53 protein-coding genes, 1 tRNA gene and 1 pseudogene are annotated in these 55,994 nt (G+C 68.3%); 18 read left to right on the top strand and 37 right to left on the bottom strand.

What is annotated here, in order from left to right; translation table 11 throughout:
- Positions 1 to 7: 7 nt before the first annotated feature.
- The 4 genes from CCS01_RS20825 to CCS01_RS20810 form a co-directional block, all read right to left on the bottom strand.
- Positions 8 to 193, bottom strand: a complete 186-nt coding sequence (locus tag CCS01_RS20825; RefSeq protein WP_104520683.1) for a CsbD family protein — start codon at positions 191 to 193, stop codon at positions 8 to 10.
- A gap of 121 nt (positions 194 to 314) precedes the next feature.
- The gene (locus tag CCS01_RS20820; RefSeq protein WP_158258517.1) at positions 315 to 818 is read right to left on the bottom strand and encodes an eCIS core domain-containing protein; all 504 of its coding nucleotides are present in this window, start codon (positions 816 to 818) and stop codon (positions 315 to 317) included.
- 115 nt (positions 819 to 933) lie between these two features.
- Entirely contained in the window at positions 934 to 1,482 is a 549-nt protein-coding gene (locus CCS01_RS20815) for a demethoxyubiquinone hydroxylase family protein (RefSeq protein ID WP_104520681.1), read from the bottom strand.
- A complete protein-coding gene (locus tag CCS01_RS20810; RefSeq protein ID WP_104520699.1) occupies positions 1,479 to 1,994 on the bottom strand; it encodes a disulfide bond formation protein B in 516 nt (171 codons plus the stop codon). The genes CCS01_RS20815 and CCS01_RS20810 overlap by 4 nt, the downstream gene beginning before the upstream one ends.
- A 102-nt stretch (positions 1,995 to 2,096) precedes the next feature.
- On the opposite strand from CCS01_RS20810, the gene CCS01_RS20805 reads away from it, so the two are divergent.
- Genes CCS01_RS20805 through CCS01_RS20795 form a run of 3 tightly spaced genes read left to right on the top strand, consistent with a single transcriptional unit; the run spans position 2,097 to position 3,410 of the window.
- Positions 2,097 to 2,387, top strand: coding sequence for a nucleotidyltransferase family protein (locus tag CCS01_RS20805; protein ID WP_104520680.1), 291 nt, complete (start codon positions 2,097 to 2,099; stop codon positions 2,385 to 2,387).
- Positions 2,384 to 2,767 carry a HepT-like ribonuclease domain-containing protein gene (locus CCS01_RS20800; RefSeq protein ID WP_104520679.1) on the top strand — a complete coding sequence of 128 codons (384 nt, stop codon included), beginning with the start codon at positions 2,384 to 2,386 and terminating at the stop codon, positions 2,765 to 2,767. The genes CCS01_RS20805 and CCS01_RS20800 overlap by 4 nt, the downstream gene beginning before the upstream one ends.
- Positions 2,760 to 3,410 carry a glutathione S-transferase family protein gene (locus CCS01_RS20795; RefSeq protein WP_104520678.1) on the top strand — a complete coding sequence of 217 codons (651 nt, stop codon included), beginning with the start codon at positions 2,760 to 2,762 and terminating at the stop codon, positions 3,408 to 3,410. Before CCS01_RS20800 ends, CCS01_RS20795 begins: the two co-directional genes overlap by 8 nt.
- A gap of 82 nt (positions 3,411 to 3,492) precedes the next feature.
- Here the strand turns inward: CCS01_RS20795 and CCS01_RS20790 are convergent, their stop codons facing one another.
- Together CCS01_RS20790 and CCS01_RS20785 are read right to left on the bottom strand one after the other, a co-directional pair.
- Positions 3,493 to 4,251, bottom strand: coding sequence for a penicillin-insensitive murein endopeptidase (locus CCS01_RS20790; RefSeq protein WP_158258516.1), 759 nt, complete (start codon positions 4,249 to 4,251; stop codon positions 3,493 to 3,495).
- 38 nt (positions 4,252 to 4,289) lie between these two features.
- Positions 4,290 to 4,844 (bottom strand): polysaccharide biosynthesis/export family protein, encoded by a 555-nt coding sequence (locus CCS01_RS20785; protein ID WP_239992333.1) that lies wholly within the window; start codon positions 4,842 to 4,844, stop codon positions 4,290 to 4,292.
- A gap of 938 nt (positions 4,845 to 5,782) precedes the next feature.
- Here CCS01_RS20785 and rsmG point away from each other — a divergent pair.
- On the top strand, positions 5,783 to 6,406 hold the full coding sequence (gene rsmG, locus CCS01_RS20780; protein ID WP_104520675.1) for a 16S rRNA (guanine(527)-N(7))-methyltransferase RsmG: 624 nt from the start codon (positions 5,783 to 5,785) through the stop codon (positions 6,404 to 6,406).
- A 112-nt stretch (positions 6,407 to 6,518) separates the two neighbouring features.
- On the opposite strand, the gene CCS01_RS20775 is transcribed toward rsmG, so the two are convergent.
- On the bottom strand, positions 6,519 to 8,180 hold the full coding sequence (locus CCS01_RS20775) for a GMC oxidoreductase (protein WP_104520674.1): 1,662 nt from the start codon (positions 8,178 to 8,180) through the stop codon (positions 6,519 to 6,521).
- Positions 8,181 to 8,511: 331 nt separating this feature from the next.
- Between CCS01_RS20775 and pdxR the strand changes: the two genes are divergently transcribed.
- Positions 8,512 to 9,909, top strand: coding sequence for a MocR-like pyridoxine biosynthesis transcription factor PdxR (gene pdxR / locus CCS01_RS20770; RefSeq protein WP_104520673.1), 1,398 nt, complete (start codon positions 8,512 to 8,514; stop codon positions 9,907 to 9,909).
- A gap of 32 nt (positions 9,910 to 9,941) precedes the next feature.
- On the opposite strand, the gene CCS01_RS20765 is transcribed toward pdxR, so the two are convergent.
- Positions 9,942 to 10,634 (bottom strand): SDR family NAD(P)-dependent oxidoreductase, encoded by a 693-nt coding sequence (locus tag CCS01_RS20765; protein WP_104520672.1) that lies wholly within the window; start codon positions 10,632 to 10,634, stop codon positions 9,942 to 9,944.
- 1 nt (position 10,635) lies between these two features.
- On the bottom strand, positions 10,636 to 11,382 hold the full coding sequence (locus tag CCS01_RS20760) for an SDR family oxidoreductase (protein ID WP_104520671.1): 747 nt from the start codon (positions 11,380 to 11,382) through the stop codon (positions 10,636 to 10,638).
- Positions 11,383 to 12,206: 824 nt separating this feature from the next.
- On the opposite strand from CCS01_RS20760, the gene CCS01_RS20750 reads away from it, so the two are divergent.
- From CCS01_RS20750 to CCS01_RS20740, 3 genes are all read left to right on the top strand, one after another.
- Entirely contained in the window at positions 12,207 to 13,844 is a 1,638-nt protein-coding gene (locus CCS01_RS20750; RefSeq protein WP_104520698.1) for a 3-(methylthio)propionyl-CoA ligase, read from the top strand.
- 1 nt (position 13,845) lies between these two features.
- The gene (locus CCS01_RS20745; protein ID WP_239992332.1) at positions 13,846 to 14,505 is read left to right on the top strand and encodes a thiamine phosphate synthase; all 660 of its coding nucleotides are present in this window, start codon (positions 13,846 to 13,848) and stop codon (positions 14,503 to 14,505) included.
- A 305-nt stretch (positions 14,506 to 14,810) separates the two neighbouring features.
- Positions 14,811 to 15,368, top strand: coding sequence for a DUF3576 domain-containing protein (locus tag CCS01_RS20740; protein WP_104520669.1), 558 nt, complete (start codon positions 14,811 to 14,813; stop codon positions 15,366 to 15,368).
- A gap of 218 nt (positions 15,369 to 15,586) precedes the next feature.
- Here the strand turns inward: CCS01_RS20740 and CCS01_RS20735 are convergent, their stop codons facing one another.
- The 10 genes from CCS01_RS20735 to CCS01_RS20690 form a co-directional block, all read right to left on the bottom strand.
- The gene (locus tag CCS01_RS20735; protein ID WP_104520668.1) at positions 15,587 to 15,964 is read right to left on the bottom strand and encodes a histidine triad nucleotide-binding protein; all 378 of its coding nucleotides are present in this window, start codon (positions 15,962 to 15,964) and stop codon (positions 15,587 to 15,589) included.
- Between the two features lie 123 nt (positions 15,965 to 16,087).
- Positions 16,088 to 16,549: a phosphoribosyl-ATP diphosphatase gene (locus tag CCS01_RS20730; RefSeq protein WP_104520667.1), complete on the bottom strand. Its 462-nt coding sequence runs from the start codon at positions 16,547 to 16,549 to the stop codon at positions 16,088 to 16,090.
- 2 nt (positions 16,550 to 16,551) lie between these two features.
- Positions 16,552 to 17,322 (bottom strand): imidazole glycerol phosphate synthase subunit HisF, encoded by a 771-nt coding sequence (gene hisF / locus CCS01_RS20725; protein ID WP_104520666.1) that lies wholly within the window; start codon positions 17,320 to 17,322, stop codon positions 16,552 to 16,554.
- Positions 17,323 to 17,490: 168 nt separating this feature from the next.
- Positions 17,491 to 18,228, bottom strand: coding sequence for a 1-(5-phosphoribosyl)-5-[(5-phosphoribosylamino)methylideneamino]imidazole-4-carboxamide isomerase (gene hisA, locus CCS01_RS20720; RefSeq protein ID WP_104520665.1), 738 nt, complete (start codon positions 18,226 to 18,228; stop codon positions 17,491 to 17,493).
- On the bottom strand, positions 18,225 to 18,791 hold the full coding sequence (locus tag CCS01_RS20715; RefSeq protein ID WP_104520664.1) for a GNAT family N-acetyltransferase: 567 nt from the start codon (positions 18,789 to 18,791) through the stop codon (positions 18,225 to 18,227). The genes hisA and CCS01_RS20715 overlap by 4 nt, the downstream gene beginning before the upstream one ends.
- A 2-nt stretch (positions 18,792 to 18,793) precedes the next feature.
- Complete coding sequence (gene hisH, locus CCS01_RS20710) at positions 18,794 to 19,429, bottom strand: imidazole glycerol phosphate synthase subunit HisH (protein WP_104520663.1); 636 nt, start codon at positions 19,427 to 19,429, stop codon at positions 18,794 to 18,796.
- Positions 19,429 to 19,800, bottom strand: coding sequence for a DUF2628 domain-containing protein (locus CCS01_RS20705; protein ID WP_158258515.1), 372 nt, complete (start codon positions 19,798 to 19,800; stop codon positions 19,429 to 19,431). Before CCS01_RS20705 ends, hisH begins: the two co-directional genes overlap by 1 nt.
- Positions 19,797 to 20,387 carry an imidazoleglycerol-phosphate dehydratase HisB gene (hisB, locus tag CCS01_RS20700; RefSeq protein WP_104520661.1) on the bottom strand — a complete coding sequence of 197 codons (591 nt, stop codon included), beginning with the start codon at positions 20,385 to 20,387 and terminating at the stop codon, positions 19,797 to 19,799. Before hisB ends, CCS01_RS20705 begins: the two co-directional genes overlap by 4 nt.
- Positions 20,388 to 21,270: 883 nt before the next feature.
- Positions 21,271 to 22,515, bottom strand: coding sequence for a glycosyltransferase family 2 protein (locus tag CCS01_RS20695; RefSeq protein WP_204848377.1), 1,245 nt, complete (start codon positions 22,513 to 22,515; stop codon positions 21,271 to 21,273).
- Positions 22,516 to 22,890: 375 nt separating this feature from the next.
- On the bottom strand, positions 22,891 to 23,340 hold the full coding sequence (locus tag CCS01_RS20690) for a glycosyltransferase (RefSeq protein ID WP_204848376.1): 450 nt from the start codon (positions 23,338 to 23,340) through the stop codon (positions 22,891 to 22,893).
- Positions 23,341 to 24,028: 688 nt separating this feature from the next.
- Between CCS01_RS20690 and CCS01_RS20685 the strand changes: the two genes are divergently transcribed.
- A complete protein-coding gene (locus tag CCS01_RS20685; RefSeq protein WP_146101872.1) occupies positions 24,029 to 25,405 on the top strand; it encodes a hypothetical protein in 1,377 nt (458 codons plus the stop codon).
- 437 nt (positions 25,406 to 25,842) lie between these two features.
- On the opposite strand, the gene CCS01_RS20680 is transcribed toward CCS01_RS20685, so the two are convergent.
- Together CCS01_RS20680 and CCS01_RS20675 are read right to left on the bottom strand one after the other, a co-directional pair.
- Positions 25,843 to 26,187 carry a Lin0512 family protein gene (locus tag CCS01_RS20680; RefSeq protein ID WP_104520659.1) on the bottom strand — a complete coding sequence of 115 codons (345 nt, stop codon included), beginning with the start codon at positions 26,185 to 26,187 and terminating at the stop codon, positions 25,843 to 25,845.
- A gap of 14 nt (positions 26,188 to 26,201) precedes the next feature.
- On the bottom strand, positions 26,202 to 26,543 hold the full coding sequence (locus tag CCS01_RS20675; RefSeq protein ID WP_104520658.1) for a Lin0512 family protein: 342 nt from the start codon (positions 26,541 to 26,543) through the stop codon (positions 26,202 to 26,204).
- Positions 26,544 to 26,656: 113 nt separating this feature from the next.
- Between CCS01_RS20675 and CCS01_RS20670 the strand changes: the two genes are divergently transcribed.
- The 3 genes from CCS01_RS20670 (at position 26,657) to CCS01_RS20660 (ending at position 29,727) form a co-directional block, all read left to right on the top strand.
- Positions 26,657 to 27,751, top strand: coding sequence for an LLM class flavin-dependent oxidoreductase (locus CCS01_RS20670; protein WP_104520657.1), 1,095 nt, complete (start codon positions 26,657 to 26,659; stop codon positions 27,749 to 27,751).
- A 113-nt stretch (positions 27,752 to 27,864) separates the two neighbouring features.
- Positions 27,865 to 29,094, top strand: a complete 1,230-nt coding sequence (locus CCS01_RS20665; RefSeq protein WP_104520656.1) for a CaiB/BaiF CoA transferase family protein — start codon at positions 27,865 to 27,867, stop codon at positions 29,092 to 29,094.
- A 90-nt stretch (positions 29,095 to 29,184) separates the two neighbouring features.
- Complete coding sequence (locus CCS01_RS20660) at positions 29,185 to 29,727, top strand: Uma2 family endonuclease (protein ID WP_104520655.1); 543 nt, start codon at positions 29,185 to 29,187, stop codon at positions 29,725 to 29,727.
- 15 nt (positions 29,728 to 29,742) lie between these two features.
- Here CCS01_RS20660 and CCS01_RS20655 read toward each other — a convergent pair whose 3' ends face one another.
- The 4 genes from CCS01_RS20655 to CCS01_RS20640 all read right to left on the bottom strand — a co-directional run bounded on the left by CCS01_RS20655 (position 29,743) and on the right by CCS01_RS20640 (position 33,025).
- Positions 29,743 to 29,922 (bottom strand): hypothetical protein, encoded by a 180-nt coding sequence (locus CCS01_RS20655; RefSeq protein ID WP_104520654.1) that lies wholly within the window; start codon positions 29,920 to 29,922, stop codon positions 29,743 to 29,745.
- A gap of 78 nt (positions 29,923 to 30,000) precedes the next feature.
- On the bottom strand, positions 30,001 to 30,237 hold the full coding sequence (locus CCS01_RS33875) for a DUF29 family protein (protein WP_158258514.1): 237 nt from the start codon (positions 30,235 to 30,237) through the stop codon (positions 30,001 to 30,003).
- Between the two features lie 289 nt (positions 30,238 to 30,526).
- A complete protein-coding gene (locus CCS01_RS20645; protein WP_146101871.1) occupies positions 30,527 to 30,709 on the bottom strand; it encodes a hypothetical protein in 183 nt (60 codons plus the stop codon).
- A 486-nt stretch (positions 30,710 to 31,195) separates the two neighbouring features.
- Positions 31,196 to 33,025 carry a transglycosylase domain-containing protein gene (locus tag CCS01_RS20640; RefSeq protein ID WP_104520651.1) on the bottom strand — a complete coding sequence of 610 codons (1,830 nt, stop codon included), beginning with the start codon at positions 33,023 to 33,025 and terminating at the stop codon, positions 31,196 to 31,198.
- Between the two features lie 148 nt (positions 33,026 to 33,173).
- Between CCS01_RS20640 and CCS01_RS20635 the strand changes: the two genes are divergently transcribed.
- The gene (locus CCS01_RS20635; protein ID WP_104520650.1) at positions 33,174 to 34,076 is read left to right on the top strand and encodes an NAD(P)-dependent oxidoreductase; all 903 of its coding nucleotides are present in this window, start codon (positions 33,174 to 33,176) and stop codon (positions 34,074 to 34,076) included.
- A gap of 1,202 nt (positions 34,077 to 35,278) precedes the next feature.
- Here the strand turns inward: CCS01_RS20635 and CCS01_RS20630 are convergent.
- Positions 35,279 to 35,983: a hypothetical protein gene (locus CCS01_RS20630; protein WP_104520649.1), complete on the bottom strand. Its 705-nt coding sequence runs from the start codon at positions 35,981 to 35,983 to the stop codon at positions 35,279 to 35,281.
- A gap of 231 nt (positions 35,984 to 36,214) precedes the next feature.
- On the opposite strand from CCS01_RS20630, the gene CCS01_RS20625 reads away from it, so the two are divergent.
- A tRNA-Leu gene (locus CCS01_RS20625) sits at positions 36,215 to 36,297 on the top strand.
- Between the two features lie 32 nt (positions 36,298 to 36,329).
- Here CCS01_RS20625 and CCS01_RS20620 read toward each other — a convergent pair.
- Positions 36,330 to 37,796, bottom strand: coding sequence for a carbohydrate porin (locus tag CCS01_RS20620; RefSeq protein ID WP_104520648.1), 1,467 nt, complete (start codon positions 37,794 to 37,796; stop codon positions 36,330 to 36,332).
- 567 nt (positions 37,797 to 38,363) lie between these two features.
- On the opposite strand from CCS01_RS20620, the gene CCS01_RS20615 reads away from it, so the two are divergent.
- Positions 38,364 to 40,118, top strand: a complete 1,755-nt coding sequence (locus CCS01_RS20615; protein ID WP_104520694.1) for a PQQ-dependent sugar dehydrogenase — start codon at positions 38,364 to 38,366, stop codon at positions 40,116 to 40,118.
- Positions 40,119 to 41,243: 1,125 nt separating this feature from the next.
- On the opposite strand, the gene CCS01_RS35770 is transcribed toward CCS01_RS20615, so the two are convergent.
- From CCS01_RS35770 to CCS01_RS20585, 6 genes are all read right to left on the bottom strand, one after another.
- A complete protein-coding gene (locus CCS01_RS35770; RefSeq protein WP_104520647.1) occupies positions 41,244 to 44,753 on the bottom strand; it encodes an AAA family ATPase in 3,510 nt (1,169 codons plus the stop codon).
- A 281-nt stretch (positions 44,754 to 45,034) separates the two neighbouring features.
- Positions 45,035 to 46,309: a metallophosphoesterase family protein gene (locus CCS01_RS20605; protein ID WP_104520646.1), complete on the bottom strand. Its 1,275-nt coding sequence runs from the start codon at positions 46,307 to 46,309 to the stop codon at positions 45,035 to 45,037.
- Between the two features lie 347 nt (positions 46,310 to 46,656).
- Complete coding sequence (locus CCS01_RS20600) at positions 46,657 to 47,238, bottom strand: PqiC family protein (RefSeq protein WP_104520645.1); 582 nt, start codon at positions 47,236 to 47,238, stop codon at positions 46,657 to 46,659.
- Positions 47,235 to 48,203: an MlaD family protein gene (locus CCS01_RS20595; protein ID WP_104520644.1), complete on the bottom strand. Its 969-nt coding sequence runs from the start codon at positions 48,201 to 48,203 to the stop codon at positions 47,235 to 47,237. Before CCS01_RS20595 ends, CCS01_RS20600 begins: the two co-directional genes overlap by 4 nt.
- Entirely contained in the window at positions 48,200 to 49,006 is an 807-nt protein-coding gene (locus tag CCS01_RS20590) for an ABC transporter ATP-binding protein (RefSeq protein ID WP_239992331.1), read from the bottom strand. The genes CCS01_RS20595 and CCS01_RS20590 overlap by 4 nt, the downstream gene beginning before the upstream one ends.
- Positions 49,007 to 49,025: 19 nt before the next feature.
- Complete coding sequence (locus CCS01_RS20585; RefSeq protein WP_104520693.1) at positions 49,026 to 50,078, bottom strand: ABC transporter permease; 1,053 nt, start codon at positions 50,076 to 50,078, stop codon at positions 49,026 to 49,028.
- Positions 50,079 to 50,623: 545 nt separating this feature from the next.
- On the opposite strand from CCS01_RS20585, the gene CCS01_RS20580 reads away from it, so the two are divergent.
- Positions 50,624 to 51,268: a hypothetical protein gene (locus CCS01_RS20580; protein ID WP_104520642.1), complete on the top strand. Its 645-nt coding sequence runs from the start codon at positions 50,624 to 50,626 to the stop codon at positions 51,266 to 51,268.
- A 255-nt stretch (positions 51,269 to 51,523) separates the two neighbouring features.
- Here the strand turns inward: CCS01_RS20580 and CCS01_RS20575 are convergent, their stop codons facing one another.
- The 4 genes from CCS01_RS20575 to CCS01_RS20560 form a co-directional block, all read right to left on the bottom strand.
- Entirely contained in the window at positions 51,524 to 52,243 is a 720-nt protein-coding gene (locus tag CCS01_RS20575; RefSeq protein ID WP_146101870.1) for a hypothetical protein, read from the bottom strand.
- 71 nt (positions 52,244 to 52,314) lie between these two features.
- Entirely contained in the window at positions 52,315 to 52,848 is a 534-nt protein-coding gene (locus CCS01_RS20570; protein WP_204848375.1) for a transposase, read from the bottom strand.
- An 861-nt stretch (positions 52,849 to 53,709) separates the two neighbouring features.
- Positions 53,710 to 54,243, bottom strand: a complete 534-nt coding sequence (gene thpR, locus CCS01_RS20565) for an RNA 2',3'-cyclic phosphodiesterase (protein WP_104520640.1) — start codon at positions 54,241 to 54,243, stop codon at positions 53,710 to 53,712.
- 9 nt (positions 54,244 to 54,252) lie between these two features.
- The gene (locus CCS01_RS20560; RefSeq protein WP_239992336.1) at positions 54,253 to 54,834 is read right to left on the bottom strand and encodes an arylesterase; all 582 of its coding nucleotides are present in this window, start codon (positions 54,832 to 54,834) and stop codon (positions 54,253 to 54,255) included.
- A gap of 124 nt (positions 54,835 to 54,958) precedes the next feature.
- Here CCS01_RS20560 and CCS01_RS20555 point away from each other — a divergent pair, with 124 nt between their 5' ends.
- On the top strand, positions 54,959 to 55,627 hold the full coding sequence (locus tag CCS01_RS20555; RefSeq protein ID WP_456307613.1) for an ABC transporter ATP-binding protein: 669 nt from the start codon (positions 54,959 to 54,961) through the stop codon (positions 55,625 to 55,627).
- 271 nt (positions 55,628 to 55,898) lie between these two features.
- Positions 55,899 to 55,994, top strand: a pseudogene (locus CCS01_RS35390) (IS5/IS1182 family transposase); the annotation flags it as partial.

Genomic DNA, 55,994 nt, shown 5'->3' with positions numbered 1-55,994 from the left:
CATCATCTCACTTCTTGTCGGCCCAGTCCCGGGCGGCATCCTTGGCGCCGCCAACGGAGTTCTGCACCTTGCCGGCGGCCTTCTCGGCCGCGCCCTCAGCCTGAGTCTCTTTGTCGCCGGTCACCTTGCCGGCCGCTTCCTTGATGCTGCCCTTGGCTTGGTGACCGATGCCTTCGACCCGATCCTTGTCCATTGTCTGCTCCTGATGTGTCAGGCGACCACGTGGATCGCAATGGTTTAACGCATCAGGGAGCGGTGGGTTGCACCCGGCGTCGGGATGCGAACCGGCATGGAATAAGGCGGCTTTCGGACGATCAGGCGGCCCCGCCGGCACCCCGGCGCGGCAGCCAGGCGGCAAAGCGGGCGGCGTTGTCGATGGCCTCGCGCTCCACCCCGCCGCTGTCGCGGACATAGCGTTCGGCGAAGCCCGCGATGCCCCAGCGCTGGTACTGCATCACATGCGTCAGCTCATGCGCCCAGAGCTTCAGGTTGGTCTCGGCCAGTTGCTCGTTCTTGAACAGGATGACGTCGCCGAGCGTGATCGCCTTGGCGTCGCCGTAGGAGAACGCCAGCATCGGCAGCGACAGCCGCCGCGTGCCGCCGACGGCGAACCGCACCCGTTGCAGCAGCGCCGGCGGAAAATACCCCAGCAGGGCGCGATAGACGCCGGCCGGCATCGGCCGCACGCCGTCGGCGATCGCCTGCCCGCGCGTGCGTTCGATCAGGTGTGCCAGCGCCGTGCCCGCATAGTCCAGCAGCCCCGGTGCAATGGCGGGTTGGGCACGCGCCGGCAGGGTCCACGCGAGACTGGCTAACATGAGAGACCGCCACATGGGTTAAGCATCACGATCGACATGATCGCATGATTGCCATTCTATCGCGTTCAAACCGCGCCGGAATTGTGGCGAGATCAGGAAGATTTGTCCATGTGGATTAAATTCGCTCGCTGATGGCAATCGCCGCCCGGCATCCGGCCTTGATCAGCCCGGACAGCAGCCGGTAGCCCGGCGCCTGCTCGGCACCGTGGGCCAGGCCGATGTCGCGATGCTCCAGCTCGTCGGCGCGGAATTTTTCCAGGGTCGTGCGCAGGTCCCCCTCGGCGGGATCGATGGTGCCGATCTGGCCGGCGTAATGCGCGTCGATGGCTTCCTCGACCGCGACGGTGCAGGCCATCGCCGCCTTCTCGCCCAGCGCCGCGGTGACGGCGCCCAGGGCGAATCCGGCCACGTGCCAGAATGGCAGCATCAGCGTCGGGCGCACGCGGCGCCGGGTGACCAGGGTGTTGAAGGTGCGCAGGTGTTCGTGTTCCTGCGCCTCCATCTGCCGCAGCAGGTCCCCCTTGTCGCCGCGGCCCAGCACGGCAAGCTGCCCGGCATAGATGCGGGCCGCGCCGTATTCGCCGGCATGATCCACCCGGATCATCCGCTCGGACCGTGCCTCCGGCGTCAGGTCACCGGGCCATGTCGTCGTGTTGTCGGTCATTGTCCGTCAGATCTCCTGCGCCCGAGGAAGATGGCGACGCCGGCCGAAACCGCCAGGGCGAACAGCACGTTCAGCGCTGCGACCGACAGCGGCACGCCAGGAATAAGGAAGGTCGGCTCGTCGCACGGCTTGAAGGGCCGCGTCGGCATGTGGGCCAGGCGTTCGGCGATGGTGCCGCCGGTGAAATGCGGCGCGGCGCATTCGGGCAGCGGGCTCGGCCACCATCTCCATTCGACGCCGACGTGCACGGCGGCGATCGCCGCCTCGGCCAGGCCGCACAGGATCGCCACCACCAGCAGCGGCCGCGCCAGGCGGCGCGGCACGATGGCGGCGGCCAGGCTCAGGACGATGATCGCGCGGTAGGGCCAGCGTTCCACCAGGCACAGCGCGCATGGCACGAAACTGCCCCAGATTTCGGCCGCATGCGCCACCGCAAGCGCCGCTGCCGCCGCCAGGGCGAACAGGATGGCCAGGGTCTGCGGCGGCAGGCTGTTTGGGATGGGCTTGGGCATGGCGTTCCGTTTGCCCCGCCGCTCGGCCTTCTGCAAGTTGTCCGTTCGCGACAGGCCGATTAGGATTGCAACGGCCGCAACAAGAACCGCCGGACAACACTGGTGAAGCCTTCCGCCGCCCTGACCCTCCGCCGATCGGCTGTGCGTGACCTGATGGAGCGCTTTCCTGTCGCGAATCCGCGCATCTTCGGCTCCGTGCTGCACGGCACCGATACCAAGGCGAGCGATCTGGATCTGCTGGTGGATGCATTGCCGGGCGCGATGCTGTTCGACCTCGGGGGCCTGCTCGAGGAGCTGGAAGATCTGCTCGGCGTGTCCGTCGACCTGCTGACGCCGGGCGACCTGCCGCCCAAAATCCGAAGCCGGGTTCTGGCAGAGGCTGTTCCGCTATGAACGAGTTCGCTGGCTACGTCCGTCACGTCCGGACAGCGGCAAACGACGCAATCGGCTTCGTCAAGGGCATGAACAAGGCCGATTTCCTGGCCGATCGGCGTACCCAGAATGCGGTTGTCATGAGCCTTGTCGTCATCGGAGAGGCGGCAACCAAGGTCATGGACCGCTATCCCGATCTCGCTGATCTGCATGCGACAGTGCCTTGGCGCCACATGCGCGGAATGCGCAACCGGATCGCTCATGGCTATTTTGACATTGATCTGAACGTTGTCCGGACCACGGTCCAGACGGCATTGCCGGCTTTGATCGAGCAATTGCGCGCCCCACTTGCCGACGCCAATGATGAACGCCACGAGCAGAAGGGAGGTGACCATGCCTGACAGCCCGAACCGCATCGTCTGGGGCCGCGCGACGTCCAGCAACGTCATGAAGGTGCTCTGGGGCCTGGCCGAGCTGAACCTGCCGTTCGAGCGGATCGACGCCGGTGGCGCCTTCGGCCGCACCGACACCCCGGAATACCGCGCCATGAACCCGACCGGGCTGGTGCCGACGCTGCAGGAAGGCGCGTTCAGCCTGTGGGAAAGCAACGCCATCCTGCGCTACCTCGCCCATGCCGATCGCGGAGCCTCGCCGCTCTGGCCGGCGGACCCGCGCGCCCGGGCTAACGTCGATCGCTGGATGGACGCGCAGCAGACCGTGCTGAACCCGCCCATGGGCCAGGTCTTCCGGGGCCTGGTACGCACGCCGGCCGAGCGCCGGGACCTGACGGCGATTGCCGCGGCCATCGAGGAAACCGCGAAAGCATGGCGCATCGTCGAGGCCGCGCTAGGCCGGCACGACTACATCGCCGGGCCTGATCTCACGCTGTGCGACATCCCGTGGGGCGTGCACGCGCATCGCTGGTTCCGGATGGACTACCAGGGGCTGAGCCGGCCGGACCTGCCGGCGCTGCGGGCCTGGTACGACCGCCTGTGCCGGCGGCCTGGCTATCAGCAGCACGTGGTGGCGACGCCGATTGCCTAAACCCGGCGGCTCACGCTGCTGCCAGTGATCCTGCCGTTTCGTCCGTTGATGCAGCCAGTGCCGGCGGTGCGCAACGCCCTGCCTACCCGCTCGCGAGAATCGCCTTGCACGCCGCCGGAGGGGGCGGCGGCCGGTGTGGCACCGACGGGCGCACCGGCGCATCCAACTGGTCGAACCACCATTGCAGCGTCGCGTCGCAGCCATCGCCCTGCGGCGGCGGCGCGGCCTGGACGCAATCCACCTGCCCCGCCGGGCAGCGGAAGCGGATATGCATGTGCGCGGCGTGGCCGTACCACGGCCGGATCAGCCGCAGCCACGCGCGGTCGCCGGTCACCTCCCGGCACAACTGCTGCTTGATCGTCGGGTTCACCAGTATCCGGTCCACCCCCGGCAGGCTGGCCGCCAGATGCAGCAGCGTGACGACCCGCGGCGACCACAGGGCCGGCTGCACCCCGCGGCCGTCGGCGCGCACAAGGCTGTCGAGTTCGACCGTGTTCCGTTGCGCCTCCGTCAGCGGCGGGCGCGGCCGCATGTCCAGGCCGACGTCGGCATCCAGGCCGATCTGGTGGCTGACATGGCCGCCCGGCATCGGGCCGCCCCGGGCGCGGGAAATGTCCTCGATCAGCAGCGGCGGCAGGCCGGCCGCCTGCGCCTCGCGGCCGAACAGCTGCAAGCGGGCGATGGTCTGCGGCGCGCCCCAGAAGGCGCTGCGGTCGAGATGGATGGTCTCGAAGCCCGGGCCATCCGGCGGCAGGCTGACGGCGCCGGCGATGCAGCCGCCGGTTTTCGGGCCGCCGATGATATGCAGAGGGCCGGGCGCCGGCGCGGCCGCCCCTGCCATCAGGCTGATCATCAGGGCGGCGACAGCTCGGGAAAACGTCAAAACCAGCGCTCGAAAACAGTGACCACGTCACCCGGCTGGAGGAAGGTCTGCCGGGTTGCCTTGCCCTCGACGGCCACGCCGTCAAGGGTCCGCACCACCGAAGCATAGTCCTGGACGGCCCGATAGGTGAAGCCGCCGGCAACGGCCACCGCCGTCACCACCGTCATGCCGGGTTGGTAGGCGTACTGCCCGGGCTTGCTGACCTCTCCCAGCACGAAGATCGGCCGGTACGACACGACTTCCGCGACCACCGAGGGAGCCTTCAGCAGGTTGTCGTGCTGCAACGCCTCGCCGATGCGGGCGGCGAGCGCGTCGGTCGTTAGCCCGGTGGCGTGGACGTCGCCGATCAGCGGCAGCGCCAGGGCGCCGCTGTCGTTGATCCGGAACTCGCCGGTGGTGGCGTCCTCACCGAAGGTGATCACGCGCACCACGTCGCCCGGGCCCAGGTGGTAGGCCTGCGGCGCCGCAGCCGGAAGATCGGGCAGATCGTGCCCGGGAGCACAGCCAGCGGCCAGAAGGCACCAACAGACAAGCCCGGCAAGCAGACGCACAGCGGAGAACCCTGTTTTAGGGTTGCGATGACAGCACCGGATTTCCGGTCGCATCGAACATGCCAGCCAAGTCTTAATGCGTGGTTAACGCCGCGGAAAAATTATTGGCGCCTGTGTGCAGCGGCCGGCCTGTTGCCCAAAAGTGACAAAAGCCGCCGTACGATCGGCCAGGCGCGGCAGCAGACGGGCCGCGCATCGGCTGCACGGGGCGGTGGTTCGCGCTCCATCCGGCATTTCGCCCTGTCGCGACCAGGCACAGGGGCCAGCGGAACAGGGGCTTCTCCCTCCTGCCATCACCGGCGCGCGGATTGCATTGCGCCAGGAGGTAGGATACCCCCCTATGCCATGATGCACACGATCCGCGAAAGCAGAAGCGCCTCGCCCGCGTCCGCCACTTGCGCGGCCTGGTCGAAGCGATCGAGCGCGGCCTGGAAACCGGCGCCTGCGGCGACTCCCGGCGCTGTCGCCCACCTCCTATGAAAATGCGGTCCCACAGGCGCCAGTGGCAGGGCGGAGCCAGGTCGTCTCTCTATCGTCATGGCCGGGCTTGTCCCGGCCATCTATCCCCAACCGTCGAAGCGCGGATGGCCGGGACACGCCCTACGGCATGCACGCATCTCGGAAACAACCGCCGGGCCGCGTCGCGGTGGCGTGCCCCCCGCGCGCACATCTGGCGTGGGGCGTCGTGCCGACCGGGATGGGGCGGGGGCGGGTCTGCCACCGCAATCAAGCGAACACCGTGTTCGCTTGATTGCGGTCGGTGAAACCAGCACCGGCCATGACGGTATTGAGCCACGGCTGCAGCGGATCGTTTCCGGAATCTGTGCATCCGGTAGGGACACGCCCGGCTATGACGAGGGGGCGACGGACCTCACCCATTTTCCGCCATCGCGGCGCTGGTGCCGCCGGTTGGCCAACTCCGTGGAGGTGCTGACGCCGTGACCCTCACCGATGCCGAGGCGCGGCTGCAGGCCTTCACCGCCCTGCTGCGGCGCTGGAACAGCACGCTCAACCTGATCGCCCCCCGCGACGTTGATGTCCTGTGGGAGCGGCATATTGCGGACTCGCTGCAACTGGTGCCGCTGATGCCGCCCGGCGTGGCGCGCGGGATCGACCTGGGCTCCGGCGGTGGTTTCCCCGGCCTTGTGCTGGCGATCGCCACCGGGGTGCCGTTCGACCTGATCGAGTCCGACCGCCGCAAGGCCTCGTTCCTGCGCACCGCGGTGCTGGAGACACAGGCGCCGGCCAGCGTGCACTGTTGCCGGATCGAGCAGGCCGCGGTGCCGCCGGCCCCCCTGGTGACTGTCCGAGCGCTCGCCCCCTTGCCCCGGCTGTTGCCGATGGTGGCGCGCCTGCTGGCCGCGGATGGCACCTGCCTGCTGCTGAAGGGCGCGAAGGTGCAGGAGGAACTGGAAGCGGCCGGACGCGACTGGGCGATGACGGTGGAGCGGACCCCAAGCCGGACCAGCGCCGACGGGGTGGTGCTGCGGCTGGCCAACCTGCGCCCGCAGCCGGAGCAAGGTCCGGGGCAGGCCGGGCCGATGCCGGGCGAGGCGCCGTAGGTATCGGAACAACGGATCAGGCGTGGTGCTGGCGCTGTGCGCAGGCCAATATCGCCGGGCCACGCCAGCTTCCTCAGCCATCGGCCGTTTTCGGTCGGCAGGACGGCCGGGATCAGTCGGCGTCAACGAGGTCGGTATTTCTCCCGATGCCGACTTCCGGAATTATGCGCGCAAGATACGACGCCTTGATGTGGTTCGCCAGCCGCAGCGCCAGCGCCACGATGGTGATTGTCGGCATGTCGGCGCCGCAGGTCGGGAACACCGAGCTGCCCGCGATGTAGAGGTTCTCGATCCCATGCACGCGGCAATGCCGATCCACCACGCCGCGCCGCGGATCGTCGGCCATGCGCGCGGTGCCCATGTGATGCCAGCAGCCACGCAGCGTATCGGGCCAGGGCTCGTCGTCGGCCGGCGCCTCGACCGTGACGGATCCGGCGTCGGTGTGCCGCAGGTCGTCGTCCAGGATTTCCTGCGTGCGCCGGATGGTGCGCTTCTCCATCTCGCCCAGCCGCCATTCGACCTTCACGCGCGGCATCCCCAGCCGGTCGCGGCCGTGGCCCAGCGTGACCCGGCTGTCCGGCAGCGGCGTCGGTTCCACCACGGTTTCCAGTGAGAAGCCGCGCGCGAGGAACGGCAACCGGAACTTGAGTCCGGCCGCCAGCACCGCCACACTCGGCAACTGTTTGGCAATGTTGACGAGGTCCGCCCGGGACCGCTCCCGCAACGAGCCGGCCCCGTGCAGGAACTGGCGGATATGGCTGACCGCGACGTAGCTGGCGGGATCGTCGCCGACGTAGCGCGAGACCGTATAGCACCGTGTATTGCCAAGGCGTTCGGCGCGCTGGACATCGGCGGTCAGGCCGAAATAGCCGGCGATCTTGACGCCCTGGGACATAACCCCGCCCGGCAGGGTCACATGCAGGTCGTAGATCGTGCTGTTGGCGGCCGGGTTGCGGAATCGAATCGTGCCGCTGCGCAACCGGGGGTGGTCCATGAAGTAACGACCGACCAGATCGTTCTGGTTGCCGATGCCGGCCCGCTGGTAGCGGTTCGACGCCAGCAGCAGGCGCGGCGTCTCGATCCCGCCGACGGCCAGCACGTAGGTGCGGGCGGTCACCTTGAACGTGACTCCGGCCAGGGTCCGGACCCGCACCGCGGACACCCGGGCGCCGCTGCCGGGCGCCTCGATTTCGGTGACGTTGGCGTTCAGGTAGGTAACGATATTTCTTGAATGCATCATATCGGCGCGGTAGTGGCGCCCGAATCGCGTTGGCGGGCTGAGCTGGCAGATGAGATTCATCGCCCGGTCGCCCGGCAGCGGCGCAAGACGCGCATCCGGCCGGCCGATCCAGTTCTCCCACCGGGTCGCGTCGTATTCGAACGGCCCGAGCTGCAGCAGCGCATGCGCCTGCCGATAGTACGGCATCAACTCGGCCCGGCCGATCGGCCAGCCGCTGTTCGGCACCCAGTCCCGCGACTCGAAGTCCTGCGGGTCGAGCGGACGGCAGAACCCGCCCCAGCAGTTCGAGCTGCCGCCGAAATAGCGGGATCGCGCCTGGTCCAGATCCTCGTAGTGGAGCCCGACGTTGTCGCCCTTGTAAAGCGCCTGGGCGGCCCGGTCGCGCCTGAGCTTGCCGGCTTCGAGCAGGACCACGCGGAACGGCTGGCCGTCGAATTCCCGCGCCAGGCTGATTCCGGCCGGCCCCGCACCAATAATGCAGATGTCAGTTTCCAGAGTGATGCCACGCGGGACATCATTGGCATTGACGATCAAGCCGGGTGCTTTCTGAACAAGGGGGAATAGTATCGATATTCATGCGTAGTGCGCGGATCAGAATCGTTGCAAATAACATTGTCAGTAGCAGGCCGTCGCGACGCGGCCGGAAATCGCCGGTGCGGACTGCCCTGTTGTGACGGCTGCCGTGGGGGCCGATCAGCAAGCAGAATTCGTGCCAGGTGATGCGTTTCAGGTGCCGGGTGGGGCACGGTGAACCCGGGCGTATGGCGCCGGCGCTGGAACAGCCGCCTTCGTTTCAGACTCGCCTGCAAGCGCCTTTGGTGGCATAGCAATCCGTGCCAAAACCAGGCGAACTGACTGGGCCAAGATGCTGGACTTCACCCTCGATCCCGCCGGTTCCGAACCAATCTTCCTGCAGATCGCGGCGCGGGTGCGGTCTGCCATTGCCGCCGGCGAGATCGCGCCCGGGGCGCGGTTGCCCTCCACGCGGGCCCTGGCGGCGCGGCTTTCGGTCGCGCGCGGCACGGTGGATGCCGCCTATGCGGCGCTGGCCGGCGAAGGCGCGGTCCTGACGCGCGGCTCGATCGGCACGGTCGTTTCCGGCGCGGTGGGCGCCCGGCCGGGGCCGGTGGGCCACACGCCGTTCATGTTCGGCGCCATACCCGCCAGCGATGCAACGCCGCCGCTGCCGTTCCGCGTGGGATTGCCGGCGCTGGACGCATTCCCGCAAAGACTGTGGTCCAACCTGACAACACACGCCGTTCGAGGGTTTCAGGCCGCCGATCTCGCGGGATCCGAGACCGCTGGGGTGCTGGCGCTGCGGCAGGCTGTGGCGTCCTATCTCGGCGCCGCCCGCGGCATCGCCTGCGCGCCCGGGCAGGTGTTGGTCACCGCGGGCTACCAGGGGGCGCTGACGCTGGTGCGTCACGTCCTGGTCCGCGCCGGCGATCCGGTCTGGCTCGAGGACCCGGGCTACCACCTGTGCCGCCAGGCGCTGGAGACCGCCGGCGCGCGGGTGGTGCCGGTGCGGGTGGACCAGGACGGGCTGCGGGTGGCCGCGGGCGTCGCCGCCGCGCCGCGGGCGAAGCTGGCCGTCGTCACGCCGACGCATCACTGCCCGACCGGCGTGGCGATGTCCCTGCCGCGGCGGCTGGAACTGCTGGCCTGGGCGGCGGAGGCCGGGTCATGGATCCTGGAAGACGACTATGACAGCGAGTTCCGCTACAGCGGGCGCCCGCTGCCGTCGCTGAAGAGCCTGGATCGCGGCGAGCGGGTGCTGTACGCGGGCAGTTTCAGCAAGACGCTGTTCCCGGCGCTGCGCCTCGGCTACCTGGTGGTGCCGGCGGAACTGGCGGCGGCGTTCCTGCGTGCCGCCCGGCTGACCTCCCTGGCGCTGCCGGCGCTGGAGCAGACGGTCGCCGCCGCCTTCATGCGCAAGGGCCATTTCACCCGCCACATCCGCCGGATGCGCCACCTCTACGCCGATCGGCGGCGGGCCCTGGCGGCGGCGCTGCAGACGGTGTTCGGCGAACGCATCCGGTTGGAGCCGGCGGCCGGCGGGCTGCACCTGCTGGCGCGGTTCCCCGGCGCGGCCGACGACACCGAACTGGTCCGGCGCGCGGCCGCCGCCGGACTGGCGCCATCGGCCCTGTCGCCGCTGGCCCTGGCGCATGACTGCGGGCACGGCCTGCTGCTGGGGTTCGCCAATATCGCGGCAGAGGAAGCGGAGGCGACCGCCGCCCGGCTGGCCGGCGCCATCGGCTGAAAGACGTTCAGCCAGGCCATGCCGGCAGGCCGCTAGAACTTCTCCACCCAGGGCCGCAGTTCCACCTCCCACGTCCAGGCGCTGCGTGGCTGGTTCGCCACCTGCCAATAGGTCTCGGCGATCGCGTCCGGGTCCAGCGTGCTGTCGGGGCTGTCCTGCGGATCGGGCCGGGTCGCGCTGCGGATCGAGCCGTCGATGACGAAATGCGCCACGTGCACCCCCTGCGGCGCCAGCTCCCGCGCCAGGGCCGAGGCCAGGCCGCGCAACGCGAACTTGCCCATCGCGAATGCCGAGGAGTTCGGATAGCCCTTCACGCTGGCCGAGGCCCCGGTCAGCAGGATCACGCCGGAGCCGCGTGACACCATGTGCCGCGCCGCCTGCTGCGCCACCAGGAACCCGCCATAGGCGCTGACCGCGATCGCCCGCGCCACCTGGGACGGATCGATCCCGGTCACCGGGCCGTGGGCGCGCGCGCTGGCGTTGTAGACGACGATGTCGGGCACGCCCTGGGTGGCGAGAACCACGTCGAACAGGGCGGCGACCTCTTCAGGTTCGGTCGCCTCGCAGGCGAAGGTGGTGCCGGCGGTTTCCTCGGCCAGCTTCGCCAGCTTGTCCGGGTTGCGGGCGGCCATCGCCACCTGCAGCCCGTGCTTCGCGAACAGCCGCGCCAGCGAGGCGCTCAGCCCCGGGCCAACACCGACAATCAATGCGGTTTTCAGATCCATCTCAACGCCCTCCGGAAATCGGCACGATGACGCCGGTAATATACGACGCTTCCGGCGACAGCAGCCACAGCACCGCGGTGGCGACTTCCTCGACGCTGCCGACGCGGGCCATCGGCACGCCGCCCACCAGCTTGTTCAGCCGGTCCGGCAGGCCGGCGCGGGCGTGCAGGTCGGTCTGGATCAGGCCGGGGCTGACCGCGTTCACCCGGATGCCGCGCGTCGCCAGTTCCTTGGCCGCGCCGACGGTCAGGCTGTCCAGCGCGCCTTTCGAGGCGGCGTAGTGGATCCATTCGCCGGCCCCGCCCAGCTCGGCGGCGCGTGACGAAATGTTGACGATGGCGCCGCCCTTCCCGCCGCGGTCGGTCGCCATGCGCGCCACGGCCTCGCGGATCATCAGGAACGGCGCGCGGACGTTCACCGCCAGCACGGTGTCGAGGATCGCGGTGGTCACCGTGTCGATCCGGCCCATCGGCCCCGGCGTGCCGGCGTTGTTGACCAGCGCGGTCAGCGGCCCGAAGGTTTCGTCCACCGTGCGGTACAGCGCCAGGATCGACGCCTCGTCCGCCATCTCGGCGCGCACCGCGATCGCCGTGCCGCCGGCGGCCTTGATGTCGGCCACGACCGCGTCGGCCATCGCCTGGTTCGACTGGTAGGTCAGCGCCACCTTGTAGCCGCGCGCGGCGGCAAGGCGAGCCACCGCGGCGCCGATGCCCTGGCTGCCGCCGGTCACGATCATAACGTCCTGCATGCGCGGTTTCCTCCCCGTGTTGGACATGGACAGCCGATGATGGATCGTCCCGCGGCAAACGCGAACCCGCGGTGCCCACCACCTCGCTGCCGCGGTTGGAGAAGGAGTTGGCGCCAGGTCCATTGCCTTATCGTCATGGCCGCGACACGCCCTACCGCATGCACAGAACCTGGAAACAACCGCCGAGCCAGGCGCTCGCCCGATGCCTGGGAACGTTGCCGCCTTGTCGCCGCGCCGATGCGCGTTTGGCGGACAGGCAACCGGCCGAGGATGCGCAGGGCCGCCTCGCCGTCGTGTGACCCGCACGCATCTGGCGAGGGGCGTGGTGCCGACCGGGATGGGGCTGGGGCGGGTTTGCCACCGCAATCAAGCGGACACGGAGTTCCACGGTGTTCGCACGGAGTTGCGCAGAGTCTTCCAGGGCGGCCGCAGCATGATCGCCTCCTTGGCGGCGTCCGATCATTTGATGCGCTTCGTGCGACGCGCATGATCAACGTTCTCTGCGGAACTCCGTGCCAACACCGTGCAACTCCGTGTTCGCTTGATTGCCGTCGGTGAAACCAGCACCGGCGATGACAGTATGAGCCCACGGCTGCAGCGGATCGTTCCCGGACTCTGTGCATCCGGTAGGGACACGCCCGGCCATGACGATGGGGAGACGACCTTGCTCCGCTGGATCCTCTATCCTGATGGCCATGGCCCGCCAGCCTACCTTCCCGTTTCACTCCGGAATGGATTATCGTCACCACCGGCCCGAACAGGCGTTGCAGGCGGACCGAAGCCCTTGATCCGGCGCAGCGAACAACAACCAGGAGGCAATGGCCATGCTCGGCTTGATGCAGTCGCACAGCCTGATGATTTCCGCGATCCTGACCCATGCGGCACGGCATCACGGGACCGGCGAGGTGATCTCGCGCACCCACGAGAACACCGCCCACCGCTATACCTGGGCCGATGTCGAGTGCCGCTCCCGCCGGCTGGTGCGCGCCCTGCAGCGCCTGGGCGTCGGCCGCGAGGACCGCGTCGGGACCCTGGCCTGGAACGGCTATCGCCACCTGGAGGTGTACTACGCGGCACCGGGCATGGAGGCGATCTGCCACACCATCAACCCGCGCCTGCATCCCGACGACATCGCCTACATCATCAACCACGCGCAGGACAAAGTCCTGTTCGTCGACGTCACCTTCGCCCCGCTGGTCAGCCTGATCGCGCCGAAGATCGCCGACTGCGTCAAGACAGTCGTCATCCTGGCCGATCCCGCCGCCATGCCGGAGGTGACGCTGGCGCCGGGCATGACGCTCGCCTGCTACGAGCAGCTTATGGACGCGGCTGACGAGGACTACGCCTGGCCGACCTTCGACGAGAATACTGCCAGCGCGCTGTGCTACACCTCGGGCACCACCGGGCGGCCGAAGGGCGTGCTATACAGTCACCGCTCGACCTGGCTGCACGCTTATGCCATCGCGTTGCCGGACGTGCTGGATATCCGCAGCACCAGCCGCGTTCTGCCGGTGGTGCCGATGTTCCACGTCAACGCCTGGGGCATCCCGTATGCCGCGGCGCTGACCGGGTCCGCGCTGGTGCTGCCCGGGCGGCACCTGGACGGCGCCTCGATGGCCAACCTGCTGAACACCGAGCGGGTCACCTTCACCTCCGGCGTGCCGACGGTCTGGCTCGGCCTGCTGCAGCACCTGCGCGCCAGCGGCGAGCGGCTGGAGACGGTGACGCGCATCATGACCGGCGGCTCGGCCGCGCCGCCGCTGCTGATCGAGGCGTTCCGCGACGAATACGGCGTGCAGGTCGAGCACGGCTGGGGCATGACCGAGCTTAGCCCGGTCGGCACCTTCAACGCCCCGAAGCTGCCGCAGCTCAGCCTGTCGGACGCCGAGGCGACGCGCCACATGCTGAAGCAGGGCCGCATCCTGCCCGGCATCGACATGAAGATCGTCGACGGCGAGGGCAAGGAACTGCCCTGGGACGGCGTCGCGTTCGGCGACCTGAAGGTGCGCGGCCCGTGGATCGCCAGCGCCTATTACGGCGACCAGCCTGGCAGCGCGCTGGACCAGGACGGCTGGTTCGCCACCGGCGACGTGGCGACGATCGACCCGGACGGGTTCATGGAGATCACCGACCGGTCGAAGGACGTGATCAAGTCGGGCGGCGAGTGGATCAGCTCGATCACGCTGGAGAACATCGCCGTGTCGCATCCCGACGTCGCCGAGGCGGCGGTGGTGGCCGCGACGCACCCGAAATGGGACGAGCGCCCGCTGCTGCTGGTGGTGCCGCGGCCGGGGCGGACGGTCGATCCCGCCTCGGTGCTGGCGATCTATGAAGGCAAGGTCGCCAAGTGGTGGCTGCCGGACGAGGTGATCGTGGTGCCGGACCTGCCGCACACCGCCACCGGCAAGCTGCAGAAGACAGCGCTGCGGGCCCGCTACAAGGATCACTACCTGAAGCCATAGCGTGGACCGGAAACTGCTTGCCTGGGGCCTGCGGCCGGGGCCCGGCGCCGCGGGCGGCGTGATGCGCCGCCGGGACGAACGCCGGTTGCTGCGGCACGACCGGACGACCCGGGGCACGCTGTCCCGGCTGCCCCGTCTCTGGCTGTTTACCGACGATCGGCGCCTGCCCGATCCGCGCGCCGCGGTGGCGCGGATCTGCCGCGCCCGCCGCCTGCTGCTGGTGGTGGCAGGCGATGCGCGGCTGGCGGCTGCGCTGGGGGCGGGCGTGCACCTGCGTGGCGGACGCTGGCCGGGGCCGCTCCGGCCGCGCGGGGTGGTGACCAGTTCGGCGCATTCCGTCGCCGAGATGCGCCGGGCCGCGCGCGCCGGCGCGCTGCTGGCGTTCCTGTCGCCGGCGTTCCCCACCGCCAGCCACCCGGGCGCGCCGGGCCTGGGGCCGCTGCGCTGGGGGACGATGGCGCGGCGGCTGCCCTCGGGTGGGACCGGGATGCGCCTGGGTGCGCTCGGCGGCGTGGACGGCGCTTCCATATGGCGGCTGCCGGCCGGTTGCTGCCGGGCCGCAGGGGCGATTACCGCGCTGTCGCCCGAAAATAACCCGCGGCCGCAACAGCCTCGACACAGCGCGGCCATGCCGGCCGGAACCATTCGTTCCCCGTCATGACACGGCTTGTCCGCATGGGCGCTGACTTGACGGGCTGGTGGCACGGCCGTTGCCACAACGTCATGGTGGGCCTGCGCCCGCCATGACGCTGAAGGAACGCCGTCGTCCCGTCCCAACCGACCTGCGGTTTGCTGTCGCTTAGCGCTTGTGTGGCCCCTTATGTGGCCCCTCCAGGCGATGACGAGGAAGAAGCACGCCCGGCCAGCCACCGGTGGCGGGCTGCACAATGGCGATTGCTGACCGGCCGTGGCGGCGTTAAAGACTGCGCCTCCCGACAGATCGAGAACCAAAGGCAAGCCAACGCGATGCGTTCCACCTCGTTCAGCACCCGTCTCTTTCCCGCGGCCGTGCTGGCCGTGCTGGCAGTCGCGGCGTGCTCCTCCGATTCCGCCAAGTCCACCCCGACCCCGCCGGGCTTCGCGAGCGTTGGCAGCGGCTCGGCAAGTGCGCCGTCGGCCCAGGCCATGGGCGGCGATGGCAGCGGCGTCACCTTCGGCAAGGACAGCAGCGACCAGGACAGCGCCGGCCCGGGTACCGGCGTCGGCGTCAACGCCTTCCTGTGGCGCGGCGCCCTGGATACAATCGCCTTCATGCCGCTGGCCTCGGCCGATCCGTTCGGCGGCGTCATCATCACCGACTGGTATACCCCGCCCGGCACCACCGGGGAGCGGTTCAAGGCGACGATCTACATCCTCAGCCGCGAGCTGCGCAGCGACGGCGTGCGGGTGAAGATCTTCCGCCAGGTGCTGCAGAACGGCCAGTGGGTCGATTCGCCGGTGTCGGACCAGACCGTCGGCGACATCGAGAACAAGGTCCTGGCCCGCGCCCGCCGCATGCGGGAGCAGATGCAGGCCAGCAGCTGAGGCAATCCCGGCACCGCGATGGCGGAACACGCGAGCGGCCCTTGCCTCTGCCGTGAAAATGCGGTTCCGGACGCCGGCCGTCATGACGGGGTGGCACCGGCCTCGTCCATTTTCCGTCATCGCGGCGTCGCCGGCTGGCTACAGCAGACCGCAGGTAAGTTGGGACGCATGAGACGGCCTGCGGTCTGCTGTGGAAAGACTGTTTCGCTCCGCGCCGCTCAGCCCGGGATCATCCGCCCCAGCGGACGGCCGCCGAACAGGTGGACGTGGAAGTGCGGCACCTCCTGCCCGCTGTGCTCGCCCATGTTGGCCAGCATCCGGTAGCCCGGCGCTTCCAGGCCCAGGTCCTTCGCCACCGTCCCGACCGTCCGGAAGAACCCGGCGATGTCCGCCTCAGGCGCCGTGGCGGCGAAATCGGCGAACGAGCAGTAGGGGCCCTTCGGAATCACCAGCACATGCACCGGCGCCTGCGGGTTGATGTCGTGGAACGCCAGGGCGAACTCGTTCTCGAACACCTTCCGGCACGGGATCTCGCCACGCAGGATGCGCGCGAAGATGTTCTGCGAATCGTAGGGCGGCAGGCCGCTGACCGGCATGATGGCGTCTCCTGAAGCGTGGCACCGCAACGGTTCTACGACGGTTGCCGCCGTCAGGCCAGATGGGGACGTCCCAATGGGGAGGCCCGGATGGGCAGGCCCGGGCGGGAATGACGCGGCGGTTCAGGGCAGCTTCGACGTCCCGAATTTCAGCGCCGCGGCCGGCTTCGCCCGCGCCGCTTTCTCGGCAATGCCGCTGATCCCTTCCCGGCGCGCCAGCTCGGTCCAGACCTCGGTTGCGGTGACGCCGGACGAAACCCACAGGACGATCAGGTGATACAGCACGTCGGCGCTTTCCGCGACCAGGGCGTCATGGTTGCCGGCCACCGCCTCGATCAGGCACTCGACCGCTTCCTCGCCGAACTTCTGCGCCACCTTGGCCACGCCGCGCGACAGCAGCCGGGCCGAGTGGCTGGCCTCGGGATCCCCGTCGCGCCGGCTCTCGACCACGGCGAACAGCCGATCGAGCACGTCGATGCCGGCGGCGTGCGGCGGCGGCGGCAGGATGCGTGCCTTCTTCGCCTTCGCCGGCTTGGCCGCCTTGGGCAGGCGCGGCGCCGCCTTCTTCTTGTCGGTCTTGGCCATGGTCAGGCAGCCTTGCGGGTCAGGCGCACCGGCAGCCCGGCATCCGCCAGCGCCTGTTTCACCTGAGCAATCGTGAACGTGCCGAAGTGGAACACCGAGGCGGCCAGCAATCCCGTGGCCCCCGCCCGCGCCCCTTCGACGAAATGCGCCAGGGTGCCGACGCCGCCCGAGGCCACCACCGGCACCCGCACCGCACCGCATGCCGCGCGCAGCAGGTCCAGGTCGAACCCGGCGCCGGTGCCGTCACGGTCCATGCTGGTCAGCAGGATCTCGCCCGCGCCCAGCGACACCACCTGCTGGCACCAGGCGATCGCATCAATGCCGGTGGGACGCCGTCCGCCGTGGGTGAACACCTCCCACTTGCCAGGCGCGCTCTGCTTGGCGTCCACCGCCACCACGACGCACTGGCTGCCGAATTTCGTCGCCGCCTCCCGCACCAGGTCCGGGCGGGCCACGGCGGCGGAGTTGACGCTGCACTTGTCGGTTCCGGCGAGCAGCAAACGGCGCATGTCCTCGATCGAGCGGATGCCGCCGCCGACGGTCAAAGGCAGGAAGACGCGCGCGGCGGTCCGGGAGACAACATCCAGGATGGTGTCCCGGTTCTCGTGGCTGGCGGTAATGTCAAGAAACGTCAGTTCGTCGGCGCCGGCGGCATCATAGACCGCCGCCTGCTCCACCGGGTCGCCGGCGTCGCGCAGGGAGACGAAGTTCACGCCCTTGACGACGCGGCCGTCCTTTACGTCCAGACAAGGAATGACGCGAAGTTTCAACATAGCCGCGCTTTAGAAGACGCGATGGTCGCGGATGCAAGGACAATATCCACAGCGCCGCCGTGCACATGCACATATGGCCCGATCAAACACCGGGTCATCCGCGTCTATGTCAGGCAGACCTCGCTCCTCCGATCCGCTTATCCTGATACGCATGGCATCATCCACCCCTCAACCGGCGAACAGCGCCAGCGCCTCGGCCGGATTCACCCGTCCGTCATACAACGCCCGGCCGACGATCACGCCTTCGATTCGCGTCCCCGCCGCCGCCTGCCTCAGCGCCGCCAGGTCAGCCAGCGAGCCGACCCCGCCCGAGGCGATCACCGGCGTGGTCAGCCGGGCGGACAGGGCAACGGTCTGCTCCAGGTTCAGCCCGCTCAGCATGCCGTCGCGGCCGATGTCGGTATAGATGATCGCCGACACGCCGGCGTCCTCGAAGCGCAGACCAAGATCCGCCGCCGGCATGGCCGAGGATTCCGCCCAGCCTTCCGTGGCGACGAAGCCGTCGCGCGCGTCGATGCCGACGGCGATACGGCCCGGGAAGGCCTTGCAGGCGTCCAGCACCAGCGCCGGATTCTTTGCCGCGGCGCTGCCCAGGATGACGCGGCTGACACCAGCCTCCAGCCAGGCGGCGATGCCTGCCAGGTCGCGGATGCCCCCGCCAAGCTGCACCGGCAGCCGCACCGCCTCCAGGATCGCATGCACCGCCGCGGCGTTCACCGGCCGCCCGGCGAAGGCGCCGTTCAGGTCGACGACATGCAGCCAGAGGAAGCCGGCATCGCGCCATGCCCGCGCCTGCGCCCCCGGGTCGTCGGCATACACCGTCGCCTGGTCCATCTCTCCGCGCCGCAGCCGTACGCATTGCCCGTCCTTGAGGTCGATGGCCGGGTAGATCGTCAGTGTCGTCATTGGCCGCCGCCGTTTTTCCGCGGCCGCAGCCGCTTGTAGTAGAAGAAGCCCGTGACCGACTGGCCGCGGACGAGGGCATACTCAGGATGCTCGCCCCAGCGGACGTAGCCCATCGACTGGTACAGCCGGATCGCCGCCGTCTGGGTCTCCCGCACGTCCAGGTTCATGATGTGGTAGCCGAGCTCGCGGGCCCGGTCCTCCACCGCCTTGGTCAGCTTGCGGGCCAGGCCGTGGCCGCGGGCATAGGGCGCGACATAGGCGTGCATCAGGCTGGCGGCGAAGGCCTGCGCCTCGTTGTTGCGCGGCGGGCGGACCAGGATGGCGGAGCCGACGATGTCGCCGTTCAGCCGGGCGACGAACAGTTCCCGCTCGGGCACCAGCAGGACGCCGCGGAAATAGGTTTCCAGCGCGCGGCGGCCGGGCGGGTTGACCCAGCCGAAGCCGCCGCCGTCGATGATGGCGGCGTCGGTGGCCTCGCACAGCGTGTCCATGTCGTGGTCGTTGAATTCCTTCACCCGTTCGACGAACAGGTCGGGTGCGGGCTTGTCGGGGGACTCCACCATGGTCAGGGCGTCCAGCGCAGGAAGTTGCTCAGCAGCCGGATGCCGACATCCTGGCTCTTTTCCACATGGAACTGGGTACCGGCGCGGTTGCCGGCGACGACGATGGCCGCGACCGTGCCGCCGTAGTCGGTGGTGGCGATCGTCTCCGCCGGCGCGCCGCCGGTCAGGGCGTAGCTATGCACGAAATACACGTGGTCGTCCGGCGCCAGCCCGTCCAGCAGCGGGTGCGAACCGGGGACGAACTGCAGGCCGTTCCAGCCCATCTGCGGCAGGCGCAGGCCGGGCGCCGGCATCTCGGCCACGTCGCCCTTGATCCAGCCGAATCCGGGGGTGACGTGATGCTCCAGCCCGCGCTCGGCCATCAGTTGCATGCCGACGCAGATGCCCAGGAACGGCGTGCCGCCGGCGGTCGCGGTTTCGATCGCGTCGCGCATGCCCGGCACGGCGGCGAGGCCGGCGGCGCAATCGGCGAACGCCCCCTGGCCCGGCAGCACGATCCGGTCCGCGGCGGCGACCACCGCCGGATCGGCCGTGACCGCGACGGTCGCCGCGATCCCGGCCCGTTCCGCCGCCAGCGCCAGCGCGCGCGAGGCCGAGGCGAGGTTGCCGCTGCCGTAGTCAACGACGGCGATGCGCATCACGCGACTCCCGGCCGGAAGTGGTGCACGAGGTCCGGGCGGTGCTCCAGCAGCCGCATCCAGGCTTCCTCGGCGTTGCGGCCGGCGAGGATATGCACCAGGACATAGCCTCGGTGCTCCAACGCCCAGGAGCGCAGGTCATTGCCGATCAGGCCGAGGATCAGCGCGAGGCCCAGGGTCAGGACGGTGGCGGCCGGCTCCGGCGCCAGGGCGGCGATGAACACATAGGCGGCGAAGCTGAGCGCGGCGGCGACCCAGGCGCGGTGCGCGGCGAGCCACAGCGGGCCGAGGATCAGCGCGCCCCAGGAGAAGCCCTCGGTGACCAGGACGGGCTCGGCGTCCCCCTTGAAATGCGCGCCGTAGAGTCTCACAGCGCCCCCTTGGTCGACGGAATTGCGTCGCCGATGCGGGAGTCGGACTCCACCGCCATGCGCAGGGCGCGGGCGGTGGCCTTGAAGCAGGCCTCGGCGACATGGTGGGCGTTGTGGCCGGCGCGGCGGGTCACGTGCAGGGTGACCATCGCGTTGAACGCCAGGGCGCGGAAGAATTCCTCGAACAACTCGGTATCCATGTCGCCTATTTTAGGCCGTTCGAAGCTGACGTTCCAGGCCAGGAAAGGTCGGCCGGAGATGTCCACCGCGGCCTCGGCCAGGGTTTCGTCCATCGGGATCAACGCATGACCGAAGCGGCGGATGCCGCGCTTGGCGCCTAACGCCTGGTTGAAGGCGGCGCCCAGGACGATGCCGACGTCCTCCGTCGTATGATGGAAGTCGATGTGCAGGTCGCCGCGGGCGCGGATGGTCAGGTCGAACAGGCCGTGCCGGGCGACCGCGGTCAGCATGTGGTCGAGGAAGCCGATGCCGGTGGCGATGTCCGCCGCCCCTGTTCCGTCCAGGTTCAGGGTCAGGGCAATGTCGGTTTCCGAGGTCGTCCGGGTGATCGTCGCGATGCGGGCCATGATGAGCGCCTCCCTACAGCGGCCCGCACGGGCGGTCCAGCGGAAGTGCGCGAGGGGGCTTGGGGCGGGCACGGCACGGACCCCGCCGGCAGCGGCCGCTGCCGCGTCATGGCCCGTGCGTGTCCCTCATAGGCGCCAACTTGAGCGGCCGGCCGTTGTTGCATACCGCCCCGTCGTCATGGCGGCCGCAGGGCCGCCATCCACGCCTTGCGGTGCTGATATCGGCAAAAGGCGTGAATGGTGGGCCTGCGCCCACCATGACGGGGCAGCAACGGCCGTGCCACTGGCCGCCTAAGTTACAGCAGACCGCAGGTTAGTTGGGACGCAGACGGCCTGTCTTCATCGTCATGGCCCGGCTTGTCCGGGCCACCTATTCCAGCACGTGTGCCGCGACAGGTGGCCCGGACAAGCCGGGCCATGACGAGTGAGGTGCACCGTCGCCCTGTCCCAACCGACCTGCGGTTTGCTGTAGCGCCTATGCGTGCGTGTCCCTGGGGATGCCCCCCGGAAACAGCCGCTCAACGGGCGTCCTGCCGACCGGGATGGGGCAGGGGGCCACCCCAATCAAGCGAACGCGGGGTTCGTACGGCGTTGCGCTGAGTCTTCCCGAGCACCGCCGTGCGGGACTACGCCGCCCGCCGGTGCTCGGCCGATCGGCTGTGCTGGCGGAGGCTGATGGGGAAGGCAACGACAGGTGGAACAGCCGCCGCAGCTCCCGCCGGCCACGGGAAGCCGTGTCCAGTGCCAAGCCGCTCGTCAGGGCCAGGACGGACAACAGGGCCAGGCGGGCCGACTGCTCGACGACCTCCCGGGCGGGTGCTCCCTCCACCGGCGGACCGCGCCGTTGAGGCGCGGTGCGGAATGCGGGCTGAAACCAGCCCCGTCAAAGGCCGTGCGTGTCCTCCTGCACTATTGGCAGTCCGCCTCTGTCCGCCTGGATACCGAGTAGGTTGAAGAAAAATGAGCCATAGATCAATTGAAACGCCAGCAAAATGGCCGTTCCGGATGGAATCACCACACGCATCATCTGTTCAGGAGCGAGTGAGCCGAACCCAGTGCTTTCCCATGCAATCACTGCGCTGACGCCTGCGCCTACCCCCAGAAGCAGCAGCGCTCCAGCCGCCAACAAGCAGTGTTCGAGAGTGAACCAGCGCAGAAAGCGGTCGAAGCGAGGATCTTCCCGAGGAACGATACCTTCCCGCATGCCATAGAGTTTTGCGCACACCCAAAACAAGACCGCTTGAAAGCCAATCACGATTGCAAGCGATGAATAATAGATTGTGTGAATGTCAAACTGCACATGACCCACCTCGCGCGGACCCGCGAGCAACAAAGCCATTAACAGCAGTCCTAACCCGAACATCGCCGCTCCAGGATAGAGAAACAACCAGCGTGGCGAAAACAAAAGCAAGAACCGCAGGTGCCGCCAGCCGTCCCTCCAGCTGCGCAGATGTGGCGGGCGCGAGCGCCCATCGGGCCATAGTATGATAGGAACCTCGGTTATTCGCAGCTGCTGAATGGACGCCTTGACGACCATTTCGCTTGCGAATTCCATTCCTGGCGCCTGCAGGCCGAGCGCAAGAATGGCCGCCCGATCGAAGCCGCGTAGACCGCAGTGGAAGTCACTGCAGGGGCTCTTGAAGAAGGTGCGTCCGATCGTGCTGAGCACGGGGTTGCCGAGATAACGATGCAGCGGTGGCATCGCACCGGGATGGATGCCGCCTTTGAATCGATTGCCCATGACCAACTGCCAGCCTTCGCGAAGCTTGGTAACGAAAGCCCCCAGTTCGCTGAAGTCGTAGCTGTCGTCGCTGTCACCCATGATCACGTAGCGGCCACGAGCCGCCCGGATGCCGCCGATCAAAGCACTGCCATATCCTTTGACCGGGATCGCTACGACCCGAGCCCCAGCGTCTTCCGCGAGCTGCTGCGAGCCGTCGGTGCTGCCGTTGTCGGCGATGATCACCTCGCCGTTGATGCCTTCCCGTTGAAGAAAGGCCTTTGCTTTTCGAATGCATTGTACGAGGGTTTCCCGCTCGTTCAGGCAGGGCATGACGATGGACAGTTCGCACTCGATCTGCGCAGAGGTGCGGTCGAGCGTCGCATTCATTTCGGTCGTATACATCATCCCTGGATCCTGTTGAGTGTTGCCGAAACTCGCCTTGAACCACGGCCGGCATCGGCATGAGGCAGATCACGCGACTCTGACGGCGTACGGGGGCTTGGAAATAAGTCCGGCTGGCGTTGAGAGGATGCCGGCTGTGCGTGACAATCCGGCGAGGCGCCTATCGGGCGTGGCTGTCCAGTGCGTATATGCAATGACTCTGCCGGGTTGGCCAGGCCGCCCCGTTGCACTTGACGTCGAACTGGCAATCGCGTTCCGGCGGCCGGGAGTCCATCAGATCCGGAGGCGCGGGTTTCCAACCAGGCCCCTCCGTTGCTGTATGTTGAAATCATGACCAAGTGGGGCCAGGCAAGTCGATGCGAACCATTCTGCCAACGCTCAATCTGTCAAAGTCCCTGTGCAGAGGTGCCGGGGGCCACGCCGGCAGACGTCGCCCGCCTCATATGGTTGATCATTTGTAACTATATCGAAATTCTGGTTGACCAGCCTGTCTGTCACGTCGGAGATCGCAAAGGGATCGCAGGTGCTGTCGCCATCGACCAGCACGAAAATGTCAGCCACGATATCCGCAAACATGTGGCGGACGACGTGACCCTTGCCCTGCAGGGGCACTGTCCGCACAACCGCGCGCAAAGCATGTATCGCAGCCCGCGTATCATCCCTGAAGTTGTTGTCATAGGCATAGACTGTGCAGTCCGGCTGGATGTCCTGGACGTCTCTTGCAACTTTTCCGATGGGGGCTTCTTCGTTGCAGTACGGAATCAGAATTGCGATCTCACCACCCGGGCGTCGTGGCGAATCCGATCGGCCGTCCATGCTGGCGCGCATAAGCGCCTCCCGATAAAAAACACCGCCGCATGATAGTTACGACGACTGACCGGCATTATCGTCATGACAATTGTTGGAAGCGTCGCTTCTGCATCGCCGTTTGCCGGTGTATCACCGTTTATTGACGCCACTTGCCACGCAGACCCCCAGTATATAGCACCGGATCGGCCTGCGGCGTCATCACGCGACCGGCATCGAACGGAATAAGGCGGCAGACAAAACTTGTTGATGAAAGCAGGCTTGCAGCGGCGGCCGCGCCCACCTGGCGAGTGATGCATGGTGCATGGCAGGTTGCCGGCGCCAGTCGGGGCACGCCCGCAACTGGAGTTGAACAACAGCCATTGTTCCAGTCGAACGCAACGACCAGGGTTGGCGTGTCACATCAACCGGCTTCGAGACTGACCGCTGCCTTGCCGTCATGGCCGGGCCACGGCGCACAGGTGCCGGCACCCAACGGTCAAACGCCTGGCTGGTTGGGATCACCCGGCAGAGACCATCACCCGCGCTATCGGACAAATCACCGCGACCCGGGCTGTTAAACCTGTCGGATTGGCGCCACGATGCACGTCCTCAATGAAAGCATCCGGCAGTCAGGAATCATGATGTGAACGATACTATATCGCGATGCGACTCGCCCGTCAGCTCGCCCGTCAGCTCGCCGGCGCGAGCACACAGCTTTGTTGCTGCCGTGCAACTTGCGATCAGCATGCTGTTCCTGTGCCTGCCCGCGCTGGTCAACCGCGCGCCGATGGTCTTTCCCGATACCCGCGCCTATTTCCTGGGCGGGCATGCGGCGGTCGAGAAGGTCCTCGCGCTCTTCGCCCGCCACACGGGCAACGGCGGCGACGCGGCCCTTCAGTCGACGATACAGAATGCCCGTGGCGTCCGCTCGGCATTCTATTCGCTCTTCACCTATATCCCGACGATCCTGGCTTCGACCTGGCTGGTGATCCTGCTGCAGGCGGTCATCGTCGCCTTGCTGCTGCGGCTGACGTTCGCCCTCGCAAGGCCCGGCGAGGATGGCTGGCGCACGACCGGACGCATCATTCTCCTGGCCCTGGCGACAACCGTGTCCTGGGCAACCAGCTACATCATGCCGGACATCTTCACCGGCGTCATGGCGCTGGCGATCATCCTGACGTTTGTCTACTGGCAGCAATTGTCGCGTGTGACGGCATGGCTGCTGTTTGCCGCCATCGCCGGTGGCGTGGTGATGCACATGATCAACCTGCCGGTGGCGCTGGGGCTTCTGCTTGCCGGTTGCTTCCTGCGGCGGCGTGAGCTCTGGCGCTACCGCTACGCCGCCACCTCGGTCGCCGGCGCCGTGGTGGTCGGCGTCGCGGCGATGCTGGTCGTCGGCGTGGTCGGATTCAAGCAATGGACCCTGGCGCCACAGGCACCGCCGTTCCTGACCGCCCGCTCCATCGTGGACGGCCCGGGCAAGCTCTACCTGCGGGAACACTGCCCGGCCGTGGGGCTGGCGATGTGCCGGCATCTCGATACGCTCGACGAGAGCAACACCGACTTCCTGTGGGGGCCGGACGGTGCTTACTCACGCATGTCGCCTGAGGAGCGGGCACAGGTGAGGGCGGAAGACAAACGCCTGTTCATCGCCGCGGCGCGCGAACACCTGCCGATGCAGCTATCAGCCATGCTGCGGCACGCCGCGACGCAACTGGTCTTGTTCGGCGTGAATGAGTACCTGATCCCGTCCTGGGCCGAACACACCGCGGATGACATGACGATCCACGAGCAATCCGAAACAACCTGGCACACCGTGGCAAGCGTCGTCGTGTATCTCGTTGTCGCCGCGGCACTGGGCTGGATGATCCTGAACTGGCGGCGCCTGACGCCTTCGCAGAGGCAGTTCTGTATCCTGGCCGGGGCGGCCGTGCTGCTGGAGGCCGCGGCGGGCGGCATTTCCGAGCCGACCCCGCGCTACGAGGCCCGGGTCATCTGGCTGCTGCCCCTGGCCGCCCTGGTGTCCTGGCCGCGTACCAAAAGTTCCAGGGAGACGGTCAAAATCGTGCCAGTTGAGGCGGGAGAGGTCGCATCATCCGCGTAACGGCCGGCGCAGGCCGCACAGGCGTTACCAGGAAGGCGGTCAAACGGCGGCCACCCGCCGATCGTCATGGCGGGCGCAGGCCCGGCGTCCACGCCCTGCGGTGCCGCTATCAGCAAAGCCGTGGATGGCGGCCCTGCGGCCGCCATGACGCTGAAGACGCCGTCGACTTGTCCCGACACACCTGCGGCCCGCTCCTCTGGCGGCGTCGCGGCAGGGTAGGCAATGTTCCACAGGCCAGGCCTTGCCCGGGACTGGCTTGTTGACACAGACCAAACGGCGACCCGCGGGCCCGGACGACGTAGGCGCGTCGCGCGAAGCGCAATATTTGCTTTCTTCGTTGCCCTCCGTGATTCTCCGCTGTTCTCCGTGTTGAAAAGCGGTAGAATCCACCGCTCCGTCCTGTCCCCTGCATAAGAACACAGGTCCGTCCACGCCTCTCACGGCAGCTCAAGCCGCACCGCGACCGCCGCAACCGCAACGACCGCATTGTCGCCACGCTCGGGATCGGCCACGTCCAGTCCGCCCTTGCGCGCCTTCACCGTAACGATACCATACGGCAGCGACGTCCGTACCGCTTCGGTATCCACCCTCTCCGGCTGCTGCACGCCGATGGTGACATCGACAAACATCTGTGTCTTCGCATCGATCCCAAGCGAGCGGATCATCATCAACGAGGAATGATGCAGCGCGTCCTGCACCGCCCGCAGCGCCGCCTTGGTGTAGTCGCCGCCGTGCAGGTCGTTGCCGGAGCCAAGCTCCAGGATCACCCGTTTGCGCGCCATGCTGCGTCCCCTTCCTATGCCACGTCCAGCCAGACCACGGCGGCGGCGCTGGCGACCAACGTGGAGTTCGTTCCGCCCTCGTTCGGGACCTCCAACCCGCCGTCCACCACCGTCACCGTCCCGGTGCCATGCGGCAGGACATCCAGCACCGCCTGCCGATCCACCTGTTCGGGGTGGGGCACGCCGATGGTGACCTCGACGCGCATCGCGTCGGTGTCCTGCCCAAGCGCCGAGGCAATCGTCAGCGAATTGTGCCACAGTGCGTCGCGCAGCGCCCGCACCGCGGCTTTCGTGGGCTCGGCGCCCCGGATGTCGGTGCCCATGCCGATTTCCAGCACCATGCGTTTCAGCGCCATGCCTGTCTCCTCCGTCGTTGCCGGCAGCTTACCCGCCCCGGTTCGCCGCCGCCAGATTTGCCGCCGGGCGGCGATCATGGGACGATAACGCCCGAACGAAACGGGAGGATGCCATGGACGTCGGCTTGCAGATGGTCTTCTCCAGCTACGGCTGGAACAACGTGCCGGACGAGCAGGTGTGGGACGAGGAAATCCGCCTGGCGCGCCTGGCTGCCGATTCCGGCTTCGACGTGCTGTGGTCGGTGGAACATCATTTCAATGATTATTCGTTCTGTCCGGACAACCTGCAGCTCATGGCCTATCTCGCGGCGGTGTGCCCGGACGTGGACCTGGGCACGGCCGCGGTGATCCTGCCGTGGCATGATCCGCTGCGCGTCGCCGAGCGCGCTATCGTCGTCGACCTGCTCAGCAAGGGGCGGCTGCGGCTCGGCATGGGCCGCGGCCTGGCGCGGCGGGAGTTCCACGCCTTCCGCGGCACGATGGATGAATCGCGCGAACGCTTCGACGAAGCCTCGGCGATGATCGTCTCGGCGCTGCGCACCGGATTCATCGAGGGCGACGGCCAATTCTACAAGCAGCCGCGCACCGAACTGCGCCCGCGACCGTACAAGCCGATTGACGGGCGGGTCTATGCGGTGGCCTCGTCGGATGATTCGGTCGTTTCCGCCGCGAAACTCAACGCCCGCATGGTGATGTTCGCCGACAGGCCGTGGCCGATGCGCATGCCGGCGATCCAGAAGCACCGCGACCTGGTGCGGCAACTGCACGGCGGGCCGGAACTGCCGCCGCTGCTGGCGGATTTCTGCATCTGCACGCCGACGATGGACGGCGCCGAGGACCTGGCGCGGCGCTACATGGGCAAGTTCGTCGAAAGCAATTTCTATCATTACGAACTGCTCGGCGAGCATTTCAGCTCGGTCAGGGGCTACGACGCCTACGCCCAGAAGATCGCCCTGGCGAAGGAAGTCGGCATGGACGGCATCGTTTCCGCCTTCCTGCAGGCCGCGGTGTGGGGCACGCCCGACCACATCCTGAAAATGTTCGAGGAACGCCGCGCCATCGTCGGCGATTTCGAGCTGGCAACGTCATTCCGTTTCGGCGGCACGCCGTATGACCTGGCGGAGAGCGGGCTGACGCTGTACGCGAAGGAGGTCCTGCCGGTGCTGCACGGCTGGAAGCAGGCGAAGACGGCGCAGGCGGCGGAATAGGCAGGCGGCCTGCGCCCGGCGCGACAAGCTCCGGCGCTGGCCCGCCACCCGCGCCTGTGGCAGGCTGCATCGCAACAGCAACCACACCAACAGGGCCATCCCAGGGAGGCGTCATGAGCGATGCTGCCGCCAGCGTGAATTTTCTCTCCGGCGTGAAGATCGTCGACCTGACTCAGTTCGAAGCCGGACCATCCTGCACGGGGGCGCTGGCCTGGCTCGGCGCCGACGTGGTGAAGATCGAGAACCCGCGGATGGGTGATCCCGGACGGCGGCTGCGGCCGGGACAGCCGGACGACGACCCGTATTATTTCCACGTGTTCAACGCCAACAAGCGCTCGATGACGGTCAACCTGAAATCGCCGGCCGGCCTCGCGCTGGTCAAGGACATGCTGCGCGGAGCCGATGTCTGCATCGAGAATTTCGCCCCCGGCGCGATCGAGCGGCTGGGCCTGGGCTACGACGTCGTGCGGGCGCTGAACCCGTCGATCATCTACGCCCAGGTCAAGGGTTTCGGCGAGGGCAGCCCGTACCAGAACAACCTCGCCTTCGACATGATCGCCCAGGCCTGCGGCGGCACGTTCAGCGTCACCGGCGAGGCCGATGGCCCGCCGACGCGGCCGGGGATCTCGCTCGGCGACACCGGCACCGGCATGACCATGGCGATCACCATCCTCGGCGCGCTGTACAGGCGGCGGGAGACGGGGCAGGGCTGCCGGCTGCAGGTGGCGATGCAGGACGCGATCCTGCACTACATGCGGATCAACTTCGCCACCCAGGGCCGCACCGGCAAGGTGGCCGAGCGCGGCGGCAGCAAGGTGCCCGGCATCGTCAACGCGCCGATGGGGCTGTACCCCTGCGCGCCGGGCGGCCCCAATGACTACGTCTACATCATGACCAGCCGCGCCAACCCGGACCACTGGGACCGCCTGCTGAAACTGATCGGCCGCGAGGACCTCATCGGCGACGCGATCTATGCCACGCCGGAGGACCGCGTCGCGCGGGAACCCGAGGTGGACGCGATCATCGCCGCCTGGACCCGCCAGCACACCAAGCATGAAGCGATGCGCGCCATCGGCGACGCCGGCATCCCCGCCGGCGCGGTGTTCGACACCATGGAACTGCACGACGACCCGACCTTCGAGGCCCGCGGCATCATGCAGGTGATGCGCCATCCGGTGCATCGGCCGTTCAAGATGCCCGCCTGGCCGGTGCGCATCGACGGCAAGCCGCCGGCGGTGACGCCGTCCCCGGTGCTGGGCGAGCATACCGACGCCGTGTTGGGCGAGTGGCTGGGCCTGAACGCCCAGGCGATCGCCGCGCTGCGGGCGGAGGGGGCGGTGTAGCGCCGCCCCGCCTGCTGTGAACCCGGCGCCTTTGACAGTGCTGCGCGGCCCGCGACGACTGTGATACGGTGCGGCCCGCAGGAGGACTCAATGGCGCCACGTCTGACGCGTGACGAATTTTATCGCTGGTCTGAAACCCAGACTGGCCGCTATGAGCGCATCGGCAGTGAGCCGGTGGCGATGTCGCCGGAGCGGGCCCAGCATGTCCGGCTCAAGAGCCGTGTATGGGCTGCACTCGATCGCGCGGTGCGGGACGCGGGCCTCGACTGTGAGGCCCTGGCAGACGGCATGACAATCGAAGTGGACGCCGAGACCGACTATGAGCCTGATGCCGTCGTGAACTGCGGGCCAAGGATTTCGCCGGACGCGACAACCGCGCCAAATCCGGTGATCGTGGTCGAGGTGCTGTCGCCAGCCACCCAATCGATCGACACGAGCGACAAACTGGCCGACTATTTCCGGGTACCATCAATCCAGCATTACCTGATCGTCCGCGCGCGCCGCCCGGAGATCATCCATCACTGGCGTGCCGGCGACGCCATCATGTCCCGGACGGTGACCGTGGGCGCGATCCGGCTCGATCCGCCGGGGATCATGCTGGACGTGGCCGAGGTTTTCGCGACGCGGAGCTGAGCGCAGGCCGATGACCTACGCCGGCGGCATTTCCAGCAGCGCCTCCAGTTCGGCCCGGCGCCGGGTCAGCAGATCGTCCAGCGCGAACGGACAGGCCCCGGGCCAGACGCGCGGGGCGACATCATCGTAATCCACGCCTTCAGGCTGCTCCATGGTATCGGCACAGAGCCTTGCCACGTCGATCCGCTGCCGCATGGACGGCGAGAACCGCCGCGCTGCAGTCTTCTGGAACGTTCCGGCTTCTCGCCAATGCCGCACCGATGGGCTGGACGGCTATCCATGAACCTGCAAGAGATGGACCAGCAGGCGGTCCAGAGCGCTTTCGACCGCGTGCAATTCCGACAGCCCCACGTCCTCGATCTCCTCGACAACATGGGTCCAATCGACGTCATCCACTCTTTCCCCGCGCGCGAGACGGCGCAGCCGATCGGCCTGATGCTCGGACCAGGACAGGATGTCGCGTTCATACAGACTGTCTGGCACTGCGGACCAATACGTCAATTCGGGCATCAAAGCCAGTCCGGCCGGTCCACTCGGCATGATGGTCACGAGCCCGCCGGAGGTGGCACGCAACGATCCATGCATGTCCAGGCGACTCCGGCTTCCGCGCCCAAACGCCGCCCTGCCGGAGGCCAGGGAGCGCCGTCCCTGCTGCGCCGCAGGCATCCAGGCGCATGAAGGCATCGGCCAACGGGCAAGCCGACGGCCGCTTCCTGCAACACAGGTGCGTCGCGTGGGCCAGTTTCGGTGATCCGGGCTTCCGCCGGAACCGCCACGCCGGAATGACAGGCCCTGCCGTTCACTCGTCGCCGAGCACGCAGTGCCCGATCAGGATGCCAATCGGCAAGGATGCCAGCATCCAGGCGAAAAGGCCGGCCGAAACGCCATACGGAAGCACCCGGATTGCCCAGGTAACGGTCGTGACGAAGCCGAGGCAACATGCGGTTGCAGCCAAGCTGACGGAACCGGTGCGTCTGTCCATGGTGCGTTTGCTCCTGTTGTTGAAGGTGGGCGTTTCCCACGCAACGAGGTCACTTGCATGCGGCGTCATTTGTATGCGGCGTCATGTGCATGCGGCGTCATGTGCATGCGGCGTCATGTGCATGCGGCGTCATGTGCATGCGGCGTCATGTGCATGCGGCGTCATGTGCATGCGGCGTCATGTGCATGCGGCGTCATGTGCATGCGGCGTGCCACGATACAAAATCCTTCTACAACAAAGTTATAACGTTCCGGGTCAGGCAAGGTTGGTTGTACTTGTAAATATTCCCGACACGTTTGGAACATGGTTAGTCATAAATAATGAAATATTTGCCGTACCGCTTTTGCGCGAATGATTACCTCTGCAACACCTGAACTGCCGCTCGGCGGCAGGCCGGACCGCCACCGGAGGTCATCCGTCGAGGCCATGTCCGGCAGCGGCCCGGTCCGCATCCCAAGGGCCGTCGGGTTGGACCTGGCGCCGCAGTCAGTCGATGCCCAGGGCGATCTCGTGGAACAGCCGCGCCGGCAGCCCGCCGCCCAGGACGCCCTTCATCGGCTGGTTATCGTCATTGCCCAGCCAGATGCCGATCAGCTCGCCCTTGACCGAGCCGATGAACCAGGCGTCGCGGAAATCCTGCGTCGTGCCGGTCTTGCCGGCGACGACGTGCCCGGGCACCGCGGCGGCGTGGCCGGTGCCGCGGCTGACCACCGCGGCCAGCATCCGCGCCATCATCGACGCCGTGGCGGGATCGATCACCCGCTCGGCCGGGTGCGGGGTCCGCAGCAGCCCGTGCGGCACGACGCGGTAGCCACCGTTGAAGAACGGCGCGTACGCGGCCGTCAGCTCCATCAGCCCGACCTCCCCGGTGCCCAGCGCCAGCGACGCATTGTCCGGCAGCCGATCGGCGATGCCGAGCCGGGCGGCGGTGGCGGCGACGGCGCGCGGGCCGCCGGCCTTCAGCAGCAGCCGCACCGAGGCGGTGTTGATCGACTGCGCCAGGGCGTCCTCCAGCGTGACCTCGCCCAGGAACCGGTGCTCGAAGTTGCCCGGCGCCCAGGACCCGATGCGGATCGGCGCATCCAGCACGGTGTCGTCCGGGGTCATGCCGGTTTCCAGCGCCGTCAGCCAGACGAACGGCTTGAAGGCGGAGCCGGGCTGGCGGCGGGCGAGCACGGCGCGGTTGTAGGACGACTCGTGGAAGTCGCGGCCGCCGACCATGGCGCGGACGGCGCCGGTGGCGGCGTCGATGACGACCACCGCGCCCTGCGAGACATCGGCCGCGGCGCCCGGCCCGTCGAGCACAGCCGTCAGCCGGGATTCGGCGACCGCCTGGTCGCGGCCATCGAGCGTCGTGCGCAGCACCGCGTCCTCATTCGGCGCCACCACCGCCTCCGACTGGTCCGCCACCCAGTCGGCGAACCAGCCGTCGCCGATGGGCGGGCGGGGAAAGGCGATGCGGGCGGCGGCGGCCTGCGCCTGCGCGGCGGTGATGCTGCCGTTTGCCACCATCGCGGCCAGCACCTCCTTGCCACGGGCGATGGCGGCGGCGGGGTTGACCCGTGGGTTGAAGCGCGACGGCGCCCGCGGCAGCCCGGCCAGCACCGCCGCCTGCGCCAGCGTCAGGTGCCGCGCCGAGACGTTGAAATAGGTCTTCGCCGCCGCGTCCATCCCCCAGGCGCCGGCACCGAGATAGACGCGGTTCAGGTAGATCTCCAGGATCTCGGTCTTGGTGAAGTGCCGCTCCAGCCAGAAGGTCAGCAGCAGTTCCTGCACCTTGCGCCTGATGGTGCGGGCGTTGGACAGGAACAGCGTCTTCGCCACCTGCTGCGTCAACGTGGAGCCGCCCTGGACGACGTGGCCGGCGAGCAGGTTGACCCAGGCGGCGCGCAGCAGGCCGATGGGGTCGATGCCGTAGTGGTGCCAGAAGCGGCGATCCTCGACCGCGACCACGGCGGCGGGCAGGGCAGGGGGGAAATCCTTCAGCCGCAGCGGCTCGCCCACCAGGTCGCCGAACGTGGCGATGATGCGGCCGGAGCGGTCCTCCAGCGTCAGGCTGGGGCGGCGGGCGGCGTCGAGCGCGGATTCCGGGCGCGGCAGGTCGCGGGAAAACCACAGCACCAGGACGATCACGCCCAGGGTGAGCCAGACTGAGGCGATGAAGCCCCCGCGCAGCAGGCGGAACAGCCAGTGCCCTTTCCGGGGCGGCTTCGGCGCCGGTTGCCGCGCGGCCTCGGGCGGCGCGGGCTTCGACCTGGCGCGGGCGGGCGGTTCGGGACGCGGGAATCGGGGAACAATCGGGGCAGGGCGCGGCATCCGGACCGTGCTTAGCAGATTTGCCGGCGATGTGAGCCACGGTATGTTCAACTTTCCGGCTGCCCGCCACGCGCAGCCGTGACCGCCGGCCGCTTGCCGGCGGCGGCAATGCTGCGCAGAGTTGCAACGGGATGCGCCGGGGGGAACGATGAAAGGCTTGTTTCTCGATGCGGTCGATGAACTTGCGGCCGTTTTCCGTCACGTGGCGCGGCCCGGCGACCCGCCGATGGACGTGATCGAGCGTGGGGAAATCCGGCCCGAGGAACTGCCGGGCCTGATCGCCGGCTACGACTTCATCCTCGATGACCATACCGCGCTGCCGACCGAGGCGATGCGCGCCTGCGCGGGGCTGAAGCACGTGATCTTCCTGGGCACCGGCGCGCGCAGCTACATGAATCCCGAGGAACTGGCGGACCTCGGCATCACCGTGCACACCATCAAGGGCTACGGCGACACCGCGGTGGCCGAACACACTATCGCCCTGATGTGGGCCGCGGCGCGCGGGCTGGCCTGCATGGACGCGGGCATGCGGGAGGGCATGTGGCTGCGCACCGAGGGCGTGGAACTGACCGGCAAGACCATCGGCCTGCTGGGCTTCGGCGGCATCGCGGCCGAGGTGGCGCGCATCGCGTCGGGGTCTGGGATGCGGGTGCTGGCGTGGAACCGCTCGCCGAAGGCGGCGCCCGGGGTGACGTTCGTCGATCTGGACACGCTGCTGGCGGAAAGCCACGTGCTGTCGGTGCACCTGCTGCTGAACGACGAGACGCGCGGATTCCTGAGCGCCGAGCGGCTGGCGAAGCTGCGTCCAGGGGCGATCCTGGTGAACACGGCGCGGGCGGCGCTGGTCGACAAGACAGCGATGCTCGACGCGCTGCGCTCGGGTCATCTGCGGCACGCGGCGCTGGACGTGTTCCTGACCGAGCCGCTGCCGGCGGGGCATGTGCTGACGACGCTGCCGAACGTGACGCTGTCGGCGCACAGCGCGTTCCGCACGCCGGAGGCGAGCGAGAAGCTGCTGCGGATGGCGCTGGATATCGCGTGTGGGTTGTAGGGGAGTCGGGGGTGGTGCGCCCCGCGAACGGAAGTGCCGGGTGATCGCCCGCAAGCCGTCCTTGCGAATACTACAGCAGACCGCAGGTAAGGGCCCGAGCCAAAAAACTGATCTGCCGAAGCCGGTGCACCAGCCCTCCGCGTCATGGTGGGCGCAGGACCACAGGCGTTACTAGGGAGACGGTCAAACGCCTGCCACTCGGCGCAAAGAATCCTTATGGAATTCAGCATGTTATCGCGGCCGCGCCATGCTCAAATGGCGTGCGTTTGCCGTCTGCTTAATAAAATAGCGGGACTGGGGCACGGCCATTTCCACACCGTCATGGCGGGAACAGGCAGCCTGCCTCGCTCCACGCTATTTTGCAGATCCGGCCTTCATTATCCTGGCCATGACAGAAGGCACGGTGATCAACGCACAGCCATCGCGGCCGCCGGGCATCCGAATCCCTTCTCTGCGTGCTCTGCGCGCCGCTCTGCGGTCTCTGCGTTGCAAAAATGCGGTGCCGCCACAAAGAGCGGCGTTGCCGGTGAGTCGCCCGGCCATCAACGCTGGTGGCGCCCCGGCCACCGCTTTCCAACGCAGAGCGGCGCGCAGAGCACGCAGAGCCGATTGTGTTGCGGCCTGCGGTCGCGATGGCTCAAACGCGACCGGGCTGTTCCTGTCCCGGGTAGCCGCCATGACGGTTGAGGGGCCGTGCGATAAATAGAGCGGTGGCTCTTGCCCGGTTCCGGGGGTGGTCGGGTGAGGCGTTCTACGGCCCTGCAATCCAACCAGAACCGTGTTGAAAAGGTCCACGACAATGCCCTGTCGGACGACGTGCGCCCCCGCTGCGGCAACAGCCCCGCTGCATTCGCGTTCATCTGCGGTTCCATTTCTGCTTTGGAGCAGCACGCAGGCGTTGGAACATCCCTCCCGCCGCCACGTTGATTCAAGAACCGCAGATGAACGCAGATGGGCCGGTGGTGAACCGGACCTCCGAACGTACTGTCGGCCGCGCGCCGATCGTTGCCAGGGCGCTCGATTGCGGTTTTGCAGGCTCCTGCCGGGTTCCGGATGGGCGGTGAAGCGTCTCACCACCCCGAAATCCAACAAGAGCCAGAGCGGTTATTCTGCATCAGGCCCTGAGTTGGGACGAGGCCATGACGATGGGGGCCGTCGTCGCCCTGTCCGAACTTATCTGCGGTCTGCTGTCGCGTGATGTTTCAGGCGGCCTTGCCAATCGGCGGCGCGATGCCGGAGACCAGGGCTGAAGCGGCGTCGGTCAGCACATCGATCCGCATCATTTCCTTCACCCGCTCGGCCTCCGGCAGCTTGTCGAGATCGGCTCTGAACTCGGCGGCGACGGTGGCCATTGCGTCGGCCCAGACGGTACGGCGTTCGGCATCGCTCATGTCGACTGGGGATGCCGGTGGCGTGGCGGGCTGGGCGGTGGATTGGGGGGTTGCCTGAGGGGTTGCCTGAGGGGTTGATCCGGCGGTGGCGCGGAGGCTGGCGACGGCCTGCTGCACACGCTGCTGCGCCGCGGCGACCGCGGCGGCGGCGTTTTCTGGCGTGAGGTGCGCGGCGGCGGCGGGAATGCGGTGCTGCTCCAGCAACTGGCGGTTACGATCTGCTGCGCGGTCGAGGGTGGTGGCGTTGCTGCGGAAGCGCAGGACGAGAAACGGTGACATGTCGTCGGCCATCGAGCGGCTGAGCGAGTCGAGCGCGGCAAGCTCGTAGGCGATGATCTTGGCGGCGATGACAACGCCGAGGAAGCTGCGGGCGCCGAACGCGTTCAGCGTGTCCGCCGCGGCCTGGCGGGCAAGGATGATGTCGTTGTCGCAGACGCAGAGGAACATCGGCGTCAGGAGGATCAGGACGAGCTCGACGAGGCGGTTGGAGCGCGGTGGGGTGACGGGCTGGGACATGACGCCTGGCTTGCAGTGTGCTGCCGAGACGCTACTGAAAGTTGCAGGCAAAGTCAAGAAATATTTCCTAACCGTGCCTGCTCCGGCAACCATCGTCCAGCAGCCTGGACCTGAAGCGCCGACTGTGGGCGTTTTGCCTGGTCAGGAGCCGACGCCGACCATGGTTCTGAAAGTGAGCGCGGTTTAGCTCTGGTCGATCCGCCTGTGGGACGGTAGAAGCGGAGGCCGGACGCCCGCCTGGCGGAATGGTAGACGCAGCGGACTTAAAATCCGCAGTCCGAAAGGACGTGCCGGTTCAAGTCCGGCGGTGGGCATTCAGAGGCGGCAGCGATCACCCCCGCCGCCGTCAGTCCGGACGGAAGAACCCGGGCAGCCCAAGCGCCTGGTTGAACAGCACCGAGAACTGCACGCCGACCGCCCAGGCATAGGTGATCCTCGGGTTCGGCGCGACGTCGTACAGGTTCTGGTCGGGGTGGAAGAAATACGCCGTATAGGGCTTCATCTGAATACCCGGCGCCAGTGCCAGCGCATAGTTCACCTCCAGGATCTGCGCGGCGTTGGCGATCGTCCCGCCCAGCCCCTGCGCCGCGATCAGGTCGTTCACGTGGCCCGTTTGGCGGCCGTCGAACACGTTCTGCTGGAAATCGACGCCCAGGATGTCGTTCGGCCGGCCCGGGAACGTGCCATGCAGCACGGCACCCAGCTGGACGTAGCTCTGCACGAACGGATGGCCGGTGACCCCGAACTGCGCGGACCCGAACAGCGTCAGGCCCTGCGGCTTCGACGCATCCGGGCGCCAGACGATCTTCTGCGCCTGCAGGTAAATCGACGTGGTCGAGCCGAGATTCGCCGGCGTGCCCCCCGCGAACGCCAGCAACTGCCCCTGCGTGTTGTAGCGTGGATCGGCGAAGTTGCTGGAATCGTAGGTGAAGCCGATATCGTACTTGCCGGCATAGCGCGTGGTTCGTGCATTCTCCTGGTAGCCCAGCTCGACCGGAACGAACACGCCGGTCGCGTGCGACGTGCTCCAGCCGCCGTTCCACGGGAATCCGCCGTAGAAATACTGGTACGGATCGGACTCCGACGCGCCGACCCGCAGATAGGTCTCGGGCGTCGGGAAGAACGCCACCTCGCCCGCCCAGACGGCAATCGGCCAGAACGGCGAGTTGCTGTTCTCCGACCAGGTGAACGGTCCGATATTGCTGCACGTGCCGACCAGGAACTGGCAGTACAGGTCGGAGGTGGCGAAATAGTTTGCCAGGGTGGTGCGGCCGACGACGAAGCGGACTCGGCCGTCGAACAGGTACTGGTCGAGGCTGAGCTCGTTCAGCCGGGTCAGGTTGGCCGGTCCGGCGCCCTGCAGGTAGCCGACGGCGCTGCCCGAGAGATTGTTCACCCCCTGGGGGATGCCGCCAAAGCGCGAATCGAGGCTGAAATGGATCACCGTCCCGACCGGGCCGCCCATTTTTTCAAGATCGAAATCGGCGCCGTAGAAAGCGTCGTTGTAAACGATCCTGGTCCGCTGCGTGCCGCCCGACACGTTGGCATACAGCGTCGAGGCCCAGAACCCCTTCAGGTAGACGCCCTTGCTCGCCAGGGCCTCGCCAAGCGGCTTCAGCGGGTCGCCGAGCGTGAAGAAGTCGCCCTCCGGCCGGCCCGGCATCGCGGGCGGCGCCGGCGTGAGCGACGCCGGGGCCTCGGCCGGCAGTTGCGGATTTTCCGGGACCGCAGGCACGCCGATGGTTTGCGCCCCGGCCACCGGCGCCAGCCACACGCCGGCGCACAGGCCGAGAAGGAGCTGAATTCGACGCACCTGGTTTCTTTCCAATATCACTCCGCACTCTCCAGCAATACCCGAAGCCGGGGAAGCGATGCTTTCGCCGGCAATGTCATTTCAATACCAACCACTGTTCCGGATCGCCACCAAGCCGTTGCGAATGCAACGAGATCGGCTGCGGCCATTGCAGCCGGCATCGGATCGGCGCCTGCCCATGGTGTGCGCAGTTGCCTCGTCACGCCGGCGGATCCGCCCGGTTATGCATCGCATCGGCCGGGAAATGGAAGCCGTCGATCGTGTCATCCGTGGTCGCATGCTCCCCGGGACCGGCCTCTGGCTTGCTGTATCCATGAACGTCGGACAATCCGCCGGCGGCCATGCGCCCGGCCGTCCCGGTCCGACACTCCATTTTGCAATTCATGTGGCTGCAAATCATGTGCCAGGCAGCCGCCCGCCAGGCCCGGGCACCGGCGGTTGCGTGACGATGCAGTCTCACCGCCCCGGGTCCCGTCACGCTTTTGCGTCCGGCTGCAACCGGTGTCCGGCCAGCGACTCTTGCCGGCAGGTGACGTGAGCGTCATCGTCTTCAGGGAGTTCACGTCCATGAGCCCTTCCACGCAAACCGGCGGCGCGCTTGCCGCCCTGGCGACCGTCCTCCTGCTGGCCTCCGGATCGGCGTCGCCGGCCCAGAGCGCCTGCTCCGGCGACGCCGGCGGCCTTACGCTTTCCCCGGGCTTCTGCGCCACGGTTTTCGCCGACAACCTCGGCCACGCCCGCCACATGGCCGCCGCCGCCAACGGCACGCTCTACGTCAATACCTGGAGCGGCCGGTATTACGGCAACGACACGCCGCCGCCGGGCGGGATGCTGGTCGCCCTGAAGGACAGCAAAGGCAGCGGCAAGGCTGACCAGGTCGTGCGCTTCGGCCCGGCGCACGCCGAGGGCGACGGCGGCGGCACCGGCATCGCGCTGTACAAGACCTGGCTCTACGCCGAGACCAACGACCGCATCGTCCGCTACAAGCTGCCGCAGCAGGGCCTCGCCCCCACCGGCCAGCCGGAGGTCGTGGTCACCGGGATGCCGATGGGCGGCGACCATCCGATGCATCCGTTCGCGATTGCCCCGGACGGCAGCCTGTACGTGGACATGGGCTCCGCGACCAATTCCTGCCAGCAGCAGAACCGCATTCCCGAATCACCGGGCAAGAAGCCGTGCACCGAACTGGAAACCCGCGCCGGCATCTGGCGCTTCGACGCCAACAAGGTGGATCAGCGCTTCTCGCCGGCGGCGCGGTTCGCCACCGGCCTGCGCAACGGCGAAGGCATTTCGTTCGACTCGGCCGGCCGCGTCTTCGCCACCCAGCATGGCCGCGACCAGTTGTGGGAGAACTGGCCGAAGCTCTACACGCCTGACCAGGGCCACAACGAGCCGGCCGAGGAACTGGTCCGGCTGAAGCAGGGCGCCGACTTCGGCTGGCCGGAATGCTATGACGACTATGACCAGAAAAAGCTCGTCCTGGCCCCCGAGTATGGTGGCGACGGCGGCAGGACCCAGGGTGTCTGCGCGCAGAAGCAGCCGCCGGTCGCGGCCTTTCCCGCGCACTGGGCGCCGAACGACATGCTGATCTACCAGGGCAGCCAGTTCCCCACCGCCTACAAGGGCGGCGCGTTCCTGGCGTTCCATGGCTCCTGGAACCGCGCCCCCGCGCCGCAGGGCGGCTACAACGTGGTGTTCCAGCCGATGGCGGACGGCAAGGCCTCGGGTCCGTTCGTGGTGTTCGCCAACGGCTTTGCCGGCGCCCACAAGCAGCCCGGCCGCGCCGCGCATCGCCCGAGCGGCCTGACCGTCGGCCCGGATGGCGCGCTGTACGTCTCCGACGACGTTCACGGGCGCATCTGGCGCATTACCTATCAGGGCGGCAACAAGGGGGCCGGCATCGCCGCCCCGGCGCCGGCGCCGGAAGCGCAGCACGCCGCGGCCTCGGGCACCGCGCTGCCGCCGGAAGGCATCCATCCCCAGGCCGGCCTGGCGGCGCTGCCGACACCGCCCGGCGCCTCGCCTGACCAGGTCGCGCTGGGCGACCGCATCTTCCATGGCCAGGCCGACAACGGCAACTGCGCCGGGTGCCACGCCGCGGACGGCAAGGGCACGGCAACCGGCGCGGACCTGGCGGACAACCACTGGCTCTGGAGCAACGGCACTCCGCAGGGCATCGCCCGGACCATCGAAACCGGCGTGCCGCATCCGAAAGACCATCTCGGCGCGATGCCGCCGATGGGCGGGAGCCAGCTGTCCCAGGCCGACGTCGCCGCGGCGGCCGACTATGTCTGGGCGCTGGCGCACAGCAAGACGCAGTAGTTCCGGGGCGGGTGACGCCGCGGTATGCCGATCAGGTCAAGGTGGCGATGGAGACGGCGTTGGCGGCCTGGCCCGTTGCCTCATCGTCGTGCCCAGGCGTATCAGAATATGGCGGCGGCTGGAGAAGGATTTGGTGCCCGGTCCGGTGCCTTCCCGTCATGGCCGGGCATGTCCCCACAGGATGCACCGATCTTGGAAACGGTCCGTCGCGGCCGTGACCCATGCCGTCACGGCCGGTGCGGGTTTCACCGGCAGCAATCAAGCGAACACGGAGTTTCACGGGGTTGGCACGGAGTTCCGCAGAGAAAGGGAATATTGCGCTTCGCGCGAAGCGCATGACATCATCGGATGCCGCCAAGGAGGCGACCATGTTGCGGGTGCCCCGGAAGACTCTGCGGAACTCCGTGCAACCCCGTGGAACTCCGTGTTCGCTTGATTGCGGAGACAAATCCACCCCCACCCCATCCCGGTGGGCACGATGCCCCACACCCGATGTGCGGGTCGTGCCACGGCGATGTGGTCCGGCGCATCCTGGGCCGTTAGCTTGCCGGGCAAACGCGGGCCCGCGACGGCGGCAACGCTCCCGCGCATTGGCGAGCGCCTGCTTCTGCGGTTGTTTTCAGGATGCGTGCATGCGGTAGGGCGTGTCCCGGCCATCCACCCCCCGCCGTCGCAGCGCAGATGGCCGGGACACGCCCTACGGGATGCACACATCTCGGAAACGGTCCGCCGCGGCGTTTCCCTTTCGTCATGGCCCGGCTTGTCCGGGCCACCTATTCCAGCACTTGTGCCGCGACAGGTGGCCCGGACAAGCCGGGCCATGACGATGGGGGAACGCTCTTGGCGCCCAGGCAAGCACTTAATTTTACGGTCATTTCCGACTCGTTTCCAGGATGTGTGCATTGCGTAGGGACACACCCGGCCATGACGAGGCAACGGACCGCGTCCCTTTTCCGCCACCGCGGCACCGGCCCCGCCCGCTGGCCAACTCTGTGGCCCTTTGCGGCCCTCAGTTCATTCTCTGTGCGAACAGATATGCGCCATCAGCCACACAGCCCCTACCGGGGACGCACCCCGTCGGGGAGCACCCCGCCAACCCCTCCCCACCCGATAACGCACCACACCTCAAATCGCCACCGCCTCCCGCTCACACACATGCACACTCCCCGCCGGCAGCCGCGCCGACAGGTCCAGCACGTGCCGGTGGTGCGTCAGCAGGATGACCTGCGTCTGCCGGCTGAGATCCACCAGCACCCGCATCGCCGCCACCGCGCGCTCATCATCGAAGGTTTGCAGGATGTCGTCGCCGATGAACGGCAGCGGCGTCGCGCTGTGCAGGTGGCGCTCGATCTCGGCGACGCGCAGCGCCAGGAACAGCTGGTCGCGCGTGCCCTCGGACAGCTGGTCGACGCTCTGCCGCTCCTCCGGGAACGCCTCTTGCAGCAGCACCAGCCGCGCGGCGCTGTCGCCGTCGGCCTCGCTGGTGACGCGGGTGTAGGCGCCCAACGTCAGGTCCTGGAAGATCGCGCCGATACGCCGCAGCAGCGCGGAATCGCCGGTTTCCTCGACCGATTTCAGCGCCAGGTCGAGCATCGCCGCGGCGGCGTGCAGCAGCAGCGCCTCCTCCAGCGTATGCGACGCCGTCGCCACCGCCGCCTGCCGATCGGCCGCGGCGGCGTGGATGTTGGTGTCGGCGTCCTGCTGGGCCATCAGCTGGCGCAGCGCCGACAGGCTGCCCGAGGCCGCCTGCGCCGCCTCCCCGGCCGCGCGGCGCTGGGTTTCCAGGGCATCGATCCGGCCCTGCAGCTCGTCCGGCGGCACGGCGGCGAGCTCTTCGCGCAGCTGCGCCGCCGGCAGGGCGTCGCCGGCTTCCAGCAACTTCCAGTCGGCGGCGTCGCGCTGGGCTTCGTTGCGGGCGCGGGCCTCGGCCAACGCCAGGCGATCCTGCGCCGCCTCGATCGTCGCCGCGCCGATCTGCGCCAGGATCGCGGCCAGGGCGGCGTGGGCCTCGTCGCGGGCGGCGCCGGTCCGGGATGCCGCGGCGCGGGCTTCGTCGCGCTGGCCGGTCAGGACCTCCCGCTGCTGGCGCCGTTCCCGCTGCGTGGTCAGGCGCTGCGACAGGTCGCGCACCAGGTCGAACGGGTCCGACTCTCCGGCCGTGCCGGCGATGCGGGCGGCAACGGCGTGGACGGACTGGCCGAAGCGGTCGATGTCGCGCTGCATGCCGGCGATCCGGTCCGCCAGCAGGACGGCGGCCTGGTGCTCGCGGTCGATGTCGTTGGCCAGGTGCAGCACCTGCTCGGTGACGGCAGGATCCTCGCCCGCCGGACGCCGGAGTTCCGTCAGCAGAGCCTGCCAGTCGGCCTGCCACGCCGCCAGCCGCCGTTCCGCGTCGGCGGTGGCGGCTTCGGTCCGTCGCAGTTCCTTGTCGGCGGCGGCACGCTGGGTTTCCAGGCGGTCGCGGGCCTTTTCCTGCTGCCGCCCCTCGTCCAGCGCCTGCCGCGCGCGGGCGAGCAGGTCGGGCAGGTCGCCATGCGACAAGTCCCCATGGGGCGGCAGCATCGGCTGCAGGCGCGCCACCCAGGCGGCGTGCCGGGCGGTGACCGCAGCCAGCGCCTGCGCGGCGGCCGCGTGCCGCGTCATGGCGTCCAGCACGCGCTCCCGCGCCACGGTGAATGTCTGCACCTCCGACAGAGTTGGCGACTCGCCCAGCTTCAGGGCGGAGCAGAGCTGCGTCCAGCCCCGCCGCGCCGCATCGGCAGCCTGCTGCGCGATACGCAGGCGCTCCACGGCGTCGGCCACCCGCGTTTCCTGCGCGGCAACCGCCCGCCGCGCCTCATCCACCCGCGCCAGCAGATCCGACTCCTTCACCCGCCGATCGGCCAGGGAGTCGGCGGTAATGGTGGCGCGCTCGAACATCAGGGGAAGCGGGATGCCGCCGGTGACGGCGCGTTCTTCCGCGGGCGAGGGTTTGTCGCCGGTGAAGGCATACCGGTAGATCAGCCCCCAGGCGGCGTCGCGCTGCGCCCGGGCGTGCTGCAATGCCGCCTCGTCCGGCACGGTCTCGCCGCTGGCCAATGCCTGGAGTTTCCCTCGTGCCACGTGCAGTGCCTCGTCCTCCAGCGCATGGCGCTGGCGGGCCTCGGCTTCCTCATTGGCCGCGACCAGGACATCGGCGGCCTGCCGCGCATAGAGCTCATCGGTCAGCGGCTTCAGCGCCGCCAGCGCGGCGGTATCGGCCGTCCAGCCCGGCACCCGCGCCAGCGCGGCGGCGAGATCGGCGGCGGTTGCGGCGTGCGCCCGTGCGGCGTCCTCCTGCTGCGCCAGCGGATCGCCGATTTCGCGCACCAGCGCGTCGAGCGCGCGCAGGTCCTGCGCCGCGGGCAGCGCCGCCAGGGCGCGGTCGATGCCGGCGAGCGCCTGGGTCCGCTCGGCCTTCCTTGCCGGCGCCTCGCGCATCGCCGCCATCGGTTCCGCGCAGGCGTGGATCAGCTGCCTTGTGCGCACCTGCAGCGTCCGCAGCGGCACCGCCTCGGCCGCGCGATCGGCCGGCAGGTCGCTGCCGAGCTGGCGCAGCAGGTCCGCGATCCGCGCCGAGGTCGCCGCGTGGTCCGCCGTCACCGCCGGCAAGTCGGCGACCGCCTTGCGCGCGGCGCCGGCCTCCTGCACCAGCGCGTCGACCGCGGCGGCTTCGTCCAGCAGGGCGGTGTCGATGCTGATGCCGCCGAGTTGCGCCTCGATTGCCGCCAGGGCTTCGGCGGCGTTGTTGGCGTCCCTCTCCGCTGTGGCACAGGCGATGTGGGCGTCGGTCAGTTTCCCCGCCAGGCCGGCGGGCAGGCGCGGCGCATCGGGGTTGGCCGCCAGCCAGGCCTCGGCCGCATCGCGCTCGGCCAGCAGCGGGCGGACGCGGCGGACGCGCTGCAGCCGGGCGATCTCGGCCGAGGCCGCCTCGGTCGCGGCATTGTGGTCGTGCAACTGCTGTTGCAGCTTTTCCAGTTCCTCCTGCTGGCGGTGGCGCTCGTCCGGCTTGAGCTGGGCGGCGTCGATGCGCTTGCGGGCGTCGGCGTAGCTGTCCAGCGCCCGGTAGTACGGCCGCTGCGCCGCCCGCCGCGGCGGGGCCAACTCGTCGCGGTCCTTTTCCAGCGACCGCAGCACCTGCCGCGCCTCGCGGATGCCGCCGGCGGCCGAGAGCAAGGCGCTGGCCAGGTCGCCGTTGGAGTCCAGCAGGGCCTTGCCGCCTTCGCGCAGGCGGTCGGTATCCAGCGCGAACAGCCGCTCCAGCAGGGGGCGGTCGCGGTTGCCGAGCAGCGCGCCGGCGAGGCCGGGATCGAGGTCGCCGCCATCGGCCGCGGTCAGCGAATTGCCGCGGGCCTTGCGGCGCGCAATGGTCAGGGTGGCGCCGTCCGGCAGGCGGATCCCGGCGGTGATCCGCATGGATGGGTAGCCGAAGCGGAAGCCCATCGGCGTCTGGTTGTGGATGCCGAACAGCAGGTCGCCGAACGCCGTCCGCAGCACGGATTTGCCGGCGCCGTTGGGGGCGATCAGCAGGTTCAGCACGCCGGGGCCGGGGTCGAAGGCGATCCGCTCGGAGTCGAAGTTGCCGTAGCGGGTCAGCGTCAGGGCGGTCAGGCGCATGGGTCAGGCTTTCCCCGCCATGGTCCTCTCCCGGCTTGTTCGGGGGATTGTCCGCATGGGGGCGACAGGAAACCGCACGTTGGTTGAGACGGTTGAGACGAGGCGGCGGCGCGCCTTCACCGTCATGGCGGCCGCAGGGCCACGCCCCCTTGGCATGGCCGGCGCAGGCCGGCCATCCACGCCTTCTGCTGATATCGGCACCGCAAGGCGTGGATGGCGGCCCCGCGGCCGCCATGACGAGGGGGTAGAGCGCACCGCCGGTGTCCTGATGGCCATCTGTCTTACCCCTCGGCGATGCGGGCCAGCAGCAGGTCGCGGGCGCGCTCGACCAGGTCCGCAGACACCGTTCCCTCCGCCGCCTGCATCACCGGATGCTCCTTGCCGAGCTCCTGCCGCGGCCAGGAGGCGTGGCCGAGCATCCTGTCGGCATAGGTCTTCAGCGCCGCGGCAAGCTGCGCCGGATCGATCGTTTCCAGGGCGCGCACCAGCCTGCCGGTCGCGTCCTCGCGCTCGCGCAGGGCGCTGGTGTCGATCATCGGCCTGGTGGCGAGGGTGATGGTTTCCGCCCAGATCGCGTCGGCTCCGGCCGCGGTCATCGCCTCGGCGCGCAGCCGCTCCCGCGCGCCGTGCAAATCGGCGCTGAAGGCGACATGCGCGGCGCAGGCGCCGGAGAGCACGATGCGGGTCGCCAGCAGGCGGCCACCGGCCTGCCGGCAGGCGTCCAGCAGCGCCGCGCGGGTCAGTTCCAGCGCGGCGTCCTCATCGGCGTCGTTCGGCAGGGTGACCTCGACGCGGTCCCAGCGGACGTCGTCCAGCACCAGCGGTTCGGCGGCGGTGATGCGGTCGTCCACCACGGTGACCAGGGTGGCGCCCTTGGAGCCGCGTTCGTTGATGTGCCGCCCCTGCAGGTTGCCGGAGAACACGATCCAGGGCGAGTCCGACAGCACCTCCCGCCGGTGGACATGGCCGAGCGCCCAGTACTGGTAGCCGTGGCCGCGCAACTGATCGACCGAGCACGGGGCATAGGTGTCGTGCCCGACCCGGCCGTCGATCGAGGTGTGCAGCAGGCCGATGTTGAACCGGTCCCTGTCGGCGGCGGGATATTCCTGCGCCATGTTGGTGGTTTCCGCCCGCGCGGCGAAGCTCTGGCCGTGGATCGACACCGGCAGGTGCTTCAGCCGGACGGTTTCCGGGCGGCGGGTGGACAGCAGCTGCGCCGTCTCGTGCGGCATGCGCAGGCGGCGGGTGATGATGCTCTCGGCGTCGTGGTTGCCGCGGATGGCGATGAACGGGATGCCGGCAGCGCACAGGCGGGCGATCTGCGCCACCAGGAACTGGCCGGTGCGCCAGTCCTGCCAGTCGCCATCATACAGGTCGCCGGCGGCGACGACGAAATCGACCTTCTCGCGCAGGGCGTAGTCCACCAGGTTGGTCAACGCCCGCCGCGTCGCCGAGCGGATGCGCTCGGCCGGCGCGTCCGGGTTCGCTTCCAGCCCGCGCAGCGGGCTGTCGAGGTGCAGGTCCGCGCAGTGCAGAAAACGGAACGTCGCCATCATGGTAGCGTTACATCCGCACCCGAGTCGGGACAAGGCGGGCGCGGGCTGGCGGGGCAAGTCGTCGCCCCATCGTCCATGGCGGGGCGCGTCCCCATGCGTATCAGGATTGAGACGATGGCTGGAGCAGGATTTGGCGCCGCGACCGTTCTCTCACCGTCATGACCGGGCGTGTCCCGGCCATCCACCCCCCACCGTTGAAGCGCAGATGGCCGGGACACGCCCGGCCATGACGGTGAGGGAGAAGCCCTTGCTCCGCCAGCTCACCTATCCTGACAGGCCTGGGCATGACGGTGAGGTACGTCGGCTGATCCCGATACCTGCAGGGCCTCACCGCTACCGGCAGGGCCTCACCGCCGCCGCGGCCGCCCGAGATCGATCGCCCCCGCCAGCCGATCAACCAACCCACCCACCAGCGCGACCACCTCCTGGTCCTTCGCCACCGGCCCGGTCGCCTCGAACCGCGCCCGGTCCCGCCGGATCGGCTGCTTTTCGTCGTGCGGCACGATCGTCCAGTCCGCTTCCAGCGTGGCGGTGCCGGCGGCGGTCACGTCAAGGCGGTCGATGTTGACCAGCAGCCGGTATGTCGGCGCCTCGGCCTGCGCCCGGTCGGTCACCAGCGCGTCCGGCCGCCGCGCCGCCAGACGCGCCGCCAGCCGGGCGGTGATGGCAACCGACAGGCGGCTCGTCCAGCGGCCCTTCTCGCTGCGGTGCAGGACGTCGCCGGTGCGATAGACGATGTCGGTGTTGTCGAGCTCCTCCGGCACGGTGACGCGCGGGATCTCGATCACCACCGGTTTGCTGCCCAGCGGCGCCGCGCCCGCCGCGGGGGGCGACACGGTCAGCGTGTACAGCGTCAGCGGCGGCCCGGCGCAGGACGCCAGCAGGGTTGCGACAGCGCCGCCCAGGAAGGCACGCACGGGAAGGATCATGGCCGGCGTCCGGTCAGCAGGAGTTGCGGGTTGCGCTCGATGTCGCCGGCAAAGCCGCGCAGCGAGGCCGCCGCGGCGGCGATGTCGCGCAGCGCCGCGTCCAGGTTGGTGCGGTCCGGCGCGCGGCTGGCGGTGGCGCGGCGGACCTCGCCCAGCAGGTCGCGGGCCTGCGTCATCGCCTGGTTGGTGGTCGCCAGCAGCGTCCGCAGTTCCGCCCCGCGCTGGTTCATCTGCGTGTCGGTCGAGGCGCTCAGCCGGCTGACGGCGGCCAGCGTCGTATCCATCCTGGCCTGCAGGTCCTTGATCGCCTGCGTCGCGGCCTGGACCATCTGCACCGACTGGTCCGAGGTCGTCTTCAGGCTCGCGACCAGCGGCGGCAGGTCCTTGTCCAGCTTTTCCGACAGGGTGCGCAGGCTCGCCAGCGTCTTGGTGGCGTCGTCCGCCAGTTCCCGCAGCGGCAGCTGGCTGAGCTGTTCCTTCGCCTTCTGGATGGTCGATTGCCGCGTCGGGATCTCCGGCAGCGTCGAGATGTCGGGGTGCAGGACCGGCTCCGACCCCGGATCGAAGTCGAGGTCGATCTGTGACTGTCCGGTGACGAAGCTCTGCACGTTCAGCTCGGCCCGCAGGCCGCGCTTGATCAGCTCGGGCAGGTCGAGCCCCGCCGTGCCGCTCGGCCGCTCGATCTTCGCCCGCTCGGGCTCGATCCGGACGATGACCGGGATCAGGGCAATGTTGTTCCTGGGGTCGAACTGGATGGCGATGCTCTCCACCGAGCCAATGGGCACGCCGCGGAATGTCACCGGCGAGCCGACGGACAGGCCGGCGATCGAGTCCTGGAACACGATCACCGCGCGGATCGCCGGATTGAAGATGTTGAACTTGCCGAAGAAGATCACCGCCCCCAGGGCGAGCAGCAGGCCGCCCAGCACGAAGGCGCCGACTGTGGCCTGTCCGCGCGCGCTCATTGGCTCACTCCCTTGGGGCTCGCCCCCGTGGCGGCCAGGGCTTCGGGACGTTCGCGCCGCATGAAAGCCTCCACTTGCGGGTCCGGACAGGTGTCGCGCAACGCGGCCGGTGCGCCATGCGCGATTGCCGTCCGCGTCTGCGCATCCAGAAATATGCCGTCGTCGGCGATGGCGAACAGGCTCGGCAGTTCGTGGCTGACGATGACGATGGTCGCGCCCAGCCCGTCGCGCAGGTTGAGGATCAGGTCGTCCAGCCGGCTGGAGGTGATCGGGTCGAGCCCGGCCGAGGGCTCGTCGAAGAACAGCACGTCCGGGTCCATCGCCAGCGCCCGCGCCAGGCCGGCGCGCTTCTTCATGCCGCCGCTGATGTCGGAGGGGAACTGGTCGATCGCGTGCTCCATGCCGACCAGCGCCAGCTTCAGTTCCACCAGGCGGCGGATGGCGGTGGCCGGCAGGCGGGTGAACATCTGCAGCGGCAGGGCGACGTTCTCGCCGACGGTCAGCGAGCTCCACAGCGCGCCGCTCTGGAACAGCACGCCGAAGCGGCGGCCGATGGCGGTGCGGCGGGCCTCGGACGCCGCCCAGTAGTCCTCGCTATCGACCAGGATGCGGCCGGCGCGCGGGCGCAGCAGACCAATCAGGGATTTCAGCACCGTGCTCTTGCCGCAGCCGCTGCCGCCCATCAGCGCGAAGATGCTGCCGCGGCGCACGTCGAACGACAGGTCGTGCTGGATCACCTTCGGGCCGAAGGCCAGCGTCACGTTCCTGACCGCCAGCAACGGCGCCTCGCCTCCCCTGTTCAATCGCGGATCGGCCATGGCTTCAGAAATCGAATATGGTGGCGATGACGGCGAACAGCGAGTCGAGCGCGATGACGCCGACGATGCCGGTGACCACCGCGCGGGTCGCCGCGGTGCCGACGTCGGCGGCGCTGCGCCCGGCCTTCAGGCCGATGCGGCAGCTGGTGACGCCGATGAAGATGGCGAAGGCGACGGTCTTGCCGAAGCCGAACAGGAACTGGCTGAACGGCACCGCGCCGAGGATCTGCTGGATGTAGCCGGCGGCGGTGACGTTCAGCATCGACACCGCCACCACGCCGCCGCCGATCATGCCGATCAGGCAGCCATAAAGGTAGAGCAGCGGCATCGTCAGGACCAGCGCCAGGATCGACGGCAGCAGGATGTAGTCCTCGGTCGGGATGCCGATGACCTGCAGCGCATCGATTTCCTCGTTGCCCTGCATGGTGGCGATGCGCGCGGCGTAGGCGCCGCCGGTACGGCCGGCCATGACGATGGCGGTGATGACGGCCGACATCTCGCGCACCAGAGCCAGGCCGACTAGGTTGGCGACGTAGATGTCGGCGGCGAAGCGCTGCAGCTGCACGGCGCCGACGAAGGCGAAGATGGCGCCGAGCAGGAAGTTCACCACGCCGATGATCGTCAGGGCGGCGGGTCCGGCGTCGCGGATGTTGTCGAGCAGGTCGACGGGCCGCATCCGCGCCCGGCCGATCAGCGCCAGGAATCCGCCCTTGGCGGTGCCGCCCAGCAGGGTGCTGAGCGTGCCGGTCTCGGCCAGCAGGTCGATGGTGGCGCCGCCGAGCCAGGCCAGCGGCTCGAACCGGCGGCGGGGCGGCGGGCCGGGTGGGGCGACGCGGCCGGGCAGCAGGCCCAGCAGGGTGCGCGCCGATGGCGGCAGGGTGTCGCCGGCGATGCCGATCCCGGCGGCCGTCGCCGTCCGCTTGGCATCCCATAGGAAGGCGACGAGGCCGCTGTCCCATTGGCCGACGCCGGAGATATCGAAGGCCAGGAGGTCGCCTTTCGCGATCCCGCGCAGCGCGTCCGGCGGGAATGGCGGCACGCGGCCGGACTGGGCCATCCAGTCGCCGCTCAGGGCAAGGACGGGGCGGCCGTTCGCCTGGTTCAGCTGCCAGGCTGGCGCCGATGCGGTCCGGGTTGCGGGTTCCAAGCGGTCCACGGGGGCATGCGTGTCAGAAACAAAACGGTTGTTGCCTGCGATTATGGATACAGTCAACCACCCTCGGTGGTCTCCGGAGGGCCTGATGGTGATCGAGGAGGGCCGGCGTGGGTGGGAAGCGGCCCTTGACCTTGCCGAAAGCATGGCGGTGCGGCGGCTGCCCGCGTCGGCGTGGTTCTCCGGGATTGAGACTGTGTGACAGGCGGCGGGACAGCGGGACAGGCCGCGCGCCCATGCCCGTTACGCCAGGGCCGGCCTGATCCGTTGCGTATCTGGATGGGTCGGACGGAGCAAGGTCTTCTCCGTCACCGTCATGACCGTGCACTGACGATGAGGGGGCGCCATCGTCCTGTCTCGACCGACCTGCCGTTTGCTGTAGTATTGTGGAATGCTGCTAAGAGTGCGGACGCCGTGAGCAACAACAACCGCAGAATGGGAGGAAAAATATGCACGCGACCGATTCAGCGCCTCGGCGAAATTTATTCGGCCGGCTGGCCGGTGCTTTCACAGTCGGAATGATCGGCCTGACGTCCGCTCACGCCGAGGCGGACACGGCGCAGGCTGACAACACGGACTGGCCAGGCAAGCTTACGGGGCGCCATCGGCAGTTGGTGGACGCTTATGGCATCAACGCCGGTTTCCCGCTGGCATACGCACTGACGTTCCTGCAAACCAACCCCGCACCGGGTTCAGCGACGTCGGTCGTCGTTCTGCGCCATATGGGGTTCCCCATCGCCCTCAACAGCGAAATCTGGGCAAAATACAAGGTCGGCGAGGCATTCCACATCGTCGATCCCGAGACCAAGGCGCCAGCAATGAAAAATCCCTTCCTGAACCCAAAGCCCGGCGTCCTGATTGTGGACGACATGGCGATTGACCGGCTACTCGGGAAGGGCGCGGTTTTCGGCGCATGCCATATGGCGCTCGTTTTCATGAGCAAGATGCTTGCCGGCAACGCCGGGCTGAGCGCGGACGAGGCGGCAAAGGAATGGACCGCGAACCTGGTGCCGGGCGTTTCGCTCATCCCGTCCGGCACCTGGGGCGTAAACCGCGCGCAGGAAGCCGGCTGCACCTATTGCGCCGGCGGCTGAAAGCCTGAAAGTCACTCGGCTACAGCAGACCGCAGGTTAGTTGGGACGCAGACGGCCTGTCTTCATCGTCATGGCCCGGCTTGTCCGGGCCACCTGTCGCGGCACACGTGCTGGAATAGGTGGCCCGGACAAGCCGGGCCATGACGCGTGAGGTGCGCCGTCGCCGTGTCTCAACGAACCTGCGGTCTGCTCTAGCTGGACGATTCCAAGGACCAACGCCAAATTTTACCTGGACTTTGGCGATCCCGATGCCTGTCAGGCGGCATAGGCCATAAGCTCCGCCAACCGCTCGCTGATCGGCCTCGGCTTTTGCGCGGTTCGCGGTCGCGACCGCCAGGTCGGATAATCATCCCGCCACAGGATCGGGCGCACCGCCTCTTCCGCGCACAGCCGCTGCCGGACGACGGCGAGGGCGTCGGCGAACGTCGGGTCCGGGTTCTTGTACCAGGCCGCGCCAAGCACCGGGAGCTTGCCGGCCCGCGCTGCCAGGTCACCGGCCCACAGCGTCACCAGCGAAAACAACCCGAGCAGCAGCGGCGTGGTGCGCTGGATCGCCAGATCCGACCACTGGCGCTGGGTCTCGATCCCGAGATGGCGTCGGGTTTCCGCGACGGTGACTTCCACGCCCTCCGCTGCCATTCCACGCGCGAACGCGCGCGGAACCTTGGACAGCGTCGCCCAGCGCATCGCGTACCACGTCAGGATCTCCAACGCCGTTCGCGCCGGGTCGGAGCAGACGAAGGCGCGCGTCTTGGGCGTCAGCTGCCGGGTGCCGAGCACACGCGAGCGGCCTTTCTGCCTGTCCTTGCGCGGCCGCGGCGGGTTGAAGAACCGCGCGTCCATCCGGCACCGCGCCACGCATACCGCGCGGTCCTTCAGTTTCTGGAAAATCGTCAGGCTGGCGAACGCGCCGTCCCCGACCATCACCAGCCGCCGGTGCGGCAACCAGCGGGCAATCAGGCGCATACCCAACATGGCCTTCTGCGGCACCGTCCGGTGCGGTCGCTGTCGCCTGGCATCGGCCCGTTCCGAGGGGCACAGAAGCGTCAGGAATGGCAAGCCCTCATCTGGCATTCCTTCGGCGTAGCCGATGGAACCTTGGCCAGCTTCGCCCAGGTGCGCCTGGCGAACCCGGGTTTGGCCAGCAGATGAAACGACAGCCAGCGCAAACCCTCGACCTTGACGAAGAAGCCGCGGCTGGAGCGCACCGGATCACGGTAGATGCCCTTGTCGCGGATCTTGTCGCCGCGCCTTCGCTCGATGCTGTCATCCACGCCAATCACCAGCGGCTGGCCGTCCGGCACGAACGCCTTCACCAACAGGCCAAGCAGGATCCTGGAGCCTTGCAGGCCTGACCAGGCTCCGCGCGAGAGGAAGCGGTGGAACCGGCTGAACCCCTGGTCCGACGCGCCATCCACCGCGCGCAGCGCCGCGCAGACGGTGCGGCGGTTCAGGCACAGCAACGCCCCCGTCGCCAGAGCCAACGCATTCAACCACGACGGCTGCGTGAACAGCGCCGCGAACGGCGCCAGCCAAATCTCCATCGCCCGGGCGTTCCCGGGCTGCGCAATCTTCGCCACGATCTGTTTCCCGTACGACCAACACAGGGGAAACGTCGTTCCTGCCTACAGGATCTCCTGAGCCCGGCACACGCAGCCAACTATCCGGACGCTTCCAAGCGGTCTGGAAAACGCCAAAGTCCAGGTAACGATAAGTTGTGATTTGGCTGGCAAATCCAGGTGGCTCTTGTTGGATTTCGGGGTGGTGAGACGCTTCACCGCCCATCCGGAACCCGGCAGGACCCTTGAAAACCGCAACCGAGCGCCCTGGCAACGATCGGCGCGCGGCCAACAGTACGTTCGGAGGTCCAGTTCACCACCGGCCCATCTGCGTTCATCTGCGTTCATTTGCGGGTCTTGCATCAGCGTGGCGGCGGGAGGGATGTTCCAACGCATGCGTGCTGCGCCAAAGCAGAAATGGAACCGCAGATGAACGCAGCTGAACGCAAATGCAGCGGGGCTGTTGCCGCAGCGGGGGCGCACGTCATCCGACAGGGCAGTGTCGTGGACCTTTTCAACACGGTTCTGGTTGGATTTCGCGGCCGTGGAACGCCTCACCCGACCACCCCGGAACCCGACAAGAGCCATCCGGGTTAGCTGCCGGTTCGAGATCCGATGCGCGTCCTCACGCGCACTTGCGGAACACGGACGGCAGAATCAGCTCACGTTCAAATATTTGTTGTTACTCCAAAAAACGGAATTCTTCGCCGCCCATCTGCAACCCGGCGCAAGGGACATAGATTTGTAGGCGCTTGCGATCGCGCGCCATTCGGCACCATATCGCGTGCGCTCAATAGTCATTGACCGCGCCTGCTCGGCTCGCAGCGATGTTGAACGTCTCCGCCTTGTGGGAATAACCCGACGTCCGGTCCCGGCAGCGAGCTACCCCAGCTCGTACTCCACCTCCGGCGTATAGACAGACGCCTCCTTCCCCAGCTGCGAGCTGAACAGCGTGAAGTGCTCGATCGGCAGCGGGTCCGCGCGGAACAGGTTGTGCGCCTGGACAAACGACACCAGCTTGCCCTCGGGCACGTTGTCCAGCCGTGCCAGCGTCACGTGCGGCTGGAACCGCCGCCGCTCGGGGTCCAGGCCGCAGCGCTGCAGCGCGATCTCGATCTTGTTCTGCAGGTGATCCAGCTGCGGGTTGCGCTCGACGCCGATCCACAGGGCGGTGCTGCGGCCGCCCTTGGTAAAGGTGCCGACACCGGCCAGCGTCAACGCGAACCCCCGCGCCCGCAGCCCGGCCAGGGCCATGTCGATGTCTTCCGCCTTATGGCCGGGAGTCTCGCCGATGAAGCGCAGGGTCAGGTGGTAATTCTCCGGCGGCACCCAGCGGGCGCCGGGCAGCCCGCCCGCCAGGGCCGACAGCCTCTCCCGCAGGACCCAGGGCAGATCGAGGGCGACAAACAGTCTCATCGGGCCACCTCATGCGGGTTTCGCTTCCGCCAGCAGTTGTTCCACAAGCGGCAGGAGTCGGGCAACGATCCGCCGCACGCCTTCCGGATTGGGATGCATCCGGTCCGCCTGGTTCAGATCGTCCACCGTCGCCACGCCTTTAAGGAAGAAGGGGTCGTACAGTACACCCGGCCGCTTCCCCAGGCGATCGAATACCGCGCGGAACGCCGCCTCGTAGTCCGGGCCGAGATTGGGCGGCGCATACATTCCCGTGAGCAGCACCGGGATGTGCCGGTCCGCCAGCGTGTCCAGGATGGCGGTCAGGTTCGCCTCCATTTCCTTCGGGTCCAGGCCACGCAGCCCGTCATTGGCGCCGAGTTCGACGATGGCCGCGTCCGCGCCGTCGGCCAGCACCCAGTCCAGCCGCGCCCGCCCGCCGGCGCTGGTGTCGCCCGAGACGGCGCCGTCGATAATGGTCACGTCGTGGCCGTGCGCCTTCAGCGCCTGCTGCAGCTGCGCCTCGAACCCCTGGTCATGCGGCAGACCGTAGCCGGCGGACAGCGAGTCGCCGAGCACCAGCAGCCGCGGCGCCGCCGCCCGGGCGGCCGGCATCGCTGCCACAACGGATAACACCATTGCAACCGCGCACCAGGCCTTTCGCCAATGCGCCGCGTGCCAATATAGTTTGCCAATGGATGCCATCCCGCCTTCTCCGTTCCCACCCGGCGTGCCACTTGTGCGGATCAGGGACCTGCACCTCACCGTGCCGTCCGCCGCCGGGCCGGTCAACATCTTACGTGGTGTCGGCCTGGACATCGCGAAGGGGGAGGCGGTCGGGCTGATCGGCCCCTCCGGCTCGGGCAAGACCAGCCTGCTGATGGTGCTGGCCGGACTGGAACGCGCCACCGCCGGCAGCGTTTCGCTGGCCGGACAGGAGATCACCGACCTCAATGAGGACGCCCTCGCCCGCCTGCGTCGCGCGCAGATCGGCATCGTGTTCCAGGCCTTCCACCTGATCCCGACCATGACCGCGCTGGAGAACGTCGCGGTGCCGCTGGAGCTGGCCGGCCTGCGCGACGCCGGCGGCCGGGCACGCGCCGCGCTGGACGCCGTCGGCCTCGGCCACCGCCTGACCCACCTGCCCGGCCAGTTGTCGGGCGGCGAGCAGCAGCGCGTCGCCCTGGCCCGCGCCTTCGCCCCGGAGCCGGCCCTGCTGCTGGCCGACGAGCCGACGGGCAACCTGGATCACGCCACCGGCCAGGCGGTGATCGACCTGCTGTTCGAACTGCGCCGGCGCACCGGGACGACGCTCCTGCTGATCACCCACGACCGCGACCTCGCGGCCCGCTGCGACCGCCAGGTGCATCTGTCGGACGGGCGGGTGGACGAGGCGGTGGCGGCGTGATGGGTGATGGTTGGCTTCTTCGCACCACGGCAGGTGTCGTATGTTTCAGCGTCGCGGCGGGCGCAGACTTTCCCGACGTCATGGCCGGCGAAGGCCCAATGCAGTTCATTTGAGCATTTTGGTGCGATATAGGGCGTGTCGTCAATTGGAGCCAGCCGAGTGAGTCTGGGCTGCAACAGTGCGGCGGAATCGTTGATCAACAAGCGGCTTCCCGATTCCAGCAGCCCCGGTTCTTCGATGCATAGGCAGTCAGCTTTGGAGAGGCTGACCGATGCATCGACATGCCTTGCGCGACGACCAGTGGGAGCGGATCAAGGACCATTTGCCGGGCCGTCCGGGGTCCGTTGGCGTGACCGCTGCGAACAAC

The sequence above is a fragment of the Rhodopila globiformis genome (assembly GCF_002937115.1).
Taxonomy (GTDB): Bacteria; Pseudomonadota; Alphaproteobacteria; order Acetobacterales; family Acetobacteraceae; genus Rhodopila; species Rhodopila globiformis.
This window is presented reverse-complemented; position numbering and strand designations above follow the sequence as displayed.

Coding starts and splice junctions, on each gene's coding strand:
- CCS01_RS20825 (WP_104520683.1), bottom strand. CDS start 193: ATGGACAAGGATCGGGTCGAAGGCATCGGTCACCAAGCCAAGGGCAGC.
- CCS01_RS20820 (WP_158258517.1), bottom strand. CDS start 818: ATGTTAGCCAGTCTCGCGTGGACCCTGCCGGCGCGTGCCCAACCCGCC.
- CCS01_RS20815 (WP_104520681.1), bottom strand. CDS start 1,482: ATGACCGACAACACGACGACATGGCCCGGTGACCTGACGCCGGAGGCA.
- CCS01_RS20810 (WP_104520699.1), bottom strand. CDS start 1,994: ATGCCCAAGCCCATCCCAAACAGCCTGCCGCCGCAGACCCTGGCCATC.
- CCS01_RS20800 (WP_104520679.1), top strand. CDS start 2,384: ATGAACGAGTTCGCTGGCTACGTCCGTCACGTCCGGACAGCGGCAAAC.
- CCS01_RS20795 (WP_104520678.1), top strand. CDS start 2,760: ATGCCTGACAGCCCGAACCGCATCGTCTGGGGCCGCGCGACGTCCAGC.
- CCS01_RS20790 (WP_158258516.1), bottom strand. CDS start 4,251: ATGGCAGGGGCGGCCGCGCCGGCGCCCGGCCCTCTGCATATCATCGGC.
- pdxR (WP_104520673.1), top strand. CDS start 8,512: ATGCTGGACTTCACCCTCGATCCCGCCGGTTCCGAACCAATCTTCCTG.
- CCS01_RS20765 (WP_104520672.1), bottom strand. CDS start 10,634: ATGGATCTGAAAACCGCATTGATTGTCGGTGTTGGCCCGGGGCTGAGC.
- CCS01_RS20760 (WP_104520671.1), bottom strand. CDS start 11,382: ATGCAGGACGTTATGATCGTGACCGGCGGCAGCCAGGGCATCGGCGCC.
- CCS01_RS20750 (WP_104520698.1), top strand. CDS start 12,207: ATGCTCGGCTTGATGCAGTCGCACAGCCTGATGATTTCCGCGATCCTG.
- CCS01_RS20740 (WP_104520669.1), top strand. CDS start 14,811: ATGCGTTCCACCTCGTTCAGCACCCGTCTCTTTCCCGCGGCCGTGCTG.
- CCS01_RS20735 (WP_104520668.1), bottom strand. CDS start 15,964: ATGCCGGTCAGCGGCCTGCCGCCCTACGATTCGCAGAACATCTTCGCG.
- CCS01_RS20730 (WP_104520667.1), bottom strand. CDS start 16,549: ATGGCCAAGACCGACAAGAAGAAGGCGGCGCCGCGCCTGCCCAAGGCG.
- hisF (WP_104520666.1), bottom strand. CDS start 17,322: ATGTTGAAACTTCGCGTCATTCCTTGTCTGGACGTAAAGGACGGCCGC.
- hisA (WP_104520665.1), bottom strand. CDS start 18,228: ATGACGACACTGACGATCTACCCGGCCATCGACCTCAAGGACGGGCAA.
- CCS01_RS20715 (WP_104520664.1), bottom strand. CDS start 18,791: ATGGTGGAGTCCCCCGACAAGCCCGCACCCGACCTGTTCGTCGAACGG.
- hisH (WP_104520663.1), bottom strand. CDS start 19,429: ATGCGCATCGCCGTCGTTGACTACGGCAGCGGCAACCTCGCCTCGGCC.
- hisB (WP_104520661.1), bottom strand. CDS start 20,387: ATGGCCCGCATCGCGACGATCACCCGGACGACCTCGGAAACCGACATT.
- CCS01_RS20695 (WP_204848377.1), bottom strand. CDS start 22,515: ATGATGTATACGACCGAAATGAATGCGACGCTCGACCGCACCTCTGCG.
- CCS01_RS20690 (WP_204848376.1), bottom strand. CDS start 23,340: ATGCGCGCCAGCATGGACGGCCGATCGGATTCGCCACGACGCCCGGGT.
- CCS01_RS20680 (WP_104520659.1), bottom strand. CDS start 26,187: ATGGCGCGCAAACGGGTGATCCTGGAGCTTGGCTCCGGCAACGACCTG.
- CCS01_RS20675 (WP_104520658.1), bottom strand. CDS start 26,543: ATGGCGCTGAAACGCATGGTGCTGGAAATCGGCATGGGCACCGACATC.
- CCS01_RS20670 (WP_104520657.1), top strand. CDS start 26,657: ATGGACGTCGGCTTGCAGATGGTCTTCTCCAGCTACGGCTGGAACAAC.
- CCS01_RS20665 (WP_104520656.1), top strand. CDS start 27,865: ATGAGCGATGCTGCCGCCAGCGTGAATTTTCTCTCCGGCGTGAAGATC.
- CCS01_RS20660 (WP_104520655.1), top strand. CDS start 29,185: ATGGCGCCACGTCTGACGCGTGACGAATTTTATCGCTGGTCTGAAACC.
- CCS01_RS20655 (WP_104520654.1), bottom strand. CDS start 29,922: ATGCGGCAGCGGATCGACGTGGCAAGGCTCTGTGCCGATACCATGGAG.
- CCS01_RS33875 (WP_158258514.1), bottom strand. CDS start 30,237: ATGCCCGAATTGACGTATTGGTCCGCAGTGCCAGACAGTCTGTATGAA.
- CCS01_RS20645 (WP_146101871.1), bottom strand. CDS start 30,709: ATGGACAGACGCACCGGTTCCGTCAGCTTGGCTGCAACCGCATGTTGC.
- CCS01_RS20640 (WP_104520651.1), bottom strand. CDS start 33,025: ATGCCGCGCCCTGCCCCGATTGTTCCCCGATTCCCGCGTCCCGAACCG.
- CCS01_RS20635 (WP_104520650.1), top strand. CDS start 33,174: ATGAAAGGCTTGTTTCTCGATGCGGTCGATGAACTTGCGGCCGTTTTC.
- CCS01_RS20630 (WP_104520649.1), bottom strand. CDS start 35,983: ATGTCCCAGCCCGTCACCCCACCGCGCTCCAACCGCCTCGTCGAGCTC.
- CCS01_RS20615 (WP_104520694.1), top strand. CDS start 38,364: ATGAGCCCTTCCACGCAAACCGGCGGCGCGCTTGCCGCCCTGGCGACC.
- CCS01_RS35770 (WP_104520647.1), bottom strand. CDS start 44,753: ATGCGCCTGACCGCCCTGACGCTGACCCGCTACGGCAACTTCGACTCC.
- CCS01_RS20605 (WP_104520646.1), bottom strand. CDS start 46,309: ATGATGGCGACGTTCCGTTTTCTGCACTGCGCGGACCTGCACCTCGAC.
- CCS01_RS20600 (WP_104520645.1), bottom strand. CDS start 47,238: ATGATCCTTCCCGTGCGTGCCTTCCTGGGCGGCGCTGTCGCAACCCTG.
- CCS01_RS20595 (WP_104520644.1), bottom strand. CDS start 48,203: ATGAGCGCGCGCGGACAGGCCACAGTCGGCGCCTTCGTGCTGGGCGGC.
- CCS01_RS20585 (WP_104520693.1), bottom strand. CDS start 50,078: ATGGCCCAGTCCGGCCGCGTGCCGCCATTCCCGCCGGACGCGCTGCGC.
- CCS01_RS20580 (WP_104520642.1), top strand. CDS start 50,624: ATGCACGCGACCGATTCAGCGCCTCGGCGAAATTTATTCGGCCGGCTG.
- CCS01_RS20575 (WP_146101870.1), bottom strand. CDS start 52,243: ATGTTGGGTATGCGCCTGATTGCCCGCTGGTTGCCGCACCGGCGGCTG.
- thpR (WP_104520640.1), bottom strand. CDS start 54,243: ATGAGACTGTTTGTCGCCCTCGATCTGCCCTGGGTCCTGCGGGAGAGG.
- CCS01_RS20560 (WP_239992336.1), bottom strand. CDS start 54,834: ATGCCGGCCGCCCGGGCGGCGGCGCCGCGGCTGCTGGTGCTCGGCGAC.